The sequence below is a fragment of the Saccharibacillus sacchari DSM 19268 genome, from assembly GCF_000585395.1.
In the GTDB taxonomy this organism is placed as follows: domain Bacteria; phylum Bacillota; class Bacilli; order Paenibacillales; family Paenibacillaceae; genus Saccharibacillus; species Saccharibacillus sacchari.
On sequence record NZ_KK073875.1, the window covers coordinates 230,686 to 287,969 of the forward strand.

Consider the following 57,284-nt stretch of genomic DNA (forward strand, 5'->3'; position numbering starts at 1 on the left):
GGCCAGACCCGCATCCAGAATAAGCAGCGTACCGGAAGAAATAGCTCCTACTTTTCCCCCGCAGCTTTGGATAGCCTTCAGTAGATTTTCCAGCTCGTTCCGACGAGTGATTTTCGACAAGTCTCCTCCCGGAACGACAAAAAGATCGACCGAGAAGGCTTCTACTCGTTCGATCGTCGTATGCGGCAAAATCCGAAATCCTTCATGGGCGACAATCGGTTCCGTGGACAATCCGACCGTCACGATCTCCCCGGCCCTTTTCATCAAGTGCGCGGCCAGTACAACCTCGAACTGCGAGAAACCGTCATAAACCAAAATGTGCGTTTTCACAGGCTCCACCCCTTATCAGTGAGATGTCGAGCATTGGTCAGCAGGACGACGCTTCATTCCAATAAAAACCAGAATAAGAAGTTTCATTCTCCAAATACCCGAAAGAGCCTGCTTCGAACCGTTACTAACCGAATTGTCATATTCAAAGCGCAGCAAACCAGGAAGGCCGAACATTAGAAAAACCTTCGTGATCCTTTGCCAGCCGGTCTACCCATTCAATTGCTGTAGTCAATTCACTATTCTCATTTTCTGACGTCTGTGCCAACAGCGAAACAGCACCTGACGCGGCATAGAGTGCATATAGCTCCCAAAATTCAGAGTCCGGTTCTTGTCCCCCGTGGTAACCGAGAATTTGTCCCGTGCAAAACAATGTGCTTACTCCGCGACTATACAAGCCAAGTCTCGCAAATTCATACAAGGGGTCTCCCCAGTCAAAGCCGCCGAACCCCACAACGCCCGCGAGTCTGCCTCCATGTACGATTAAATTCGCAGGTTGAAAACTCCCATGCAGGAAGACCGAAGGACGTGTTGCAGTTAAGTTTGCGCTTGAGCGAATTTTGGCTGTTGCCGCTTCAACTCCGCAGGAGGTGATCCCTTTGGACTTCAGCACATCCAGCTCCTGCTGCGTACGGCGTATGTATCGATTACTCCATGATTCCATTCCTTCCGGCGCCGGATAGCAGCTAATCCGGCTTAATTCTTCCCCGGCCTGCATCCCCACTCGCAATTGCTGCGGCTTGGGCGAAGTGGGCAATGTACGCTGCGCATCTGCTCCATCAATATACGAAACCAGCAGGAAATATGTGCCTTCCGTTTCCCAGCGTCCCATTGCGATCGGCCTGGAACAATGTACGGTCATCGCCTGCATTCGATGCAGCGCTTCAAATTCCGACCGCTTGAAAGCAAGCGCAGTCTCGTCAAACAACCGTAATAAATAGGCACCGTCATAACCATAAAAATGCACCTTGTATTTTCGATCTGCGGACACACCGGCTCGGATCGGATACGCTTCAATAATTTCTCCCAGCGGAGCGATATTGCGACCTAGCAGCTCCGGCACGTGTCCGCTCACGCCATCCTGACTGCTATTGATCTCATTGGCTTTGTTTAAGTCGTTCAATTTCTCCCCGCTCCCTTCTTTTTATGGTTGAATTGACCTCTCTTCATATTCCGACTTCAAAATCCCCATCTCCACGATGTCGCGATAATGCCCTTTATGAAAATGACGTTGCCGAAGTCTTCCTTCTTCCTTGAAACCGGATTTCAGGTAACAGTGATAACCCGCCAAATTATAGTCGTAGACTTGAAGCTGCAAACGATTTAGATTCAATTCCTCGAACACAAACCGTTGAATCAAACCTATAGCTTCGCTGCCGTAACCCCGGCCATGCTGGCGAGAATCTCCAATCACGATGGCTATGGATGAACAGCGGCTTCTCCAGTCGATATTGATCAAATCGATCTGACCGATATAAGCTTCATTTTCCTTTTCCGCAATAACAAAGCTTTTCAGACCGTCTCCCCCTTGGAGCATCTTGTTTAAAAAAGTCTCGGATGACTGTTCCGTATGCGGATACATAAACACATCAGACAACGTATCGGTGACGGCAGGATCGTTTACCCAGGAGCGGATAGATTTCAAATCGTCCCGGCGGTATTCGCGAAGCATGATGCGTTCTCCGATTAAACGCGGCATACGACTTCCCCTTTCGTTCGGCACGGCCTCACCGTGCGGGCGTTATAGATTGTGCTTGATTATACGCCGAAAAGAAGCATTTTTGAAGGCAAATAGAGGAAAACGCCTCGACATTTGTGCATAAAATCAGGGGAAAGCGTCATTTTCGGCAGAAAAAATCGCCTTCCGGCAAGGAAGGCGACCCTTCATGAGAAATATTCATAGCACAAGCCCGCGCTTTTACTGCAAAGTCAAGCCATCCTCTTCTAAGCTCGCGCTGTTTCGACTTTTAGCGCGCTTCTTCGCCGTATACCACAGCCAAGTTACCGGTTAACAAAATAAAACGAGAGACAAGCCGTTATCGGCTCGTCTCTCGTTGTGTCCCATCATATACACTTTACCCAGTAGCGTCAACCCTTATCCGCAATTTTATGCTTTTCCGGTCACGCCGACCTTGCGGTACAATTCGTCAAGATGCGACAACGCCCACTCATCTTCAGGCGCATCTTCCAATCGGAAATTGAGTTCGTCATGGAAATCCTGAATCATGAATTCTTCCGGTGCGCTGCCTAACACTTCGTCGAAATCGTACACGGGCAGATCGATTCGTCCTTGAACGGCTCCTTGCAGCCAAGCGATCCAATCCTCCAATCGAAGCACGCCGCGTGCCCACAGATCGAACTGCAAACTAAGGACGTCCTGCATCCGGTCGTAGGCCTCCGCTTCGGCATAACGGCGGGACAACGCGACTGCCAAGTCGAACAATTCGCCGTAGGCTTCCGTTTCCGCCGCGGACGGTTGGCGCTCCAGCCCGCGCATATAATCCTCGACCGCAACCGTCTCTCCCGTATCGTATAGCAGCGGCGTATTCGACAACAACCATAATGCCTGCTGTACATCATCCTCCGTTACTTCGCCGCGCTGCGCGGCTTCAACCCACTCTTTGATATTCATATCGCGTCCTCCATCCACCCCGATACCCAAATCAGGATTACTCTCTTAATATGTTTTTGGCCTTAACTTCCCTCAGCCAATCCGGAAATTCTTCGAATAGCCGATCATAAAGTTCTTCGTCGCCGACCGTATCGATATCGTCCAGCGCGAAAAATCCGGCGTTATCTACCATTCGTCCCGGCAGATCGTCCAGTTTGCGCAGCACCCCGTAATTGGCTTCGCCGAGTCCGACAAACTGCCAGAAGATCGGATGCAGCGAACTTTCGATCAGCAACCGGGAGATTTTTTTCGTTTCGGCGACGCCTCCGTCGCTGAAAAAGACGACGTAAACCGGAATCGAAGGATCGGAATCTTCGACCGTGAACTTTTGAATGACGTCTTGCATGACGGCAGGTTCATTATTGCGTCCTCCCGCTCCTTTAAACGGATACACGCGATTGACATATCCTTCATAATCGCTCACATGAGCCGGCGCCGCGCGCACGAATTCCAGCGCAAACATCCACACGTCCAGCGTACCGTCGTCATCCATGTTCGCCGCGATCGCCAGAATACGTTCAAACGCCCGCTGCACCGTACCGTTTTTGTACAGCTTATTCATTGAACCCGAAGCATCGAACACAACCGCCACTTTCGCTTTTTGGCGAGCAATCTGCTTCTTCTCGAGCGAAATCGCGACCTTCTTCTTAAGCAAGTCGATGCGCCCGAGAGGCTGTTCAGGCGTTTCTTCCACCGTCGATGATGCAGCAGGAGCTACGGCAGATGGATCATCAGCCCGCTCATTTTGCTCCGAATCACCCTCGACATCGACGCCGAACGACTTCGCCAGCGGACCCAGTCCGCCGTCGAAACCTTTTCCGACCGCGCGAAGCTTTACTGATTCTTTATACAGATAAATCTCCGCCAGCACAAGAGCCGCTTCTTTATCCGTTCCCGCAAAAGGACAGGTTATTGTTCGCCCGGCGCATTCTACCTTTACAGAGAATCCTTGCACGTCTCCAAAAGTTCCCGATCCGTCCAAGACGGCAGCGAACACGAATTTTTCGACATGCCCTGCTTTAAGAGCCGCCAAATCGACTTCGAAAACCGATGCCCGTTCGCTGCTTGCCGTCAATTCGACGTCTCCCAGAGGACTTCGGGGCTGATTGTAGAAAATGAAATGCGCGTCCGAAGATACGGTTCCGCTCGGGCCCAACATAAAACAGCTTGCGTCAATCGGAGACGGCGATGCCGTCCACTCCAGTATGACCTTCGCTTTGCCCGATGTCCCCAACGTCGTATTTCCGCCCTGAATCAACACTTCCGGCTGCTGCCCCATTCGATCCGCCCCGCTCTCTGAATTTGTGATCCGCATTCCGTATGTAAGACTGCCGCCGCGGTCGAACCTTGCTTCAACGCAGCAGCATGTATACGCCTAAACCGATTACAAACAACGACATCGCAACTTGAATAACCCGAATCGGAACTTGCATCCCCAAGATCTTCACCGTTACAATCGATCTTCCCCGGCTAATGGTTCCATACAAAAACCGTAATCCCATGGTTATTGCCGCAACGCCCAAAATGAAATTCCACATCTTCAATTCTCCTTCCGCAAAACACTGGCGATATACGCCCGTTTTACATTAGAGCGCTCCGTCATGCGAAAAGTTTGGGCAGACTGAAAGGTTCTCCGCTGACACAACTTACCGATTCAGCCGATGCTCAATCTCCTGAATCCAATGTCCTTCCGGGTCCGCAAGAACGGTATCCCAGCCTAAGTTCCGCGCCACCTCAAGATTAGACTCCTTATCGTCGACGAAACAGACATCGGAGCTTTTCAATTTTGTCGCTGCCCATGCAAACAATCGGGGATCGGGCTTCTCGTATCCGACTTCGCTGGAGACGACGATACTGCTTAGACAATCCTCGATCCCTGCAAAAAGAGGCAAAATCCATCCCGCTACATGGTTGCTGAGAATATGAATATCCGCCCGTTCGCTCCAATCTTTCAACAAGCCAAGCGCCGGAAGCGGCAGCAGCACCTTGTCCAACAGCGCCCGGGCTTCCGAAGCCTTTACGGCCGGACAAGCTTCGCCCAACCATAGCCAAAAATTTTCTTCCGTCACGGAACCGCGCCATAATGCGGCACCGATCTCCGCTTTGTAACGCGCGCGCAGATCGGCCTTTTCGATTCCGCCTGCCTGAGCCATGCCGCTCCAGAAATCATCCAGATTCTCCGCCAACACGCCGCCTACGTCAAATACAAGCTGCGGCTTCGCGCGTTCAAGATTCATGCTCTTTTTCCCCCGGATTCATTTTTGCAAACAGATACAAGACCGCGTACATGCCCGCTTGCAAAGCCAGGATACCGCCTCCGAATAAGATCAGATGCCGCACCCATTCCGGGTCGCTGAACAAGTCTCTCATGTCCTTCACCAGCATGAGCGGATTCCCGATTACGTCCCAACTGTTCCAGCGCACGAATCGTCCCATATACACGCCGAAGCTTGAGAGCAACAGAACCGCACAAGCAAACACCATTCCGTTCACCCAGCCGAAAGCGCGTTCAACCAAGCGATGCACCGAATGCAGCGCCGCGCAAGCGATCAACAGTCCCAGCATGGAAGCGAGCAGCATAGGAAGCAGATGGCGCCAAAATCCGATGTCCCCCCAATACCGATCCTGCGGATCAAACGAGTAAATACGGAACACATGCAGCAGATCGGTCAATAGATACGTAGCGTTAGGAAGGAAAAATAGCCAAGTTAACCCGCCCAAGCCCAGCAGTACCGTGCGCGCGGCCCCTTTTCGCAGTAAAGACAGCCCATCCAATCCGGCAGCCGCCGCTACAGGAATCCAAGCCAAGAAAAAGTTCCATAGCATGAACCGGTACGGCCTTCCTCCTGCCCCGTTTCGAATATCGAGCAGCACGGCCAAGTCGATAACCGTCAGAAGCAACAGCACAAGCCACATATAAAGTTTCCATGGATATTGCATTGATTTCAGTTGATTCACAAGGTCCTCCTACCTCGGCGCAAAAAAGCAGTCTTCCTATCCCCGCGCCGTCATGTACAGTCGATACCAGTCTTCCCGGCTCATCCGATCTGCTTCGCGCTGGGCGTCCCGGCAGGCTTGGATTCGCTCGGGGTTCATCGTGCCGATCACAGGCTGAATCTGCGCAGGATGCTTCATCAGCCAGGCCAGCACGATCGCTTCGCGAGTAGTGCATCTATCTTCCGCCATTTGCGTAACCAGCTTCGCTGTTTTTTGCACGTGTTCCGGCTCACCGCTCACATCGCGCCCCGTAAACTTACCTTGCGCCAGAGGTCCCCAAGCCTGAAGCTGCACGTTTTCCGAGCGGCTGTACTCCATCAATCCATCCGAGAAATGAACCTGCGTTCCCCGGGTTTGGTTGACGCGCACGGTCTCTTCCACAAAATCCAGCCGGCCGAGCCCCATTTCCAATTGATTGACGATCAGCCGATCGGTCAGCTCGCTTTCGATAAACCGGATTTGAGCGACGCTCATATTGGATACGCCGAAGTAACGCACTTTACCGGAAGCCTTCAGCTTGGCGAATGCCTCGGCGATCTCTTCCGGTTCCATCAACGGATCGGGGCGGTGCAGCAGCAAGATATCGAGATAATCCGTGCCCAGACGCTTGAGCGACCCGTCGACCGATTCCAGAATATGATCCCGCGAAAAATCGAACAAAGACGGCAGGCCGTCGCCTTCCAGACCGATTCCGCATTTGGATTGCAGCACGATCTCGTCGCGCAGCCCCGGTCTTGCTTTTAAAATGCGACCGAAAGCCTCCTCCGATTTGCCGCGCGTGTAGATGTCCGCATGATCGAACATGTTGATGCCGATCGACAAGGCGGCCTCTACCGCTGCTTCCGACAGCTTGACGCGTTCTTCCGTCAGCGGGGAATGATCCCACTCCCCGCCGAACGGCATGCAGCCCAGCACCAGTCGGCTAGCGGGAATTCCTCTTGCGTTCAAAGGCATACTCTTCATCATCGTTTCCTCCCAAATTGAGTAAGTTAGATTGAATAAGCTAGGCCGCGCATGCCCTAGATCGAGACGCGCGTTTGTTCCAACAATCGCTTGACGATGCCGATCACCGTGCCGGGCTTGTCCACCTGTACATGATGGCCGCTGCCGCCCGCTTCGATCAGGCGACCGGCCTCGGACAGATGCTGCATTTTGACCGCGGTATCATACAGGGTACGTTCGACTTGCTGACGCAAGGTCGCTTTTCGCGTTCTTCCGGGCAAATACACGCCTGCTTTGACGACGGCGAGCGGAAGACGGGCAAAGCGCGAATGCGGAACGCTTCCGGTCTCGCCGACAAAACAGTCGTACTCGCTTTCGGCAGCTTCCATGCTGTTTGCGCTGAACACCCGCTCCCACATCGCATCCCGGGATGCTTGCGGCAGCTTTGCGACAAACTTGCCGAAGCCGGGAATCCAGTGACGTTGCGCCAACCAAGGCAGCACGCCGATTCGGGCGACCCACTTGGCGAATCCGTATAAACGAACGCTTAATTTTTGTCTTTTCAAATGCGGAATAGGGAAAATCCCCCGGATTTCGTCCTCGTGCGAAGCATCGATCAGCACTAGAGCCGCTACATCTTCCGGATACCGCTCTGCATAGAGTCTTGCATAAAATCCGCCTAGCGAATGACCCACCAGAATGAATGGGCGTGCAAGGTTCAAACGTTCCACGACTTTGCGCAAATCTTCCACGCAGCGATCGCTTGTGCGCGGCAATACCCCCGGCTCGCTGAATCCATATCCGGCTCGATCATACACCAGTGTCTGGGTTAGATTCGCAAGTTCTGGACAAACCAGTGCCCAGACTTCCGAAGAAACGCCGCAGCCATGTTCAAAAACAACGGGAGGATATGCAGAGTTGGGCGTTCCGGTGAGCTGCACATGCAAACCGTCCACCGTCTGTCTTGAGGGAAGGAGCGAGCGCGGTTTATTCGGATTATTCATTGGCTCTCCCCCCAGTGCGGAAGTATTTCGATGAATGACTTCCTCTTCGTTATGATTGTTCCATTATACTACGCCCCTTGCACAAAGGACGAATTCGCAGCATACGACGCTTCCCCTCCTGATTTTTGCGCGAACTCGTGAACTTTTTTGCCCGTTTCAGCGTCTAAATGAACAAAATCGGTCTAATTAAGAGAGGAAGCACCGTAAAAAGAGTTAAAGTATAAAGACAACGGTGCGGTTCGAATTCCCGTGCAATCAGGAGGTCATAATGACATATCTACAATCCAACAAGTCGCATCATGCGGCATTTAAAAATAAACAAAACCAGCGGACAGCGAAACTTGTCGTCATGCCTGCAAAACGTTTTGCTCTAGTATTATGCGTACCTCTTCTCCTTTTACCTGCAACGATGACTCCCGCCTATGCCGCAACAGTAACGCAGCAGCAAAGCGAAAACGGAACTGAGTCGAAGACAACGCTCCAAATTCCGGCTCCTTATTTCAAAGCCGTTCCCAATGCTCAAGAACGCAGTTCGCTCGGAGTCAGCTATTACGGTGAGACCGGATCGACCTTGCAGGTCACGAACACATCCGGCGAGCTGCTCCAGATCCAAACGTCTTTTGGCGAGCAGGTCTATGTACCGATCTGGTATACGGATAAGCAATCTGCGGACACGGAGAGCATTGAACCGATCATTCTTCATCTCAAGCCGGAAGCTTCCTTGCATCTCTCTCCTGACAGCGAAATCATATGGCCTGCCGAATATGCGGCATCCGGTGCGATATCAGCCGTTCAATATGGGGATTGGTATGGAATCACGTTACCGGCCGAGCCTGGATATGCCAACGGTTCAGTTGTTCGTCCGGCACTGCTCTGGGTAGAAAAAACTCAGATTCAAAGTACGCAAAAACCGATATCCGGACTTTTATCCGCCGACTCGACCGTGCCGACGGCCATGATTCGCAGCCTGACGGAGACCGCGCTTCAGATCGGCACGACGCAAAAAGAAACGCTGGAACTGCTCGGCGAACCGTACTCCCGTACGCCGTTGCCTCATTCGGAAAGCCAAACGGCAGACAGTGAAAGGAAGCGAGGCGAGAAATGGAGGTATGAACGCAGCGACGCCCAGCTAACCCTCTCTTTCGCCGTAGACGGCAAGCTGCTGGGCTGGAACTGGATTCTGCCGACCTCCGAAGCCGCTCAGGCAGGCGTGAATTCCAATCAGCCGCCTTATGCGTTCCGCTATGATTTTCGAACATTGCCCCCTGTAGCCTCCGCCTCGCCGGAACTGCTGTGGCAGACCGAGTCTAAGCTCGATGCTCAATACCTGCTGGCCGCTTCGGAAAAGGTACTGGTGGTGCAAGAAGACGATGGTTATGTGAGCGGGGGTCATCTGCAAAGCGGCATCTACGCGGTCGATCGCTCCACGGGCAAACCGCTATGGAGGCGCGATGCGGGAAGAGGCTCGATCCATACCCTAATTAGCCGCGATGAACGATCCGTTTTGCTGTTCACGGGTTCTGATCCGGAAAAGGATGACAAGCCGATGCTGCGCAGTATTCGTCTCCGCGATGGCGCGGTACGTTGGAGCCGCGAAGTCGGCGGGACGGATCCGGAAGCAACCGTTCCTTTGTTTGCAGCTGACACCTCCGTTATCTTGGCTGTTCAGCCGAACCAAACGGAAAAAGGCTTGCTTACGGTCATGTCCCAACATTCCGGTTCTGTCCGTTGGACGAAAGAATTTGCCGACCCCTATCAAGTATTGAATCAGGGCTCCAATGATCCGTATGTCCTGATTCGGCAAGGTCGCTGGATTCAAGCGCTTGATCCGAGCAGCGGTCAAGCCGTCTGGAGTCTGAAAGCCGACGAAGATACCGTGATTGATCCGCAATCCGCTCCTCAACAATTCAGCGGTCAGCTTGAAAGTCCGTTCCATACCGATCAGAGCCTACGCTGGGTAGCTTTGGGTAAAGAACGTGTGCGCTTGAACGCTTCTACAGGCGAAATTACCGGACAGTATCCAATTTTGGAAAATGAACAGGTTGATGGATTAGGCGACGATTATTTACTAATTCGTCGGTCACTCAACTCCTCCACCTATTTATCCGGCTCGCTATTTGAAACGGCGTTATACGATGTGAAGTCGGAGCGCGAGCTGTGGAGCATTCCCGGCTGGGCAGATCGGCCGCTGCTGGATCAAGATCGGATATTCGTGCTCTGGAATGGCATTCCTGCAGCACTATCGATCGAAGACGGACAACCTCTCTGGAAAACAGAGACGGCAGAATTTGCATTGGGAAATCTTCGCGGCTCAATCCCGGCCGGAAGCTTTCTGAAGTTCGAGGACAACCTGCTCTTGCCTTACGGACCCGATCTCTTGGCGATCGACGCCCGGACCGGCGTGCTGCTTCGACGAATCGACGGCGTATCGACGCTGTATAACGAGTCGAATGCCGGCCTGATGCGCAACAATTTCCTTAGCGGCGACGGCCGCGCGATCTTTGCCGGATCAGCTAACGGACGCTTTTCCGCGATCTCGATCGAAGCGTTAAACCGTGTGCTCCATGACGGGGAATCCGCTCCCTCCGCAGATTAAAGGAACATGAAAAGCGGACGATAAAATTTAATCCGGGACTCATCTTTTTTTCTGCGGGAGGCGTATAATAGAAACAAGACTTACCGCACCTCACCCCAAATTTCGAGGAGGGACCGTTATGACAGGCAGATCAAATCATTCTTTGTGGATGACCGAGTTTTTACTCAGTCCGGACCCCGTCAAAGAGCAACGCATCCGAGAAGTCGAACGGGAGGATAATCCGGAGTTAATGCATAGTATTCAATTTCATTTGGCGTTGCGCGATCAGGTATATCTGCTTCGCAGAAGAAGTCGCCGCCAAATCGGATAGCCGAAATATCTTTACGTTTCTGTAAAAAGTACGGGTTATGAAGGAGGCGCTGCGGTGAAGATTCGTTCAAGTCGCTGTCTCTGAATCTTCCCCTCCGCTAGGCTCCACTCATAAAGCACATTTGCCAGAATCCGGCCCGTTATTTAACGGGCCTTAAGCATGTTTTAAAAGCACAACGTAGCTGGAAACGAGAAGACGGAGAGAGAAATTCAGTGAAAAATGCCTTTGAACTTGGAAAATCTCTACTCGAATTTTATTCCAGTTTTCCAAGTGAGACAGCATTTTGAACGAATTTCTCTCGGAGTCTTCTCGTTTCTCTCGCCGAAGTGACGTTAACGACAGACGCAGCCCGTTGTGCAACGGGCTTTTTATCATGGAGAAAATAAATTCTTAAAATTGAAGAAAGATTGTCACATTTAAATGTAAAGTGTGTTATGTTTTTCACTTTTTTTTGCGGGGAGTTTATTTTTTAGCGTATACTGGATAGCGGAACGAAACTCCGGGAGGGAACCAAATAGATGAATAGGAAACGGAATCAAACGCTCGCGATTATAGGCGGAAGTGTAGCGGTTCTTGCGATTTTGGCGCTGGTTATTTTCCTGGTGTACGCTCGGGCAACGCCGCAGGAGAATCCGTTTAACCTGCAAATGGGCCAAACGTTGAATGCAGACGAGACGGGTGTAACAGATAACGCGACATCTTTTAGCCGGACCAAGCCGATCTACGTGATTGCTGATTATCCTGATGACGGCGTAACGCTGGACCATACCGCGATTTTGTCTGTCATCTCCGAAAGCAGCGGTCAAGTCATTCAGAAGACGGAAGTCGAAGAAGACGGAACGACGAAGCAACTGCGCATGGATCTGGAAAATGCGGACTGGGAACCGGGGATCTATGAATTGACCTTCGCTCGCAGCGGAACGATGGTCGGTACGATTAACTTTTCGCTGCACGAATAAGTGTCCGGTTGGCGAATGTCCATCGTCGACGGAACCTTTTTCCGACACGCAAATGACGCATGCCTTTCCGGCATGCGTTTTTTTGTAGTACAATAAGCCCCGAGACGATTGTACAAGGAGGCCTATTTTTACCCGATGAACAACTACCAGACTTATTTCGAACAGAACCGCGACAAACACCTCGGCGAGCTGAAAGAATGGCTGTCCATTCCAAGCATCTCCGCACTGTCTGCGCACAAAGAAGACGTACTCCGTGCTGCGGAGTGGCTGAAAGACGCTTTAGTGCGTGCTGGCCTTGAGAACGTAACGCTGCACGAAACGGCAGGACACCCGATCCTGACGGCCGATCACCTGCATGCGGAAGGCGCGCCTACGCTGCTGATCTACGGCCATTACGACGTTCAGCCTGTCGACCCACTCAATCTGTGGGATACCCCTCCATTCGAACCGAACGAACGCGAAGGCAAGCTTTACGCTCGCGGCGCAACGGACGATAAAGGTCAAGTCTTCCTGCACGTGAAGGCGCTTGAAGCGATCCTCGCGCAAGAAGGCAAACTTCCGGTCAACGTGAAGCTGTGCATCGAAGGCGAAGAAGAAGTATCCAGTCCGAACCTGGTGGAATTCCTGGACGCCAATGCGGCTGCCCTCGCGGCCGATGCCGTGGTGATCTCCGATACTTCCCTGCTCGAACGCGGCAAACCTGCGATCAGCACCGGCCTGCGCGGATTGTGCTCGCTCGAAATCGCTTTGAACACCGCGAATACCGACTTGCACTCCGGCTCGTTCGGCGGCGGCGTTCCGAACGCCTTGCACGCCATCGTGAGCCTGCTGAACTCGCTGCACGACGAAAAAACGGGCCGAGTGCTGGTCGAAGGTTTCTACGACGACGTTCTGCCGCTGACCGACGAACTACGCGGCGAACTGGTCAAAATGCAATATGACGAAGAAAAACTGCGGAACGATCTCGGTCTCGAAGCTTTGTTCGGCGAAGAAGGCTACTCCTTCCTCGAACGCACCGGCGTGCGTCCGACGCTTGAGCTGAACGGCGTCTACGGCGGCTTCCAGGGCGAGGGCACGAAGACCGTGATTCCGAAAGAAGCCCACGCGAAAATCACCTGCCGCCTGGTTGCCAATCAAGATCCGCAGGATATCCTGAACAAAATCGAACGTCACCTGCACGCCCGCACTCCGGTCGGCGCCAAGCTGACGCTCGTACCGGGAGAAAAAGCATTCGCGTTCAACATCGACCCGACGCATCCGTTCCTGCAAAAAGCAGCCGATGCTTACGAAGCCGTATACGGCACGCGCGCGCTGTTCACCAAAGACGGCGGCTCCATCCCGATCATCGAAGCCTTCTCCCGCGTCCTGGAAGCCCCGGTTGTCCTAATGGGCTTCGGTCTTCCCGACGAAAACCTGCACGCCCCTAACGAACACTTCAACCTGGAGAACTTCGACAAAGGCCTGCTGACGCTCGTGCATTATTTGAAAAGCGTTTAAGTAAGGAGATGATCGTTGAGTGTTTTTCGCTCGATTGATCACCGTTACTTTTATGGAATCGAAGTTCTAATGAAATAGGATTTATTCTCTCTAACACAAAAACCGTTCCCTTTTGAGGAACGGTTTTTGGCTGTTCAGCCAGATCCTTTTCGTTTTTGGCAAGGGTTTGCGAAGCAGAGGGGAATCCAGTGCAGGTAAGACTTTCGGAGAAAGTCACTTCGGGAGCATATGCTTAAGTGTTCGCCTTTGCAATCGGGATTCCTCCGCCGCGCAGCCAAGCCCTTCCTTTAAACGAACAGGATCTACCCAGGCGAGGCAGCCAACCCGCCTTTATCGTTACTCGAAATAGTAGGTAAAACCTATTGCCCCCGGTCCCGTATGCGTGCTGATCACCGGCCCCGTATAATCGATCTCGATATTCGAATACCCCGTCAGTTCGGCGATTTTTTCCTTCAGGTTCTCCGCCAGCTTGCAGCCTTCCGCATGAACCAAACCCACGCCTTTGACCGTGCTGCCTTTCACATCGTCCGCAAATTGTTTAGCCAGATGCTTCACGACCTGAGCATGACTGCGCGCATTCATGACAGGCGTATACACGCCGTCATTCAACGTTCCGATCGGCTTGATATGCAGCAACGATCCGATCAAGGCTTTGCCCCGACCGATCCGGCCGCCTTTTACGAGATTCTCCAAGGTATCGACCACGACATACAGCCGCGTTGCTGCACGAATCTCGTCCAGACGCGCGACGATCTCGTCCATGCTTCGACCTTCCGCCGCCATCTGAGCCGCTTCAAGCACCTGGAATCCCAGCGCTCTGGTAATATATTTGGAATCGACTACCGTCACATTCGTGTCTGTCATATCCGCGGCCATCGCCGCAGAACGTACGGTTCCGCTCATGCCGCCTGTCATATGAATCGAAAGAACATCATAACCTTCCGCGCCCAAACGATCATACAGCTCGACAAATGCCCCGACTGCCGGCTGCGAGCTTTTCGGAAGTTCATTGGCATGAATCATTTTCTGAATAAAAGTCTCGGGCGTAATATCCACTCGATCCGTATACATTTGTCCATCGATAGTGAACGATAGCGGAACCATCTCCACTCCATGTTCTTCCAATACGGCTCCGCTCAAATCAACGGTCGAATCTGTAACCACTTTAATTTTGCGCATTCGTCACACTCCTGTATGCGATCAGCCAACATCCGCCGCCGCTCATCGCATCGGAAGGTATATCATCGTAGCTGTCTCAATCAGTATACAGCCAGATGCATATCCACACAAACCCGACACAATTTTGTAAAATTTTATTTAAATTTTTACATATCATTTGATCCCTATTTTTGAGGTTTATCCGCAAGCGCTGCCGTTTGTTTTCCCGCATAATGCGGCTGTCCCGGATCAACGTCCACCACGAGCCGGTGCGGGCCTGCCAGCGCATACTGATGCTCGCAGCGCCAACGCACGTCTTCCGTCGGTCCGAACGTCTCGCCGTCCTGAATCACATCGCCGCGATCGAACAAATAATAGCCCAGATTGGTCAAGTATTGCGCGACTTCGCCCGGCTCAAGATCAAAGTAGTGACACTGCACGTCGGGCACGCCGAGCGCCGTCAACCCTACCGTATCCATCAACATTTCTTCCTGTTCGCTGCCCGTACCCTGCACATTGAAAAAACGCACGTTCATCGCCCCGTACAAAATCGCTCCCGCTTCGATCGCCGTCAGGTAATCGCCGGGTTCCAACAGCTTGTCGCTTTCCCGGAAATAAACCGCGTCGCACGGAGCCGTTTCCAGCACCGCGCGCAGCGTTCCGGTAATCAGACGAAGACGATCTTTCGGCTCAAGGCCGGAAGCCATCATATCGGTCAAAAATAGCGAATGCCCGCACTCCTCCAGTATGGCGCCCGCGTCCGGCCAATGCCAAGCCTGCTGCACCGCCGTTTCGTATTCGGAAGCGGGGCGATGGTTTGTCGGCATTAACGAGGTTTGCGCCGGCATATCCCCATCGGCAAAACTAACCAGATAATTCAGATGGAAAAAATGCAGCATGTCCGTTTCCGACTCTTCCGACGGCTCCCAGACGGCCAAGCTCGAACCCGATTTCTGCTCCTCCGGCTGCTGAAGTTCTCCCGTGTACAGCGTCATCTTTTCATACAGCCTTTTACGCGAAAATTTCGGCTTTTCTTTATACTTCAATTCGATCGTATAGACGCGAGCGAAGCCAAAATCCTGATCGGCGGCAAGCATTTCCTCCGTTTGCCGATCCAACTCCGCCTCTTCCCCGTTCTCGTCCAAACGGTTTCGTTCATCCGTCATATCCGCATCCCTCCCGTAATCGATAGATAAGGCTTAGTGCAAGGGGACAACCTATCAGCTTGAATAAAAAGAACAGGTCGTACGCTCAAAGTTGCCGTTCAACAAATCCTCTTTGCGAATAAAGTAATGCAGCACGCCCGAATCTCCCCATTGGAAGCCGATGTCTTGATCCGAATCGATCTCCGCCAGCATGACGATATCCGCGACTTCGCGTTCCGCCCGTTCCCGATCGCCTCCGAACGCTTTGGTCAATCGCTCGATGGCTTCGTTCGGATAATACGTCGATTCGCACCCGAACAGCTCCAGCGCGGCCATATACTCGTCGTCTCCGTGCTGACCTTCGGCGTAACCGAACATTCGAACGGTCGTGAACGGTTTGTCTCCTTCTAACGCAAAACCCAATTCCTCGTATTCGTCCCATTCGTGGTCTTCGTCTTCGATTTCGTCGTTGTCCGCGTAAGCATACCCCGGCAGGTCGATCGCGGCGCGCGCGTTCAGCCGGTGCGAGAGATAAGTGCCGTCTTCCCGTTCATGTACGGTCGGGGCCGGAGCGCTTTTGCGTACCGCCCCCGTCATCTCCGCGGAGGACGCGTGCAAGACTTTGTGCTCCACGACCGAATCATAATCCCCTGCGAAAAAGAACAGCATCCCTTCCGCAGGCAGTCGATGTTCCGGATCCAGTCCTGCAAGTTCGCTCAAATTCAGCTGCAAAATGAAAGTCATCGGCGTGCCGGAAGAGTCGAGCGGCCAATCGGTATTCTTAGGCAGATCCGGCTCGCCGGCCGCTCTTGAATTTCCGATTGCCTTATACGTTTCTTCTCCCGCGCATGACATCTTGATCGTCTGCTTGGCCGTTCGTTGCAAGTATTCGGACGCGTGGCCAAAATCATTTTCCTCGATCACCCGCTCAAGGTATTTACGATTCTCTTCGCTCAAAGCCATTCTCTTCTCATCCTCTCCGTTACTATTAGGCTGGCTTCTTTTTTGCTTTTCTTTTTCAAGTATATACGATAGCGAAGGTGAATTTCTAACCGGCAAGAGCAGCAACAAAAACCCCCCTATGCGGCACAGCGGTTTTGAACTGACGCATTTCCTTTCGAACTTCTTTCCAAACTGGTAGAATAGAGAAGTTATGTTTAAAAAGGAGGTCCGCAATTGCAATCGTTCAGGCGCATGACGGCCGGTATCGCCAGATGGCCGCGCAACGTCAAACTGTTTTTTCTCGCTAACTTGCTGTATCAGATCGGCGGCGGGATGTTTTCGGTACTTTACAATCTTTATATTCAAGGCATCGGGTATAATGACGCCATGAACGGCCGTGTCGTAAGTATTCAGTCGCTTGCGACGGCCTGCATTTTCATCCCGATCGGGTTGTTCGGGGATCGGCTCAGTCGTAAAACGCTGCTGGTCATCGGCGCCTTATTCAGCGGGATCGTGTTCGCGCTGCGCGCATTCGCCGAGGCCGAGCCGCTGCTGTTGGTTCTGGCTGTCTGTTCCGGCGTGTTCGCGGCCTTTTTCCAAGTGCTAGCGATTCCTTTTTTGGCCGAAAGCGTCAAAAAGTCGCAGCGTCTCGCCTTGTTCAGCGCCTACTCCTCGTTGATGCTTGCCGCTCAGGTACTGGGCAGCATGGGCGGCGGCGTGCTTGCGGACACCCTTCAGCATTCCGGAATCGATCATGTGCTCAGCCTGCGCTTCACGCTGTTCGTCGGCGGAATCGCGACGCTTGCCGCCTTCGTGCCGATGTTGTTTATCCGCGAGCAGCGCACACAGCCGGAGACCGCGAAGATTTCCGAAACGCAGCAATCGCAGCCGAACGCCGAACAGGCCAAAGCCGATACGTCGGGAAAAAAAGCGCCCGACGGAAGTTCGCGCATCATCTTCTGGTTCGTATTGGCGCAGCTTCCGATCGGCCTCGGTTCGGGACTCGTCGTCCCTTACCTGAATCTGTATTTCACGAACCGCTTCGGCGTCTCGATCTCCATGATGAGCCTGTTAATCTCATTGGGGCAAATCATGACCATCGTGTCCATGCTAATCGGCCCGTCGTTATCCAAAAAGGTGGGGCCTGTACGCGCCGTCGTTATTTTCCAACTCTTATCGCTGCCGTTCCTGCTGACGACCGGATTCACCAATATTGCGCTGGTTGCCTCGATTGCATTCTTGTTCCGCCAAGCGCTAATGAACGCGGCCAATCCGATCCAGTCCGCCGTCATGGTCGATCGGATTCCGGACAACAAGCGCAGCATCGCCAATTCGCTGACCCAGACCGCGTTTATGCTCGGTTGGGCGAGCATGGGACCGGTACAGTCGTTTTTGGTCACGACGTACGGCAATTATTGGGGGTACGCGATTACGTTCAGCATTACGGGCGCGCTGTATGTGACGGCTTCGCTGCTTTATTACTTCAAGTTCCGCGAACGCCCGGCCCGGCGGATAGGCACCGCCGTGCATTAATGCACAGTGCTTTACTTAGCTGCTCCATTTTTCTTAGGGCGTGTACGCAAAAACACTCCGTTTCGGCTTCAACACTTTAATCGCGTCAATACAAAAAGGGATGATACCGATCATGATCGGTATCATCCCTTTTACTTGATTTCTTGATCTAACGATATTTCTTATGCAGCGATATTGGCTGCTTAGGCCTCTACCAACACCGGAGTCTCGTAAGCGTTATCCAGCTTGCGCTGACGACGCTGTACCGCTTCCGGCGGCGTCACCGAAGGAGCGTCGGGGTGCAGCAGCCAAGACTTCACGAAGTGGGTGTCGGAGACCTTGAACATCGGAGGTTCCTTCTCGAAGTCGATCTTCATCGCATAGTTGCTGCGGAGGGCGAACGCGTCGCCGACCGGAGGGTGCAGCAGATCCGGAGGCGTGCCCGGAATCGCCGTCAACTTCTCTTCGCCGTTGCTGTCCAGCGCAGGCATCGAGGAAAGCAATCCCCATGTGTACGGGTGGCGCGGATCGTAGAAGATCTCGGCAGCCGTTCCCATTTCGACGATTTGGCCGGCATACATAACCGCGACACGGTCGGCCATCTTCGCCACGACGCCAAGGTCATGGGTAATGAAGATGATCGAAGTTCCGATCTTCGCTTGCAGATCCTTCATCAATTCAAGAATTTGAGCCTGAATCGTTACGTCGAGCGCCGTTGTCGGTTCGTCGGCAATCAGCAGCTTAGGGTTGGCAGCCAATGCCATCGCGATCACGACGCGCTGACGCATGCCGCCGGAGAATTCGTGCGGGTATTGGTTGAAACGCTTTTCATGGTTCGGAATGCCGACCAATTGCAGCAATTCCAGACCGCGCGCGCGAGCATCGGCCGCAGAAATTTTTTCGTGCGTGAACAGAACTTCCGTGATCTGCTTGCCCACTTTCATCGTCGGGTTCAGCGAGGTCATCGGGTCCTGAAAGATCATGCCGATTTCTTTGCCGCGCATTTTTTGCATTTGGTTTTGTGTTTTCTTAACCAAATCCTGGCCTTCGAACAAGATTTGTCCGCGCTTGTACTGACCTTGCGGTTCAGGTACAAGCTTCATGATCGCCTGCGAAGTTACGCTCTTGCCCGAGCCGGATTCGCCTACGATTGCCAGTGTCTCACCCTTGTCCAAATGGAAGTTAACGCCACGGATCGCCTGAACTTCGCCGGCGCGGGTTCTGAATGAAATCGCCAAATCTTTGACTTCGAGAAGTCTCTCCATTATCTCCACTCCCTATAAAGCCCGTTCACGGAGGAACGGGCCGATTGTCGCTTTTCGCATATCGTTCTCGCGAGTCGTTCGCAGCCGCGAACCTCGCTTTTCCGAACGTTTTGGTATGATTCAGGAGAACATTGTTTTACGAAACCGTATGTAATATTGTAACTGCTTGCGTATCTGGCAGTCAAGCAGACATTAGATGTTAGGTGTTTATGAAAAAGCAAATGATGTATGATGAAAAACAGATCAGAACGATAAGGAGGCTATGCCATGACAAATAAAGAAGCACGCTTGGAGGAAGTCCGACAATTCCTGCCCCAATGGCTTGAGGAAAGCCGAAAAGAAGCCGCCTCCGGAGAAGTGGCTTCCTATATCCCCGAACTATCCAAAGCCTCCCATACCGCTCTGGGCATTCACTTGCTCGATATCCAAGGCGATTCCGCTTCTGCCGGAGACTGCGGCATGAGCTTTACGCTGCAAAGCATCTCGAAGGTATTCACCCTCATTCTTGCATTGATAGACAATGGCGAAGACGCCGTATTTGAACGCGTGGGCATGGAACCGACCGGAGACAACTTCAATTCCATGCTCAAACTGGAGCTTGTACGCCCCGGCATTCCGTTCAACCCTCTGATCAACGCAGGCGCGATCACCATCTCGTCCATGATTAAAGGCGCTACGCCGGAAGAAAAATCAGCGCGCATTCTTGACTTTTTCCGCCGTTTATCCGGCGGCAGTCCGCTCAAAGTCAACGAAGCCGTCTATCGTTCCGAATTCGAGACCGGCAACCTCAACCGTTCCATCGCGTATTTCCTTGTGGAAAACGGCGTGCTGAACGGCAGCGTCGAAGAAGTGCTCTCCATTTACTTCCGTCATTGTTCGATCGAAGCGACCTGCCGCGATCTCGCGCGCATGGCTTTGATTCTGGCGGGAGACGGTACCGATCCGCTCAGCGGGGAAAACCTGATCCCCCGCCGCTATGTTCAGATCGCCAAAACGTTCATGATTACATGCGGCATGTATAACGCCTCCGGCGAGTTCGCGATCAAAGCCGGACTCCCTGCCAAAAGCGGCGTCTCGGGCGGTATTTTGACCTTCGTGCCCGGCGCTCTCGGCATCGGCGTAGTCGGTCCGGCCCTGAATGCAAAAGGCAACAGCAGCGCGGGCGTGCATCTGATCGAACGATTGTCGCAGCGCATGGACTGGAGCTTATTCTAAGACACGCCCTAGTCGCAAACTCCCCCTCGTCTCTTATGAGATCGTCGCTTCGTTTACGGTCTGCGCCCCGGCAGAACGCGCTTCGCGTACCGCTCGGTTGCAGGCCGCCATATACGCTTCGGCCGCGGCTACGAGAATGTCGCGGTTTGTTGCCGCGCCGCGATGCAGCGCTTCGCCCAAGCGAACCGTTACCGTTGCTTCTCCCGCAGACGTCTCTCCGGCGGATACCGAATACAACTCCAGATCGGCAAACTCGATCGGCTCCGGAATCGCGCGTCGGATCGCGTCGACCGCCGCTTCAACAGGCCCTTCTCCGCCGCCTGTGTACACCGTCGTACTTCCGGTCTCGTTATTGCGGATTTTGCAAGAAGCCACGCGGTGTGCTTCATTGCCCGTCACAATCTGTATTTCCTCCAGCGCATACGGCTCCAACGCCCGATCCACCGCTTGCCCCGCCAATTGCATCAACTCGTGGTCATGCACCGTTTTTTGGCGATCGGCCTTTTCCTTGAAAGCGGCATACAGCTCTTCCAACTGCTCGTTGTTCAGTTCTACGCCGAACTCCGCAACCCGGTGACGCAGCGCATGACGTCCGGAATGCTTGCCCAATACAATCATGCTGCGCGGAATGCCCAGACGTTCCGGGTCCATGATCTCGTACGTATTCCGATTTTTGAGCAATCCGTCCTGATGGATGCCTGCTTCGTGCTGGAAAGCATTGCGGCCGACAATAGGCTTATTGAACGCGATCGGCGATCCCATCATCCGGCTGACCATTTGCGAGGTCGCGTAAATTTCTTCCGGGCGAATATTCGTCTTCACGCCGAAATGTTCCCCGCGCGTCGCCAACGCCATCGCCAATTCTTCGAGCGAGCAGTTGCCTGCACGTTCGCCTACTCCGTTAACCGTCACTTCGACATGCGTGACCCCTGCCTGAATCGCGGCCAGACTGTTAGCCACGGCCATGCCCAAGTCATTGTGACAATGAGCGCTGAATTCCACGCGATCGCTTCCGCGCACGCCCTTCATCACCCGCGTGAACATGGCACCGTATTCTTCCGGCAGCGCAAAGCCTACCGTATCGGGAATATTCAGAATGGTCGCCCCTTCTTCTATGACGGCTTCCAACACTTCGAACAGGAATTCATCACCGGTCCGCGTCGCGTCCATCGGGGAAAACTCGACTTCGTCTACAAACTGCTTCGCGTAAGACACCATCTCGCGAGCCAGGCTCACCACTTCCGCGCGCGTCTTTTTCAACTGGAAGTCCAAATGAATATTCGACGAGGAGAGGAACATATGCAAGCGTCTGCGCTCTGCGTCTCGGGTCGCGCGAATCGCCGAATCGATATCCGCTTTCACCGCGCGGGCAAACCCGCAGATCTCCACGCCCTGAATCTCGCGCGAGATACGCTGCACCGCCTGAAAATCGCCGGGACTGGAGATCGGGAATCCCGGTTCGATCGTGTCCACGCCGAGCGCTGCCAACCGATGAGCTAATTTGATCTTTTGTTCGACATCCAGCGAAGCGCCAGGCGCCTGTTCGCCGTCTCTCAACGTCGTATCGAAAATTTTGATTTGTCTCATTCCTGTTTCGTTTTTCATCGTTAATCGCCTCCGAAAGTAAGTTGATGTTCTATTGCGCCACTGGGACGCGTTTTAAAACGCGCCTTTGTCGACATATAAAAAAAGCCCGTCGTCTCTAAATCAAGAGACGACGGGCTTAAGCCGCCGCGGTACCACTCTCGTTGATCTTCGATCCGCCCATAGGCTGCTCGAAGACCCGCTTGAACCCGGATAACGGTCGGGTGACCGGTCGGCTTACTTCCGCTTACGCTTAGGATCAAGCATGCTAAGCGGAGCTCGGCTTCCGCGCTTCCGGGCGAGTTCGGGGAAACGAACGCTGCGTCGCACCCGGTACCTCGTTAACGCCAAAGGTACTTACCCGCAGCTCTCTGTGCATCGTTTCCGATCCTACTACTCCCGTTCATTGCGCTTGTTCATTAAGTTGATTTGCGACTCTTCGGGTAAAATAAAAAGCCCGTCGTCTCTTGGTTCAAGAGACGACAGGCTGTGCTGTCGCGGTACCACTCTCGTTGATTCCGTTTGTCCCTGGGACAAAGCGAAATCCGCTCGTCGGCCCTCTCACGTGGGCGAGTCCGTTCAAACTTGGGATTCCTTTGCAGCTTGAGGCTGCGGGAACCATTGGGCTTGACCGCTTCCGGGTGAGTTTCACCGAACATGCCGACTGCGTCGCACCAAATCCGCAGCTCTCTTGACGACCGCTTTCGGTTACTGATCCCGTTCATTGCGTTTTCATGTGTCAGTTTTGTGTCATTCTAATCCTGTTCCCTGATCTTTGTCAACCCTGAATTTCCGGATTGAACATCAGGGATATACGGTCGAGAAATGCTCGACGATCGGAAAAGGATCATAATAATCATGCAGCAACCTTTTCCATTCCAGATACTGCGCCGAGCCGCGAAAGCCTTCCGTATGCGCTTCGAGCGTCTCCCAACGAACCAACAGCAGATACTTCTGATCGTCTTCCAGACAACGTTGAAGCTCATGATTCAGGTATCCTTCGATCTGGCCGATATACGCCGAAGCAAGACGAAAATCACGTTCGAAATCTTCGGTACGACCTGGTTTGACCTGCAACATTGCCGCTTCCAGAATCATGGTTGCTCACTCCTTTGCATTTGGGCAAGTATACCAGAATTCAGGGTTGCGTCAACCGGTTCTCTATCTTAATAACCGCTCTTCCAGCCCGCGAACAGTCCACGAGAGCGAGACCTATCACTTCGATTAGCGGATATTCAGTGTCCTTGCTCAAGAGACACGGAACTGTTATACCGGATTCTTTCCGCCCCCGCAAAAGCCATCCCGTCGAAACGGACGCGATACACGTCAGGCATAGAAAGCTGTTGCCAAAACGAATAGTCGTACTGCGGATCCCAACTGCCGAGCATCAACGTCAACACATCACCATGCGTGCCGACCGCAATCCGTTTTCCCGCATGCTCCCGCAACAATTGCCCGATGACGGGCAACGCTCGCGAACGCGCCTGTCGACTGCTCTCTCCGCCGGGCGGGCAGTAATCCGGATCTTCGTAACAACGGCGTTTTGCTTCAGCGAATCTTTCCGGACCGAGATCCTGTTCACCCGAAACCAGCCGTTCATGCAGGGCGTCATAAAGCTTTATCGTTTTTGCGGCATATTCGGCTAACGGGGCAAGCGTCTCCACGGCACGTTGATACGGACTGGATACAAAAACTTCGATCTTTTCTTTTTCCAACCGACGACATACAGCCATAGCTTCTGCTTTCCCGCTATCCGATAACCCGCGTTCCAGCTCTCGGCCATGCTCGTACTTCGAATGAGCATGACGGACAAAGTACAGGACGGTTTCGGTATCAATGTCGTCCGCCCCGCGATCAGCGATGTTCAACAATGTCACCCTCCTCCCAAAATACATGATACTCACCCAGCAGCCCGCCTAACGCTTCAAGCTTCGGATAATCAGGCAACCTAGCCGGATCAACCGCACCCTGAATGCGCGGCAACGTCAGGTATAGCTTATTTAGGCGATGTCGATAAGCTTCCGTCGGTCGCGCTTCGTCGCTCCGAACGACACGCAGCTCCTGCGGACGATACAAAAACCGATAGGTTTCTTCAGCCGTTGCCGGATGTCGCCTTAGCAAAGCAAGCAGTTCCTCGTCGGCCAAATTGCCCATCTCCGTTCCGCGCAGTCCGCCTTCGCCAATCAAACGTTGCGTCAGCGCTCGAAGCACCGCGACAGGGCCAATATTGTCCGCTGAAGCATGATAATACGCTTCGTGCACGATCAGCTTTATCATTTGCGCTGCCGTGTCGGCATCCGCTTCGAGATGGGGACCCGACAGCTTGAAGCCGCTCAGCAGTTCCGATGCCGGCCTTGGCAAAATGCCAAAGGCAGCCGCGCTTCGCACCCACGAATCCAAATGATCGGCATGAAGCACGCCTTCGCGGCTTCGCAGCGGACTGGCTGCATTTCCTTCGATCAGATCAAGTACCGTCTGCCGATTCAACCCTCCCAGTGCGCGATGAATCTGTTCCGAAGACAGCACCTCCTCGGAATGCCGATGATGATCGAAGCCCTCCAATCCTTCCAGCGCGTGACTAAACGGCCCATGCCCAACGTCATGCAGCAACGCGGCCGCTCGCAATTCCGGCCATTCCGGCGCAAAGTGTGCCACGCACGCAAATACACCCAGCGTATGCTGCAACCGTGTTGACGTATGCTGAGTATGCAAGGATGCCGGGCCCGCATGGCGCACATAATGCAACCGTCGCACGGCGTTCGTCCGCAGCAGCTCCATCTCGATTGCAGTCGGCGTAATGATCGTTCCCCACAATGGATCGCGCAAAGCGCCCGGACCCGCCATTTGACCATAAGTTCCGTCGGAACCTTTTTCATGCCTATTCGTTATTTCCGTTCTTTCCATACCCGCATCTCCTCTCCGCGAACTTGGCCCAAACTCTGTTTCATGCTTATTCGCTAAGTATAACGTTTCCAGCCCAGGCGGTAAAATCCGGCAATTGTCGGTTTCTCGACTTCTTCTTGATCCATCGCATACAATCGGTATACGGGCTTTATACGCGAATGATGGATCATGTCATACTGAAGGAGTCTTATACCCATGAAAAAATGGATCACCCTTACCGTGTACGCCGCTGCTTTATTGTTGATTCTGATCTATCGGCATGAACTTCAAGCACTGATGGAAAATGTGTCCTTGCCTCTTTCTACCGGATTTGCGCTTGCTTTTCTGTTTGCTTTTTTTCCGGTGCTGCCGTATAAGCTCCTGATCGGCTCGCTTGGTTTTTTGTATGGGCCTGCGCTCGGCGCGTTAACGGCATGGCTCGCCGTCACTACGGCTTCTTTGCTGCAATATACCCTGGTACGCCGATTTTTCCGGGAACAAGGCCGCGCCGCATTAGCCAAGTTTTCAGGTCTGGAACGGGCCGGACAGCTGATGGAACGCCGACCGTTTTTGGTGATTTTGGCGGCTCGGCTCGTTCCTCTTCTTCCGCAAGCGCTGGTTAATTTATACCCGGCCTTTTTGAACATTCGACCTATCGTCTATATCGCCGCTTCGGCTCTGGGCAAAATTCCGGCTATGCTCGTTTTTGCTTTTGTGGGACAGAATTTATTTACGGATTTGCCGAAAACAATGACAGTGTTGGCTTTGTACGGAGGGTTTCTGCTAATGGTTTATGCGGTGTACCGATTCGTTCTTCGTCGGTAAAGGCGGCGGGCAAGCCCGTTTGCCGAATTCTTTTGCGGGGTAAATGGAGAATACGCAGATGATGCACGAAGCATCGTCGAAGGAAAGGGTGGTAACGATGGAAAAACAAATTCAAGCACTGAACGAATGGTTGACAAGCAAAGTCGGACAGACCTTGCAGATTGAAAAGCAGGAAAGCGGCGACACGGACATCGTTCATTTCGAGCTCCGCGAGATCGGTGAACGTTCACAAGACAATCCGGTCGACGATTATCTGGAGCGCGCGCTTCTGCTGCATGGGTCGGGAAGTATCGTGAACGGCGACGGCGAGTCTGTGCCTCTTCCCGGCGATACGTACGAGATTGTGCTGAACGAGCTTGAGATCGGGAAGCAAGATGACCGTCAGCTTTCTCTGAAAAATGACCGTGCGGATTATACGCTGAGTATCGACTTGCCGCATTAACGGAACGATAGCACGCATAGCAGCCGCTCCATAGACACGATTCAAAAAGCCCGCCTCTACTCGCTAACGAGTAAGACGGGCTCTATGATAATCGCTTAAAAGCGGATTGTATGAAAAGTCTTACTTGGCTTCCGAGCTTTGGTACAGTTCGATCAGTTCTTCGATTGCTGCTTTGCTGACCATTTTGCCTTTGAAGTATACGAGGTCTTCAGCTTCGCCGGTGAAGATACAAGTTGGAGCGTATTTTCTCAGGATGATGCGCTCTCCGTCAACGAAAATTTCCAGTCCGTCTTTGATGTCGATGCCCATCGTTCTACGAAGTTCAATCGGGATTACAACCCGTCCGAGTTCATCTACGCGTCTTACGATACCTGTTGCTTTCATTGCTATAATTCCCCATTTCGATTAAAATGATAGTTGTCGACAAAAGATCGTCGTTATTCGATATTATTCGACATTTTGTGCTTGCTTCTACTGTACTCTCCTTTATATATCTTGTCAATATGGAAATTTATACTACGGTTAAATTTTTTAAATTTTTGTTAAAAAATAAAGTGAGACGCTTAATATGGGCGTTTCACTTTATTTAGGCAGTCCGAATATCATTTTTCTGCTTTTTTCGCAAATCCAGTTTATATCAGGATTTGGAAAAGGTTTTCGTACTTTGTCAACGTTAAAAGTAAGGTTACGCCCGTCTGAAACCCACCTAAAGCGTGCGTGTTTCAGCCAAACGTAATCCTCTGATTAAGAGTTGAAAGGGTACCCGTACCTTGTCAACTCTAGCTGATTTCATTAGGCACCAGTCTGTTCGATCAAGCTCGGACGGATCAGATGCAGCGTCGTTCCCGAACGGCCGGCTTCAATAAAGCCCAAACGCTGGTAATACTCGTAAACATCCGGTGCTTGTTCCGTAACGTCCACCACCAGTTCGCCTCGCTTCGCTACATGTTCGAGCAGCAGGTCGGAGATTCCCTGGCCTTGATAGTGAGGATGAACGACAAGCAGTTCCACTTTCGGCCCGTTCATTGCGATGAAACCCGTCAATTCTCCGCCGAAACGACTGCGTACTCCGTGCAGTTCCATCTTGTCGACAATGTTTTCCTGGAACAAATGGACATAGCCTTCAATATCGCCTGGATCGAGATCATACAACGTCCGATGCACCGAGATTAACCACATCTCTGTCAACCGGTCCTTGTGTTCTTCCGTACACGTAATGATTTGCATGCGTACATCCTCCTTTATCCGATTAGTCTTGCCTTTTCCAGTGACGCAATTTCTGTGCCAGTGGCGTCTTTCAACCGAGTGTCTTGTGGGCAAGCCTGTCGAGTAAACAAATTCTTCCGCGAACGCTTCGGGGATCGGCCCGAAAGTGCTCAAACAAAATGATATTTGAATAAATATAACACAAAAGTCGTTCGGCGTCTTGTGACGGTTTTGACATAAATGATACGGCAATCATTCAAAATTTCAAATTATTCTTCTACAGCCACGCCAAGGGCTTTATTTTTTTCTTTAAAACGATCATTGTGCGACGATACATAGGCAACCTTGGCCGCTTCCGGGTCGATATACAGTTTGGCGCTGTTTACGGCAAGCGCGGCATCGGTAAAAGCACCGGCGATCAGACGCAGTTTGCTATCGTAACTCGCAAAATCCCCTGCTGCAAAAATGCCCGGAATATTCGTTTTGAGCTTGCCGTCGACGACCGCAACGCTGTCTTCCATATGCAGGCCCCATTCTTTTAACGGACCGTAATCGCTGGTGAGACCGTGATTGACGATAACGGCATCCACCTTCAGACGCTCGACTTGTTCCGATTCCATGTGCTTGATCGACACTTCATCAATCCTCCGACCGTCGGAGCTGTGAAGTTCGCTGACCGCATGCAAACTCCGAACGTCGACCGACGATTCCTGCATCTTGAGCACATTTTTCTCATGCCCCCAGAACTTGTCTCTTCGATGCACGATGGTCACATGAGCCGCGACGGGTTCAAGCTCGTTCGCCCAGTCTACTGCCGAGTTGCCGCCGCCAGAAATTAATACATTCCGTCCGCGGAAAACGTCCATTTCCTGAACCGTGTAATGCAGATTGGTCACCTCGTAGCGATCGGCACCCTCAATCTCCAGTTTCGCCATCTTCAAGATCCCGTAGCCGATGGCCAGCACGATAGTTTTGGTCCAGTGGCGTTCACCGGATGCTGTCGTCAGCACGAATGTTCCGTCCTCGCGGCGCGCCAGCCCGGTCACCTGCTGACCCAGCACGACCGTCGGATCGAAGGTACGCGCCTGCTGCTTCAGACCGGAGACCAGATTCTCGCACAATACCGGCGTCACTCCGCCTACGTCCCAGATCATCTTTTCCGGGTAGATCAGCATACGACCGCCCAGCTCGTCTTTCGCTTCGATTACCTTCGTCTTCATGTCGCGCATTCCGCTATAGAAAGCCGCGTACATCCCTGCGGGACCTCCGCCGATAATGGTGACATCGTACAGTTCCAGCTCCTCCATCGTCGGTCTCCTTTGCTTGTTATGATATTGATTCTCATTTTCAAACATTTTAAACGATAAGCCCTTTGCTTCGCAAGTTGGTTTTTGTAAATTTGCTGCAAAAAAGCCCGCTTTCGGATCAAGCCACGAAAACGGGAAAAGGAGTATAGGATCACAAAAGTTTAGCCGGATCGCTTAAATTGACTCGTATAAAGCTCGTAATAGAGGCCTTTGGCTGCAATCAATTCTTCGTGCGTGCCTTGCTCTTCGGCTCTTCCTCCATTCATGAAAAGAATCCGGTCAGCATCGCGGATGGTACTGAGGCGGTGAGCAATCACGAAGCTGGTACGCCCCTGCATCAGACTGCGCATCGCTTCTTGAATATGCATCTCCGTTCGCGTGTCGATGCTGCTGGTCGCTTCATCGAGAATAAGAATAGCCGGGTCTGCCAGTACGGCACGAGCAATGGTGAGCAATTGGCGCTGACCATGACTGAGATTGGAGCCCCCCATGGTGAGCGGCGTATCGTAACCTTTCGGCAGTGCACGAATGAAGGCGTCCGCATTGGCCAGCTCTGCCGCGCGCTCGATTTCTGCATTCGATGCCTCCAGGCGCCCATAGCGAATGTTGTCACGAATGCTCCCTGCGAAGACGTAGGCGTCCTGAAGAACCATCCCTACATTGCGCCGCAGATCATTTTTATCCAGCTCGCGAATATCTTGTCCGTCAATCGTAATTCGGCCCGAAGAAATCTCGTAGAATCGAGTCAGTAGATTAACGATGGTCGTCTTGCCTGCACCGGTCGGCCCGACTAACGCAATCTTTTGCCCGGGCTTGGCACGGAAAGTGACGTCCTGCAAAATAGGCTGTTCCGGCTTATAGGCGAACGATACCCGTTCAAACGCCACTTCGCCGCGCATCGAACGTCCGTCAAGCGAAAGGCCTTTTATTTCATATTCCGTGTCCAAATCCAGAATCTCGAACACTCGCTCCGCGCCGGCGACGCCCGATTGAATAAGATTATATTGATTCGCCAGATCGCTGATCGGACGACCGAACTGACGGGAATAATTCAGGAAGCTGACAATAATCCCGACCGTCGTCCAATCTTTCCATACCATCCAACCGCCGACTGCCGCAATCAGAGCAAAGTTGACGTTGTTCAGCATATTCATGACCGGACCTACCAGGCCCGAGACGATTTGCGCTTTGATGGCTGCTTTATTCAGCTTGCCGTTGATGGCCCCGAATTCCTTCTGCATCGCTTGTTCACGCCGGAAAATCTGCACCGTACGCTGACCGCCGACCGATTCTTCGATCAGGCCGTTCAGCGCGCCGAGATGCTCCTGCTGCGCTTTGAAGTTCTGCCGAGTCACGCCGCCGATCGTCCGCGTCGCAAGCATCACGAGCGGAATCGTGATCAGACTCAATAATGTTAGCCACACGTTCAGGCTTAACATCAAGATCAAGGAACCCACGACCACGATCAAGCTTGTGAGCATCTGCGTGACGGTCTGATTCAAGCCGTTCGATACGTTCTCGATATCGTTCGTATTGCGGCTCATCAGCTCGCCGTGCGTACGCGTATCGAAAAAGGAGACCGGAAGCTGCTGATACTTGCGAAACAGATCCCCGCGCAGCGATTGCAGCATCCGTTGGGCGACGCCGGTCATGACGTAGGCCTGAAGCCATGAGGAGACCGCTCCTCCTGAGTATAGGCCGAGCAGCAAAATACATAGCCCCAGCAGCCCTTCAGAACGTCCCGGCGCAATAAGTCGGTCAATCGCGACGCCCAGCAAATAAGGGCTGATCATCGTCACCAACGCCGCGACAGCAGTTAGCACATAGACCAGAATCAAACCGGCACGCTGCTGATTCAAATAAGCCCACAACCGGCGAATCGTAGCTCCGGTATTCCGAGCGCGCTCCTTGGGGCCCGGAACACCGCGTCCCGGCCCTCCTGGTCCAGGCATAGCTAACCCGCCGGGAAGCTTATTGGGATCACGGCTGGATTCACGATGTTCTCCCTGTTCTTCTTTAGGCATAAACTTCGCTCCCTTCACTGACTTGGGAACGATAAATCTCCCGGTAGATCTCGCTATCTTGTATCAACTCATTATGCGTGCCGATTGCCGCAACAGCGCCGCGATCCATAACGAGAATCAGATCCGCGCCTTGAACCGCCGAGATCCGCTGCGCGATAATCAGCTTGGTCGTTCCGCTCATTTCCCGTTCCAACGCACTGCGAATTTTCGATTCCGTCGTCAGATCGACCGCGCTCGTACTGTCATCCAGAATCAGCACCGCAGGCCGCATCAACAGCGCGCGGGCAATCGCAATCCGCTGTTTCTGTCCGCCGGACAAATTAATGCCTTTTTGCCCCAGTTTCGTGGCGTAGCCGTCCGGCATGCGTTCAATAAACTCGTGCGCTTGCGCCGATTGAGCTGCGCGCTCCACTTCCGCGTCTGTCGCTTCCGGACGGCCGAAACGAATATTGTCCGCAATGCTTCCGCTGAACAAATTCGCTTCTTGAAGCACCACCCCAACCTTTTCTCGAAGCGAAGACAGTTCAAGCTCCGATACAGGCGCCCCGTCAACACGGACCTCGCCCGAACGCGGATCGTAGAGGCGAGGGATTAGGCTGATCAAAGACGTTTTGCCCGATCCCGTTGCTCCTAAAATCCCCAATGTTTGTCCCGGCAGCACAGTAAAGGAGATGTCGCGTAAAGCCAACTCGCCTTTTTCTTTTCCGTAACCGAAAGAAACATGCTCAAAGTCAACGCGTCCGCCCGTCTGGCTAGCTTGATGGGAATCGACCGGATTTTCAATATCGGGACGTTCGTCGAATACTTCGTTCACGCGGTCGGCCGAGGCTTTAGCGCGCGAGATAAAGGTCAGAATCATGCCGATCGACAGCATGGAGGACAACATCTGCGTCACATAGTTGATATAGGCGACCAGTTCACCCACAGCCAAGTCCCCCGAACGATTCAACGCTCCTCCGTACCAGAGTACCGCGATGATGCTGATGTTCAGAATCAACGTCATAATCGGCATATTCAGAGCCATAATGCGCATACCGCGCGTCATCACGGACGTATAATCGCGATTGACCTCACCAAAGCGTTCTTCTTCATAGTCCGAACGAACAAACGCCTTCACCACGCGAATCCCGTTCAAATTTTCCTGCAAGCGGCCGTTTACGCTATCCAATCTTTTCTGCACGTCGGCAAACATCGGGAGCGAGAAGCGAACGAGAAAAAAAAGAAACACAAATAATAACGGAACCGATACGGCGAGAATCAACGTCAGCTTGGCATTGATCGTCACCGCCATGATCAAGCTGCCCACGATCAGCATCGGCGAACGGACAAACATGCGCAGCAGCATCTGCACAAACGTCTGAAGCTGCGTGACGTCGTTCGTAATCCGCGTAATCAACGTCCCCGTCGGCAGATTGTCCAGATTGCGAAAAGATAAAGACTGCACTTTGCCGAACAGAGAACCCCGAAGATCACGGCCGAAATTTTGCGAAGCGATACTTGAATAAATGGTACAGCCGACGCCTCCGATTACACCCAATAGCGCAACGCCCAACATCAACAGCCCGGTTCGCTGAATTTCTCCCCCATCTCCTGCAGCGATTCCGTCATCGACAATCCGTTGAAGCAGCTTCGGCTGCATCAAATCCATACATACCTCCAGCACCATAAAAAGCGGCGCCAGCAACGCAGGAAGCCAATACGGCTTTAAGTATTTTCCCAAACGCCACATTTAGTTCCCGGCCTCCCCGCGATCAGAAGCCTTCGATTGCCCCAATCCCGACTCGTCTTTTGTCATCTCGCCGCTCTCCGCTTCTTGCCGAGAATCATGAACGCCTTCTTGCTCCGACTCCCGCTGCTCACCATGCCGACTCCCTCGACCGTGCCCCCGGCGTCCTCGACGTTCCCCTTGACCACGTTCGCACCCTTCCGGTTTCTCGTGCAGTTCAAATACCTGAATAAACTCGCGAATAATCCCGTCTACTGCTTTCAATTCCCCTGCAATCACAGGACGAATGCTTTCAAATCCATTCTCTTCAAGCTGCGCGGCCAACGTCTCTCTTTTCAGCTCCAGTCGCTCCAAAAAATGCAGCGCCCTTCCTCTGCGAAACGTCTGCGCCCCTTCCGCTCGCCCATCGGACTTTGCTTTTCTTCCCGGACCCCGTTCTTTATCTTCGTCCATATCATTGCCTCGCCTTCATCATTATCTGGTTGTATGCTTATGTATACAAATGTATTCACTATTTAATCAATTGTCAATATTGACATAACGAAAAAGATAGCAAACTGTCTAAAACAGCAAGCGAACAAGACCGAGAACGCTTTCTTGGTCTACCAAACGAGGAAAAGAAATCTCCATAAAAAAGAAACCCAGCGTTCCATATGGACGCTGGGTTTCTCGAAAATAGGGACGGCCTTCGAGCCGTCCCTATTTTACTTTACAATTCTATTTGCAGAAGCCTAGGGCGTGTCTTCAAACCTGCCAACGTGCATCTTTTACCGCCTTTTCGCCCTGCACCGAATTCGTACCTAAAGCGTGTACGATTCCGGCAACGCAGCGTCACTTTCCCTTGACGTGCCCCGGCACGCCTTCAGAAAAGTTCCTTGTTCAGCACGAAAATTCGGCAAAATCCTTATTTAAATCTAATTCAACTTTTCCGAGTGAGACAGCGCCTTGAACGAATTTTCCCCGCAGCGCCTCAGCTTATACTTATTTACGAAGCGTTCTCCCGATGCCGATGGCAATCCCCGTGCTTACAAGAGGAGAATGTCCCGATAAAGTCAAGGCGATGGTCCGACACATTGAAGCCATATTCGCGCTTCACGCGCTGCTCCAGTTCGCTCAACCAGTCATCTTGAATTTCTTCCACTTCGCCGCAGATCGAGCAGATCATGTGATGGTGCATATGCTCGTGATCCTCGCTGCGCAGATCGAAGCGGGCTACGCCGTCGCCGAAATTCATTTTTTCCACCAAATGAAGTTCGGTCAATAACTCCAGCGTCCGGTATACCGTTGCCAAGCCAATCTCCGGAAAACGTGTCTTCACCCGCATATATACATCCTCGGCGCTCATATGGTCACGTTCATGCTCCAACAGAACACGCATCGTCGCTTCGCGCTGAATAGTCGATTTATACCCTTTTGATATCATTTGCTGCTTCATCGATTTCAATTGTTCTTCCACGCTAATCACTAGATTACAACCTCCTTTGAGCTTCTATGCTGTCTGTTCACCGCTCAGTCGGCTTTCCGCTTTAATGTTTAATTAGAATGATTATAATTTAATAATAACGCAAATCGTTACAATGCGCAAAGATTTTTATCACAGCTTCGGCAGCGATCTTTCATATTCCTTCTTATTTATATGGAGAAACGCGCAAAATAAGCGAAACGCAGGCGATGGAAATTACTTCGATCGCGCGCGAATCGCTTTTGTTTTCTTCTAACGGACAAGATGATGGTTCGTTCAGCACGGATACCTTTTCCTATCGAACTTCATTCGACTTCGATATCTGCCCGGCACGTACATTGGTCCGCGACATGATCAGCTTTTTGCCTCCAATGAAGACGGCGTGCCGACGGAGCCTCCCGCTTTTTTCGATGTGCTGGATTTGCCGAGACTGCCTTTTCGCTCCAAATGCTTCCGGAATGCGTACATGACCACCAAATGCAGCTTCGCCTGCGTATATTTGTACAGGAACCACGGCATCGAAGGCATATAATCATGAATGGCCACGACACAGTCGCTCGACCCCGGAATCATGAGAAACTCAAGCCGACCGTGATGAGCGTCTTTCGCGTTGGCGAACATGCCTCCGGTAATCCGGTATACGGCACGATCATGACTGCTTCGGGATGCGTCGTAACTCAGCTCAAGGATTGGCTTACTGAAGAAACGAATATAGATTCGGCTCACGCCGTCCTCGCCGGTCTCCGTACGGATAAACGGCCGCAGCATCGCTTTGCCCAACCATTGGATATAATATTCGCCTGCCCAACGCGCATCCTTGCCTTCCGGCAGCGTGACGCGTTGTACGGAACGAACATCTGCTTTTGCCACCTTTTCTTCGCTCTGCGTCGGCTTGGACTCCTCGTTGCGCGAAGATTCGCGCTGCTTGCGCTCGGCATCCTCCTGCTTCTTTTTCTCCTCTTCCAACGAATCTCTCGCCGCCTGCTTAAACGTGATTTTGCCGTCGCTGATTCCTTCAACCTTCAGGTCGGAATGGGCAACCATCGGATGAATCAGGCTTTCGATCAGCGGGTAGGCCATTTCGCGCGGCGCTCCCGTAACCAGCGTCACCCATAATCTCGATAGATTGACCGTAAGCAGCGGAAGATCGATAAAGCGCCGTTTCACTTCAAGCACTTCCGCCATCTGCTGCATCATCTCTTTATAACTCATCACGTCCGGGCCGCCGACATCCACTGCGCGGCCTTTGACATCTTCGTTGCCGAGGCTGTTTTTGAGAGAATTCAGCACGTCATCCAATGCAACGGCATGGGTCTTGGTCCGCGTCCAGGTAGGGAGCGTCATGATCGGCAAGCGTTGCACCAGTTTATAAAGAATCGGGAAGGACGAGCCTTGCGGACCCACGATCAAACCCGCGCGAATCGTCGTAACCGGCACGCCGGACGATTCAAGAATACGCTGCACTTCCAATCGGCTTCGCAAATGGCGCGACAATTCTTCTTCCGGCACATCGTCAGGCACGATTCCGCTCAGATAAACGATTTGCTTCACGCCGTTCTTCCTCGCCGCACGCGCAAAATGATCGGCCAGAATCGCGTCCATGTCTTCAAAATCGCCTTGGGTAAGCTTGGCGGTCGGCATCATGGAATGGATCAGGTAAAAGGCGTAATCGGCTCCTTGGAGCGATTCCTGCGCATCATCCATGGAATAAAAATCGCAGCTTCTCCACTCCACGTGTTCTTCGTCTTCATGCGAGTCTCCGTGGCGCGACAGCGCGATTACGTCATAATCTTCTATAAGTTTCTGCATCAGGTTATGACCGATATAGCCGCTGGCTCCGGTCAGAATCACCTTTGGACGTTGTTGATCATTCGTCTCTTTATCCATATGCGCACCTTCTTCGTATGAGATTTTCTCCGATGTCCGCAAGCCGGGTCCAAGGGTCAACGTTCTGCGTTTACCGCTGATGTTCATTACCCGCTTTCGCGAAAAAGAACCCGTTATGCCGACTTGCGCGTTCACGCGCGCAGCCGGGCATACAGGTTCTTTTCATCGTCAGAGCTTCTCGGTCTTCCGCTTAATCTTTCAGGCCGCGATAACGCCCCGTCGTAATCTCCCGCACATAAGGCTCCAAATCAGGCATATTAGCTTCCTGCGCTTGACGCACGGCCCGTTCAATATCGTAAGGCACGCGCGCAAAAGTCAGATCCAGCCGCGTCTTGCGCGTCTCGCCGGGATCGCCCTCCAGGATCGCGTAAGAAGCCTGCGTCATATCGAGCGGATTGCCCACGCTGCCGGCATTGAACAGCATGCGTCCCTCCATATGCTGCATGTAGGCGTTATGAATATCTCCATATCCCGCTACGTCGGCCTTCACAGGCTCTGCGCTTAAATCCGAAGATTCGAACAAACTTACTTTGCGCTCATAATCGTCCCAAGGCTGTACCCGCTCATAGACGCTGCGCGGAGAAGCATGGAACAACCTCACATAGCGACCGCTTAACCTGAACTCGATCGAAAAAGGCAGCGACCGCAAATAAGCCATTCTCTCTTCGCCAAGCAGTTTCTGGTGCCACAGCAGCGTCGGGAACTCCGTCGGCTGCGGCAAAAACTCGTCCCAATTGCCGCGAACGACATGCCGGCAGTGGCGACGGATCAGATCGACGGCAAGATCCGAGCTCGGCCCTTTTCCCACCAGATCGCCCAAGCAATAAATTTCCGTGATTCCTCGACTGCCGATATCGTCAAGTACCGCTTCCAATGCCGGAAGATTGCCGTGAATGTCGGATATAATAGCAAATTTACTCATCGATAATCCTCCGTTTTCTACATGGGTGAACCTTGGAAAACACCATCTCGTTCACCAGCGTCCCGTCTTCCTCGCGTTTCCAATTGCGCAGCACGCCTTCGAGAGTGAAGCCTGCACGTTTTGCCACCGCCGCGCTCCGTTCGTTTCGATCGTCGCAGCGGATCTCGACCCGGTTGGCGTTCAACTCGCGGTCGGCGAATTCGGTCAGGCCGCGTACCGCCTCTGTGACCAAACCTTGCCCTGCGTAAGAGGTTCGAATCCAATAGCCGATCTCGAATCTTCTTGCATTCCAGTCGAACCGATGCAGGCCGCTCGAGCCCAAAATTTTTCCCGTCCCGCGCTCGGTCATCAGCATCATCATATCCGTCCGTTCCAGAAAATGAAGCCTCCTGCGGCGCACCATCGCTTCCGTCGCTTCCGGTTCCGGCAGCACTCGGGCAAAAGGCATAAAAGGAACCAGCTCTTCCCTGCTTTCGCGAATCGCCGCATTCAGCTCCGCTCCGTCGCCGGGGCGCGTTGCCCGAACGATTAATCGCGGCGTCTCGAATTGTTCGGGAAAATCCAGCAGGATCGGATCGAAACTTTTTGTCATATTCTTTACTCTCCTTTAGGCTCGCCGCCTCACCACAAGATGAAGATGCTCGGTCGCATCGCGATACTGCGGAGCTTCGCAAGTCTCAGAAGCCGCTCGCAGCAAATTCCCATAAACGAGCGGGTCTTCCCGATGCAATCGATGCACTTCTCGGGCCAGTCCTGCCAGGAACCCTTCCGCCCCCGCATAAGTAATCAGTTCAAGTCCGGCTTCCTCGATCTCGCGTATGGCTTTGGACGGCGTCGTAAAATAACATTCCGTGAATCCGCGCTCCGCGTCCAGACTTTGCTCATCGAAGTACGCATACAAATCATCCGGATTGCGAAAGGTCTCGCTGAATTCCGACACGCCAGCCTTCAAGGTTCCCCAAGAATTGATATACGATAAAATAGCGGTGCCGCCCGGTTTCAAGATTCTTGCCGTTTGGCTTAGCACTTCCAATCGCTGCTCGCGTTCAATCAAATGATACAGCGGTCCCATCACCAGAGCGGCGTCAAACGATTCGCTGCGCAGCTTATTCATATTGATCGCATTCTCGCAAATATAGCCGTCCGCCGCAAGTCCCGCTTCCTCAATCTTGACACGGGCGATCTCCAGTTCCTTTTCCGACAATTCCAATAAAGTGACGCCGTAGCCTCGTTTCAACAGTTCAATCGCGTATCTTCCCGGACCAGACCCGATATCGCACACGGTTCCTTCACGCGGAAAATAACTATCGATCAGCCACAATGTGCTCGCCATTTCCACAGCGTTATACGGATTGTTGAGTCGATCCCATTCTCGTTCTGCCTGCTCGTTATAATAGGTTTTGACAAATTCGCTCATTGCCTACTCCTCCGTTCGTCTGCTTGCCTGGTAAATATTTCTTCAGGGTAAACGAACGAGGCGATTCAAGCGGTAATCAAAGTCACAAACCGTCGGTTCCGTTCCATTCGCGGTCGAACCTCTCCAGAAATTCTTCCATGAAAGCATGACGCTGCTCGGCGATTGCAAGACCGGAATCGGTATTCAGCAGGTCTTTGAGCTTCAACAATTTTTCATGAAAATGGTTGATCGCCGTATCTTTGCCGTTCCGATATTCTTCGGGCGTCATCTCCCGACGAACCGGGATATTCGGATCGTACATCGGACGGCCTTTTTTCCCGGAGTAGACGAAGGTGCGCGCGATCCCGATCGCTCCGATCGCATCCAGTCTGTCCGCATCCTGAACGACTTTGCCTTCGAGCGTCGTCATGGGCTTGCCTGCTCCGCCTTTGAAAGACAACGTCGAGATGATTTCCATGACATGCGCGGCCTCTTCTGCCGTTGCGCCGTTTTCCAGCATCCAGCTCTCCGTCCGCTTCATGCCCGTTTCGGGGTCGTCGACCAACTTCTCGTCTGCCAGATCGTGCAGCAGCGCGGCCAGTTCGCAGATAAACAGATCCGCTTTTTCGGCTGCCGCGATTCTTTTGGCAAGCTCGGTCACGCGATGGATATGCCACCAGTCGTGCCCGCTGCCTTCGTGCTCCAGTTCGCTTTTGGCGAGGGCGGCTGCGGCTCGAAGGATGTCAGCTTGTCGCGCTTGGGTAGAACGGTCGTCGTGCATCATTTCATGCTCCTTTATTGCGTGATCTTATTATTGTAGCTTAAAAGTGCTGTCGAGGGGAGAAAGTGCGGGCGCTTCGTGAAAATTGCCAGCCTATGCTTCCGCTGAAGATCAAGACGAATTATTTGGATTTCGGGATCAGATCTTCTTGATTGGGCAAAACCGTCACGTTCAATTTTCCGTTCGTCTCGTCCACCAGCAATTTGTCCCCGTCCTGCGCTTCTCCGGCGATGAGGGCGCGGGCGACGCGGGTTTCCAGGGTGCGTTGGATAAAGCGTTTGAGCGGCCTTGCGCCGTAGACGGGATCGAAGCCTTCTTCGGCAATCAAGTTGGCGGCCCGGTCGGTGAGTTCCAGTTCGATGCGGCGTTCGGCCAAACGGCTGCGAAGTTCGCCTGCGAGCTTGATGACGATTCGCTGGATTTCGGATAGGCCGAGCGGTCGGAACAGCACGATGTCGTCGACGCGGTTCAAAAATTCGGGACGGAAATGGTTTCGCAATTCGCGCATGACCTGTTCACGCGCGGCCTCCGAGATTGCCGAAGAGATTCCATCATTCGCCGGCTCGCTTCCGTTAGCGGAGAACGCCAAAGCCTCTGCGGTCAGATGCGCGGAGCCGATATTGGAAGTCATGATGACAATGGTGTTTTTGAAGTTCACCATTCTTCCGCGCGAATCGGTCAGGCGCCCGTCGTCGAGCAATTGCAGCAAAATATTGAACACGTCCGGATGCGCTTTTTCTACTTCGTCGAGCAGAATGACCGAATACGGCTGCCGTCTGACGGCTTCGGTCAATTGACCGCCTTCTTCATAGCCGACATAACCGGGAGGGGCGCCGATCAGGCGCGAGACGCTGTGCTTTTCCATATACTCGGACATATCGATGCGGATCATGTTTTCTTCGCGGTCGAACAGGGCTGCCGAAAGGGTCTTGGCCAGCTCCGTCTTCCCGACGCCGGTCGGGCCGAGAAACAGAAACGACCCGATCGGGCGATGAGGATCCTTGATTCCTGCACGCGCGCGCAGCACGGCATCCGTCACCAGACTCACCGCTTCGTCTTGACCGACTACGCGTTCGCGCAGAATGTCTTCGAGACGCAGCAATTTCTCCCGTTCGCCTTCGACCAGACGGCTGACCGGAATGCCTGTCCATTTCGAGACGATATCCGAAATTTCTTCCTCCGTCACTGCTTCGCGCAGCATTCGATCTTCTCCGCTGCCGTGCGCTTCTTCTTCGGCCTGCTTCAATTCGCGTTCAAGCCCCGGGATAATGCCGTAGCTGAGTTCCGCCGACTTGTTCAGATCGTATTCCTCCTGCGCGTCCTCCAGATCCTTTCGCGCTTTCTCCAGGCTCCGCTGAAGCTCGCGGACGCGTTCGATCGAGGCTTTTTCCCGATCCCAACGATCTTTCATCACCAGATGCTTTTCTTTAAGATCCGCAAGCTCGCGCTGCAAATGTTCCAGGCGTCGCAGGCTGGCAGGATCGGTTTCTTTGCGCAGCGCGGCCTCTTCGATCTCCATCTGCATCATGCGGCGCGTGACTTCGTCCATCTCTCCCGGCATGGAGTCGATCTCGGTCCGGATCATGGCGCAGGCTTCATCTACCAGATCGATCGCTTTATCCGGCAGAAAACGGTCCGAGATATAGCGATCCGACAGCACGCCGGCCGCGACCAGCGCGTTATCGTGAATTTTGACGCCGTGATGGACTTCGAACCGTTCCCGCAGACCGCGCAATATCGAAATGGTATCTTCAACCCCAGGCTCGCCGACCAGCACCTGCTGGAATCTTCGTTCAAGCGCCGGGTCTTTTTCGATATGCTCGCGGTATTCGTCCAGCGTCGTGGCACCGATGCAGTGCAGTTCGCCGCGCGCAAGCATCGGCTTGAGCATATTGCCCGCATCCATCGCGCCTTCGGACTTGCCCGCGCCGACAATCGTATGCACTTCGTCAATGAACAAAATGATTCGACCGTCGGCTTCCTTGATCTCGCGCAGCACGGCTTGAAGCCGTTCCTCGAATTCTCCTCGATATTTCGCGCCCGCGACAAGCGAACTCATATCGAGAGAAAAGATCGTTTTGTCTTTCAGTCCTTCCGGCACGTCGCGGCGCACGATACGGTGCGCCAGTCCTTCCACGATCGCCGTCTTGCCGACGCCGGGTTCGCCGATCAGTACCGGATTGTTTTTCGTTTTGCGGGAAAGGATGCGAATAACGCGGCGAATCTCGGCATCCCGCCCGATCACCGGATCGATACGGCCCGCTCGAACCTCAGAGACGAGATCCCGCCCGTATTTTTCCAAAGCTTCATAGGTCGCTTCCGGCTCTCGCCCCGTTACCCGCTGGTTGCCCCGTATCTCTTTGAGCGCCTCGAGCAGTCTATTCTGCGTAATCCCTTCCCCGCGCAGCAGTTCGCGTACGCCGCCGCGTTTGTCCTGATCAAAAGCCAGCAGGACGTGTTCAACCGCCGTAAACTCGTCGCGCATCTTCTCTGCTTCACGCTGCGCTTGTTCCAGCACGGCAAGCAGATCGGCCGAGAAGTAAGGTTGAACGCCTCCGCTAACCCGAGCTTTTCGCCGCAACAGTTCGTCCGTTTTGCGACCCATGTTTTCTTGCGAAATATTCGAACGGCTCAGCAGCCGGGGCAGCAGGCCGTCTTTTTGCCTCAGTAGGGCTTTGAGCAGATGCGGGGTGTCGATCTCCTGATGACCGCTTGCCGCCGCAAGCGATTGCGCATCGGTGATCGCTTCCTCCAGCTTTTGCGTCAACCGATTAAAGTCCATTTTTTTCTCCTCCAGACAATCATAACGGCATTTTTCGTATACGCTCCGTCACGCGTCATATTTTTCAACGAATCCGATCTCAAGATTTTCGTTTGGCCAGCTGCGGATTAAATTTCGAGAAAGCTTCCAAACGGCGGTACAACTCTTCTTCTTCTTTCGACGGATCGGGAATCGCGATCTCGATCTCGGCAAAAAAGTCGCCGTACGTGCCGTCCGATTTTTTCAGGCCGCGGCGCGGAATGCGCAGCCGCCGCCGAGCGGCGATTCCCCGCGGAATATTCATATTCACCGCGGCGCCGTCCGGCAGCACGATCCTCGCTTGTCCTCCGAGCGCGGCCTGCCAAGGAGCGATACGAAGCGCCGCAATCAGGTCTTCTTCCTCCAACGAGTAAACGGCGTGTTCCACGATCTTCAGCACGATCAGCAGCTCTTCGCCGACCGCCAAGCCGTTGCTGCCGTTTCCGGTCATGCGAACGGTCTGTCCGTTTCTTGAGCGTTCCGGCAAGCGCAACCCGATCTTTTTTCCTCCAAGCTCGATCCGAACCGTTTCGCCCTTGTAAGCTTGTTCGAGCGTGACTTCCAATGTGGATTGAGCAGGACGGCGCGGACCGGCTTCCGCCGTCGCCGAACCGAAGCCGCCAGGAATCCCCCCCATGCCGCCCATTCGCTCGTTGAAAAACATATCGAAAATGTCTTCATGCTGAAGATCGTTGATCCAGTCGAAATTGCTTCCGCCGCTGCCGAATTCAGGTTCTTGAGAACCGGATGATCGTCCGCGCGCGGCTCCTCCGAATCCGGACGCGGAGCGGCGGCGCGAAGCGTCATAATCGCCGCGTTTCTCCTCGCTGCCCAAAATCTCGTAAGCCGCCGCGATTTCTTTGAAGCGGGCTTCGGCTCCTTCCGCTTTGTTCACGTCGGGATGCCACTGCTTCGCTAATTTTTGATACGCTTTCTTAATTTCCGACTGGGAGGCGTTCGCGTCGACTCCGAGTACGTCGTAATAGTTTTTGTCCGGCATGGCCATCCTCCCTCTTACGGGCCGGGCAAAGCCCGCTTCTATTATTCTTTACCCCGATTTCTTTTCATTTTATATGAAGCCAGACAAGCTTGCACCTTTACCTCATTACGTATCGATTCGGCTTTTCGACGCAAAATACCGTAAGCATTTTTAAAAAACGCACAAAACGATGCCATATGGATACGAAAACATCCATATGGTCATACATTTTCCGTTTTTTTCTTCATAATGACGTTTCGTTTTCAGTGATTGGTTTAATTACATGAGGAACAAATTCACGTTTTATCTTATTTATCGCGATAAGGACATCCGTCACCCAGACCTGCACCACGATCGACATAAGGAGGAGTTCTTTTGAAACCTTATACATTACCCGGCATGAAAAAATGCGCGTCGGCGGCTTTGGCCTGCGGCATTCTCTTTAGCGGAACATTCTACGGCGACGCATTCACCCCTTCTACATATGCAGCTGCCGATTCTGTAAACGTTCAAGCTTCCCAAACCCAAAGCGTCGACTGGAATAAACCCGAGAAAATCGCGATGCTTCAAAAATTGGCGATGAGTTCTTGGGCGGCCGGCGACTTTTACAGCGACCCGGACAACGCCCGTTATCAAGCCGTGAAAGCCGCTTCGGATCAATGTTACGCCCTGCTGCTCGATTCGACCTCTTCGACCTCCAAACTCAATGCCGCTTCTGTCACCCTCGATTCCGCCCTTACTTCATACATCGAAGAATACATTCGCGACGCTTCCCTTCTTGAACGGCAAACTTTCCAAATGGTCCGAATGCTGAACGCTTCGATCGGAACGACTCCCGGAACGTATCCGCAGTCGGCCGCCGACAGCATGTTCACGATCATCGATCAGGCTCAGGCAGTCGCTTATGACGAGACGGCAACGGTGCAGCAGTTCAGGCAGGAGTACCGCAACTATATCGACGGTGCCGCGGCGCTGCGCGACGCGATGCATTTCGACCGCGCGGAAAAGCAGGATGCGCTCGGCGTCAAACGTCAGGAAGCCGAGCAGTTGGCGGCCGGTCAAGCCAACGACGCGGACGTTCAAAAGCTGTTGAACGATTTCCGCGCCCAAGCGAACGGGCTAGAATCCTTATTGGACGGCACGTCCGGCCTGTTGGCCGTGGAAGCTGCCGAACGCAATGTGCAAACGACCTACGACAAGCTTGCGGAAGCTGCGCTATTGTCCGCTGAATTGGCGCAGGCGCGCAAGATGCTCGATTCGCCGAAAGGCATCCGTTCGGGACAATATCCGAGTTCGGCCTTCGGCGAGCTGCGCAAAGCGATCAACAAGTCCGCGTTGACGCTGTCCAGAACGTCCACGCAGGCTCAGCTGAAGGAAGCGCGTACAACGCTTGCGGAAGCGGTCGTTCGATTCCAATCCACGTTACGGTGAGGGAGGGGAGATTCTGTTCGCTAAGGGAAGCTGGGAGTGCTGCGGAAGAAATTCGTTCAAAACGCTGTCTCACGCAGAAAGCTTGCAGCTTTCCGCGTTCAAAGGCGTTTTTCACTGAATTTCTCCCTTCGCTTTCGCTTCTTTTATCAAAGCAGGGCTTTGGTGGGTTAGTTTTACAGATATAAAAAACGAAAAAAGACACCGTTGCCGGTGTCTTTTTTCGTTCACTCTTCGCTTTCGATCAGGATTCGTTTGCTGCCCGGGCTGTCTTTTTTCGGGATGTCGAGCTTGAGCACGCCGTCTTTCAGCAGGGCTCGGATACCTTCGCGGTCGGCGTCTTCCAGGTAGAAGCGGCGGACGAATTCGCCGTAGCGGCGTTCGCTTAAAATAATCCGGCGCGTATCGTCTTGCGGCTTGCCGTCTCGACGAACGGCACGGATCGTCAGATAAGAAGCGGTATAATCGATATCGATGTCTTCCTTGTCGAAACCGGGAAGCTCCGCTTCGAGATAGTACCTGCCGTCTTGTTCATAAATGTCGGTCCGGAACGATAAGGCGCGTTCCCGAAACTTGTCCGCAAAATCCTCGCCGAACGTGCCGCCGAAAGCTTTTGCCATTTGATCGAAAATTTCTTCCGCGTGTCTGCCGAATGGTCCTTGTTGGAACATTTTCCATTCTCCTCTCGAAATCGGGTGTCGATGAAGCAGGCGTCTGAGTTCTTCGGAACAATTCGCAAAACCGGTCAGGGGCTTTTTGGCTCCAAGAACCGATCTTGTACGTATCTATACGGCCGCACAAGATTTTTTATTCGGATTTTTTAAATTATTTTTATTCATTCGGACTTTGCGCTTTGCCGTTCGGAATCCGTACGCAGTTTTTTGGAAAATCCGATCGAGCCCGAATCATAGCCGCGGCTTCGATAAAAAATATGGGCCTTGCTTCGTTCTTCTCTTATCCCGCTGTTCAGGCGCATATAAGAAGCGTTCCGGTCCCTCGCCCAATCTTCGGCTTCGGCCAACAAACGCCCGCCGATCCCGCTTCCGCGTTCTTGCTCCGCTACTACGAGCGCCATGACGCGGACTTCGCAGGTCGGCTGAAGCAGCGCCATTTCGCTATGGAAAGCGATCATGCCGATCAATTTCCTGTCCCGCTCCGCGACCCGTATCGCATAATCTTCGCGGCGGCGCAAAGCGGTCAACCGTAAAGACAGCTCTTCCTCCGAGACCGGATAACCCAGCTGGCCGAACAATTCGATCAATCGACCTGCATCCCCTTCGATCTCGTCTCGAATCGCATAGTCCGCACGACCGCTCGCCTTTTGGTTCATTACATCAGCCTCCTTTTGACTTTAACAAAACCGCGAACGCTTCATGTTGATCCATGACATGATTGGCGTACCGGGCCGTTTCGGCGTTCAACCCGTTCTTTTCCAAGACCGCCGCGGCTCCCCGCATATTCCATAGTCGGATCTGCCGTGCCAAAACATTCGGTTCGAAGCTTTCCGCATCCAGCTTAACCGAAAAAAAAGCTCGCGGACATGACCGCGAGCTTTCGATATTTCGGCTTTCCCGGTTTGTTCGCTTTACAAGACGGAACTGCGCTTTTGCCCGCTTTCGACGGAAAGTTTCAATTCCATCGGAACCGAGCAGGCCGTATAGCCGTTTTTCGCATAAAAGTCTTCGCCGCGTCCGCTGGGCCAAACGACGATAAAGTCATGGTCCAACTCGCGCGACCATTGCTCGATGACCTGCGTCAGACGGGTTCCTATGCCCAGTCCGCGATGTTGGGGGCGAGTATAGACATTCGTCATGTAGATAAACGGTTGGGTCGCTTTTCCCGGCCGAGGCACTTTGCGAATCATTTCCAGATAGGCATGGGCGACAATCTCGCTGCCGTATTCCGCTACCCAGACGACCCAGTTTTCCGAACCGATCGCTTCTTCCAGAAACTCGTGCATCTCGTCGGTATAATCCCGCTTCTGCTCGTCCGTTACCGCAAGTTCCGGATGATCCTCCAGCGTATAATCGTATCGCATCTCGGCCAACTGCATGATATCGTCAGACCCGGCCGTACGCATAATCAACTCGCTCATCCTAATCCGCTCCCGTCTGTTATGGGTTGCCCGCCGAAGGCGCAATCGGACCATCAGCCCTTTTTATTCTACTAAAATTCCAGTCGTTAGGCAAAAAGGATTCGGCTGGAGAAGGTTTTCGGCTCGATTATGGATTTACTCGTAGCGCAACGCATCAATCGGATTCAATTTCGCTGCCTTGTTTGCCGGATAATAACCGAAGAAAATTCCGATAAACATCGAGAACAACACGGTCCCCAAAATGATATACGGGGATAAGACGAAGTCCGCCCCCATCAGCTTGGAACCGATAAAGCCGAGAATCAAGCCCAACGTAATCCCGATCAAGCCTCCCGTCACGGACAGAACGACTGCTTCCGCCACGAATTGCGTGCGAATATGGGCGTCTTTGGCTCCCAAGGCTTTGCGAACGCCGATCTCGTGCGTCCGCTCCGTCACGGAAACCAGCATGATGTTCATGACGCCGATCCCGCCGACGATCAGAGCGATGCTGGCAACGGCCGCGACCGCAAGCGATAAAGTTTTCATCATCGAATTAGTCGATTCCAGCTCGCTTTTCATATTGTAGGCGTACGATTCCCATTCTTTGTTTTTCTCGTACAGCTTGCTTAAATAGGCGATGATCTTATCCGTGAATACATTCAGATCCGTCCCTGTACGGGGGACGACGGTTAACGACGTATAGCCTTTATACTGCGAATCTTTTTTGGCGGTGCTGACCGGAATATAGCTGCTGGTCTCCAGATCTTTGTCAGATGCCATCGCGCCCATTCCGGACGGCTGGGTATACTGATAAACGCCGATAATCGTGAACTGCTTAATCGCTTTGTCCGTGTAGATAATCATATTATTGCCAATGGCTGCTTTATTCGATCCGTATAGCGCATCCGCGGTACGATCGGACACTACAATGACGTTGCGCGTCCCCTTGATATCCGCATCGCTGACATAACGACCTTCCGCCATTTTGACCTTATTGGCTTTGGCATACCCTACATTGACGCCAGTAATCGAGACATTGCTGTATTTGCGGGCTAGTTTGGCTTTCCCGCGTCCGGCATCTTCCGATAAAGACAAGGTCTCGATCTCCGGGAACCGACTCAACATCGTATCGATTTGCTCGTTGGAGATGCGGTCCGAATCTTTGGGAACTTTGGCTGTTGCCGTATCAAACTCTCCGCTCATTTCCTCCGCCCGCATCTGCATCCCGATCGACACATTGTTGATGCCGAACTCCGCGAATTGATTCGTTACCGACGAGGTCATTGCATTACCTACGGAGATAACGGCAATAACCGATGAAATCCCGATAATGATCCCCAACATAGTAAGAAACGAACGCATTTTGTTGGCACGCAGACTCTCCAGGGAAAGCAAAAGATTTTCAATCATGAAAGGGTGCCTCCCCTATTCGACCCAGCCTTGTCCGAGACGATCCGCCCGTCTTTAACAGTAACGACGCGGGGACATAGCTCTGCCAATTCAGTCGAGTGCGTGATGAATAAAATGGTCTTCTTCTCTTCCCGGTGGATGCGCAGGAAGATGTCCATGACCAGATTGCCGGTCTTGGAATCCAAAGCGCCTGTCGGTTCGTCGGCCAAAATAATATCCGGATTGTTCGCCAGCGCACGGGCAATGGCGACCCGCTGCTTCTGACCGCCCGACAGCTCATTCGGCTGGTGATCCATCCGTTCGTCCATGCCCATCATGGTGAGCAGTTCTTTGGCGCGACGTTGACGTTCGGCTGGCTTGACGCCTGCATAGACCATCGGCAGCTCGACGTTTTTTAAAGCGCTGTTGCGCGGAATAAGATTGAACGATTGAAACACAAACCCGATCTTCTGATTCCGAATCTGTGCCAGTTCATCCCGGTTCATCCGCTGGATCGGCGTGCCGCCTAACTCATATTCTCCGCTGCTCGGTTGATCCAGCGCTCCGATAATATTCATGAGCGTGGATTTGCCCGAACCGGATTGTCCGACGATCGCGACAAACTCTCCGGAAGCAATGTGCAAATCAATCCCGTCAAGCACCGTGATTTCATTGGGCGTACCTGCGAAATAGCGCTTGACCACATTACGAATCTCAATCATTGTAAGCAGCCTCCCCTTTGAGTTCGGGTGAAGCCGTAAGCAGGTCGCTTGCCTCCTGTGCAGCCGAGATAATTGTCATTCCTTGCGAAAGCTGAGGCGACTGAATCTCGACACTGATATCGTTTTGAATGCCTAATGCAACCGGAAGCTCTTGCAGTTGACCATTCTGCAGAACATAGATCATATCTCCGCGATCCCCTGCTGTTACGGCGTCCAAAGGTACTGAAAATACGTCGTTCTTCTGATCCAGCACAATGGTCATCCGTGCGTTCATCCCTACGCGAATACGCGGGTCGGCCTTATCGATATCCACATTGGCCGCAAATTGCACGCTGGTATTGACCGCTGCCGCTGCTGTCGAATCTCCGGCAGTCGCATTCTTTACAGCAGATGCACCGACGTAAGCCAGCTTCGCCTTGAACTCTTCGTCGCCTGTACCATCCGTTTTGACGAAAGCGGGTTGACCGACCTGCATAGAGCCGATATCCGCTTCGCCGATCGCCGCGGATACCGTCAGCTTCGACGTATCCTCCACCGTAAACATCAATCCTGCGGCAAATTGATCCACGGTCGCATTTTTAAACGTTACGGTTCCGGAAATCGGCGATGTGATCACCGTATCCGCAAGCTGCTTCTGTAATTTGTCCAAGCTTACCTGTTGCAGTTCGATACTGAGCTGAGCGGCATCGTCCGTTTTGGATTCGGCAATTTGCTGGCTCAACTGCGCGCTCTCGTAACTGTTTTTGGCCCTTTCCAGGGCCGATGCCGCGGTGGCAAAAGCTTCGCTTTGGTTTTTCAGCGCGCTTTCATAGCCGAGTTTTGTTTTCTCAAGGGATTCTTGTGCAGCCGCAAGAGCTTCATTCGCGGTGTTCCCCGTATTTTGATAGGCTTGTTTGGCTTTATCCAACGTATCCCGTGCTGTCGTCAACGACTCTTCGGAACTGCTCACGGCGTTATCATACGCTTGTTTAGCTTTTTCCAGACTATCCTGAGCACCGACCAGGGACTCGGATGCCCCTTTAAGTGCCGCGTCGTACGCTTGTTTGCTTTTCTCTAGTGCATCTCCTGCACTGGCCAATGCTTCTTGGGAACTGTTCCAGGTACCGTCAAAAGATTGCTTGGCTTTGTCCCATGTATCTTTGGCGTTTATTTTGGCATCGGCAGCGCTTTTAAGTGCCGAATCATAGCTGATTTGCGCACGATCTACAGCCTGCTTGGCCTGTTCCAGCGCTTCGGCGGAACTTTCCACGGACTGTTTATAATCCAGATTGGAGCTGGTCACGGCATCTTGAGCTGATTTGATGCTGTCGCGCTGCGTTTGGTTGGCTACCGTAAGCGCGGCTTGCTTCTCGCTAATATTCGCGCTTGCTTGATCGACTGTACTTTTCAGCGCGGGATCGCCGGCAGGCAGATCAGCGGTTTTGCTGGCCTCGTAAGCAGCCGACGCCGCTCTATATTCCTGATCCGCATTTTGCAAAGCTATCGTCGCCTGGTTCACCTGGCTGTTGGCACCGCTTTGCGCTTGATTCAAAGCATCGACTGCGCTGTTGTATCGATTCAATGCGGATTGCTCGTTAAGCGGCTTTCCTTTTTGCAGTTGGGCGTATTTGTTGGTTGCCGAAGTCAGTTCCGCTTTTGCTATTTTAACCGTCGGCGTACTTTCGATCGGAAGCTGCGATTCTTTATAAGCCCGCTCCGCAATTTCCAGATCTTTTTTTGCGGACTGTACGGTCGGCGTGAAGTTCCCCTGCGCGACCAACTGATCATAGGCACGCTGAGCGACCTCTACGTCTTTTTTGGCGGACAACACGGAGTTGCCCGAGTTCCCTTTGCTTTGAGCTGCCAGCGCGTCGTACTGACGTTGAGCGATATCCAGCTCTTTTTTTGCCGAAACCACTGTCGTACTCGATTGTCCTTGATCCTGACTCAGCAGTGTATCATATTGGCGCTGTGCTATTTCCAGGTCCTTTTTAGCCGACAGCAATGTGCTGCCTGCCGCTCCTTCTGCTTGTTCACGCGTAATGGCAAGCTGACGCTCGGCGGTCTTCACGTCTGCTTGGGCCGACAATACCGCGGTACCGGGATTTTTCTCGGCCTGCGCCTTCGTGTCATCGTATTGGCGTTGAGCCGTCTGTACTTCAAGCGCAGCCGAGTCTACGCTGCCCTTCGCGGTCGCGATGGCGTTTTTATTGTCCGTACCTGCGCTTTTCAGCGATTCTTTGGAGTTCTGCAAGTTCAATTCGGCCGACTTGATATCCAAAATCAGATCCGCGGTAGCGAGCGTAGCCAGCTTTTGCCCGGCTTTCACCACGTCGCCCTCCTTCACCAAAACTTCGGTTAATTTGAGCGAAGAAGGGGCATAGACGTTCCGGCTATTTTGACTGCGTACGCTGCCCGACACCAGCAATGTACGAGTAATCTCTCCTTTTTCCAGTGACGTTGTCTGCAGGTTCTCCAAGCTTTGTCCTTCCGCGCTTTTGGCGCTTAGCATCGAAGACCAAATCCACCATGCGGCGATCGCCAGGAACAAAAGCGTAATCCATATCCATTTATGCTTAAAAATTTGTCCGATTCTATTCATTTTCATGTTCGATCCTTTCTTGTTGGGTTATCGAATACACACCCTAAAAAGTTACCGAAGCAACCTTAAGAACCGCCAATGCCAATTCTTAATAATTCTTAAGTGGAGTTCAGATTTGACCGACAAACAAGGTAGAATGAACCAGATGATAAAAACAGACTTAACGATAAAAATCAGCTCCGCGCATGGAGGAACTCCTGTGAATGATCCCAAAACCATTTTGATCGCCGACGATAATAACGAGATTCGAGAAATTGTTCGTGTCTTATTGGAAAGCGAGAACTACGAAGTGATTGAAGCCGTGGACGGCGAAGATGCGGTGAACAAGGTCACGGAACAGGTCGACCTCATTATTCTCGATATCATGATGCCCGTGAAATCCGGCTTCAAAGCGTGTATCGATATTCGGGAGAAAACGAGTGCCCCTATCCTTTTCCTCACTGCCAAAACGCAGGATTCGGATAAGTACATGGCCTTTTCCGTCGGAAGCGACGATTATATGTCCAAGCCTTTTTCCTATACGGAGTTGGTCTATCGGGTCAAAGCGCTGCTGCGGCGATACTATGTGTACCGGGGGAAAGAAAAAACGGCTGCTTCCTCCAACCTGATCCAAATTCGCGACTTGTCGATCAATACGGACTCCCATGAAGTGACGATAGACGGCAAAGAAATCGTACTGACCGATATCGAATATCAAATCCTGCTGCTCATGGCGCAAAACCAACGCAAAATCTTTTCCGCGCAAAATCTGTACGAAAGCGTGTGGGAAGAACCTTACTTTTACAGCTGCAACAATACCGTGATGGTTCATATCCGTAACTTACGAAAGAAAACGGAACACGATCCCCAGGAGCCCAAGCTGATCAAGACCGTATGGGGAAAGGGGTATCGCATTGAGTAGGCCTTCTTTTCGCTTAAAATTGAAGGTCCAGTTGACCGCAGCCTTGGTCGTAGCGGTCGTGCTGGCCTTTCTGCTGTTCATTGCGCTGCAATCGCTCGGCTCTACCTTACTTGATCGTCACTTCGGCCAACCTTCTTTCGTGGCGCAGCAGAACCAGAAGATGATCGCCGAGTTGTCGGAATTCGTTTCGCAAAATCGTTTAAGCATCCATGACGATCAACGATTGAACGACTGGTCGAGTAAAAAAAAATATTTGACGGTCTATGTCTATCAGGATAAAAAGCTGGTGTACTCCTCGGATGGATTCTATGTGCAAGCTGAAGGAGAAAGCGCCGAGCCTTTTGTCTCTGACGAATCCCTGTATAACGTTTCGTTTACGGACGCCGATGCTCAGGTCTTCATCGAGTCCTTCGCGGAGTACCGCTATTACACGATGGTCACTTTTGCCTCTCTGGCTGTCGCATTCGCGTTCTTCCTATGCGCGGTGCTGCTGTTGATTAACGTCAAGACCTCGTACATCGAAGTGTTGGAAAACGAGATCAAAATTCTGGAAGGCGGCAATCTGGAGTACCCGATCACGATCAAAGGGAAAGATGAGTTGTCGTCTTTGGCGCAGAGCATCAACGAGATGAGAAAGTCTTTTATCGAACGGTTGGAAAACGAGGAGCTGGCCCGAAAAGCCAACAACGAGCTGGTGACCGCCATGTCGCACGATTTGCGCACTCCGCTTACCGCGTTGATCGGCTATCTCGACATTATCCAATATCGCAAATACAAGTCGGACGAACAGCTTTTCAAATATATCGCGAACAGCAAAGACAACGCCTACCGGATCAAGCATCTGTCCGATCAATTGTTTGAATACTTTTTGGTGTCTTACAGTCAAAACGATCTGCTGGAGTTGGACGAATACGACGGGCTGCCTTTGCTCGATCAAATGATTGGCACGCATGCTCCTCTGTTGATGGATGAAGGGTTTGAATTTGAGTTCATTCCCTGCAACGAGCCGTTCACGCTGAGCATCCACGTCATTTCGATGCAGCGGGTGTTTGATAATTTATTTTCCAATCTGCTCAAGTATGCGGATAAGTCGGAGCCTGTCACGATCGTGTGTACCTTGCAGGAGAGATGGCTGTATATTCACGTTAAAAATCGGATCAAGCAAGGCAGCGTCCATGCGGACAGCAACAGTATCGGGATTAAAGTGTGCGAGCAGATCGTGCAGAATCACGGGGGGAGCTTTGATGTGGTGAGGACGGAGAAAATGTACAGCGTGGAGGTTAGTTTGCCGGTGGGGTAACTTAGATCCTGTTCGTAAACGATTTTGCCTGGCGCTGCGGGAGAAATTCGTTCAAGTCGCTGTCTCACTCGGAAAGCCTCCGGCTTTACGGCTCAAAGGCGACTTTCACTGAATTTCTCCCTCCGCTGGCTTTGCTCGCCGTTACTCAAAAGATCAAAATTACGGGTTTTATATTAGGGAAGAGATTCAAGATATAGACCTTCAATAAACGAAAGAAGTAAAAAAACGACGCCGATGTTCGGGCGTCGTTTTTTGATGAAGCTATGTTTAGGGGTGTTGCCGCAACGAAATCATGAAGATTTCGGGCGGGTTACTTTTTGTCGTCTTCGTCGCCGGCGGCTTTCGGAGAAGGTTTGTTGTCCCACTCGTCGGCCTGCGTTTCGACGTTGGCTCCGTTTTCTTTGCGCGTTTTTTCCATCAAAGTATCTTCGCCGGCGCTTTGTTGATTCGGATCTTGGTTGGAATCTGTCATGTTGTTTCCTCCTCAAAAGGTTCTGAATGATTGTTTCGACAACATATCATTACCCGTTATGCGAAGAAAAAAACAAAGGTTTTCAAAATGACGGATAAAAGACAAACAACGGATGCAAGATAAGTCTTCGCGATTAGCGAACGGATAGCCAGGCTCGGCCGCCGCGCCATTCTACGCCGACGGGCATTTCGAAGAAATCGGACAGGTTGCCGTCGCTTAAAATTTCGTTTGAGCGGCCTTGGGCGAAAATTTCTCCGCGGCGGATCAATAGCGAGTGGGAGAATACCGGAGAGATCTCTTCGGTGTGGTGCGTGACGAGCAGCAATGTAGGCGCGTCGGGACGCGAAGACAAGGCATCGATGCTTTGCAGCAGCGCTTCGCGGGAGATGAAGTCCAGACCGTTGCTGGCTTCGTCCAGAATCAGCAGCTTCGGGGAAGCCATAAGGGCGCGCGCGATCAGGAGCTTCTGTTTCTCGCCTTGCGAACAGGTCTGATAAGCGCGTCCGATCAGGTGGGAGCAGCCCAAGTCGCGCATGAGTTCTTCGGCCTTTTCGCGGTCTGCCTGCTCAATCTCCGCATACAGCCCGATCGAGGCATGGCGACCGCTGATGACGATCTCCAGCGCTTGCTCGTTCGGACGGATTTTCTCTTGTAGCGATGAGCTTACCCAGCCGATCGATTTACGCAATTCCCGCAAGTCGATCGTGCCGAATCTATGTCCAAGTACCGATATTTCGCCGCTCGTCGGCCACATATATCCGTTGATCATGTTCAGAATGCTTGTTTTGCCGGAACCGTTAAGTCCCAGCACCGCCCAATGCTGGCCTTCTTCGACGGTCCAGTTGATGTCTTGCAAAATCATGTTTTCTCCGCGTCTCCAGGAGACGTTTTGCAATTCGATAACCGAGGCCACATTCTTTCCTCCTTTAAAGCAGTATATCGTCCCGTCTTCGATTAACTCCGCAAATGCTCCTGCGCGTTCATAAACACGATTCGCTTGCGAGAACCGTCGATGCGCCAAAGGTGGATTCCCGTATCTCCCGTAGCCAGAGAAATCTCCGATTGAAACGGCAGATTCGTTAAGCTATGGAACAACATATTAATCATGCCTCCATGCGAAACGATGCAAATTCGATGCAGGTCCGATTTGTTTTTTTGGGCAAAAAGCAGCTTCGACAAAAAAGCTTCCGCCCGGGCACGAAACTGAATTTCCGATTCGGCCTCGGCAAATGTATCATGCGGCTGACGCCCCGTGCTCGGCAGCGGATAACGAAGCCGCGCTTCGTCGCGCTTGAGACCCGCCAGCAATCCGTTGTTCCATTCCATAAGATCTTCATCATACGCGACCGAGAGTTTGCACTCTTGAGCGATCGCTTCGGCTGTGCGCGCAGCGCGCTTCAGCGGACTGGCCAGGATCTCATGCGGACGATACCGCTTCGCGATCCAGGCTGCGGCAAGACCTGCCTGACGCTCGCCGAGCGGCGTCAGTTCAAAATCCGCCCGGCCTTCGTGGCGGTCTTCCAAATCCGCCTGCGACTCGCCGTGCCGCACGACCAACAATTCTATCATCAGTGTTCCATCCCCCAATATGCGCTATAATATGCGATCTATCCTTATTGTCGTCCTTTTTTCCGGTTCAATCAATCGGTAGATTCTATCATGAATTTTTCATGCTATGATTTTTAATTATAGGAAATATTCATCGACCTGTTCGGCGTCAATCCACCCATACCGCACGCTCCGGATTACGCAAGTACTCGAACATGGTTTTGACTTGATGCTCCGTGTTGCGCTCGATCGAAAGCGGCGGCAAGTCTTCTTCGCCGAAAAACCCGACCTCGCTCGTCTCCATCGTCGCGGTGGCCTCTCCGCCTGTGATTTCGCAGTGGATAAACATTTTATACACATGAAAAGGCGAAACCGGATGATCGTGGAATTTTTTATCGAGAACCGCCAGCAACCTGCCCGCCTCTGCCGCATATCCCGTTTCCTCAGCAATTTCTTTCACGACATTCTCCTTGGCTGACAGACCGATATCTGCCCAGCCTCCGGGTAGAGACCACGCACCATCCAGACGTTCGCGCACCAGTAATACTTTATTCTCTTGGAAAATGACGCCCCGTACATCTACCTTCGGTGTCGCATACCCAGTCTCTCCCGCGAACAGCTCGCGCAGTTGCGCGGTCTCAACGCCCGTATACTCGTGCATAATTTCCAAACTGATCGTTCTCAACATTTCAAAGCGCTCCAGATCATAGACATCTCTGGAGTATTCCAATCCCGCTTGGCTAATCGCCTGAATTTGTTTAGCCCACTCCAGCCACTTCGGTTGCATGATACCTTCCTCCTCGTACACAGTTACATGTCATTCCTGTTCGTTCGAGATCCGTGAATGAAATCCCTCTTCTCCTTCACGGTGTTTGCGTACATTCGAATATAAAAAAGGCTCACCGAAAATTTTCGGAAAGCCTTTTACAACTCTTCGTTTATAGGAAAACTTCTTCAACCGCCAGATTTCGCTCCCGCGACAAGTCGTGGAATTGATCGCCAACGCGCACGAGCGGCTTGAAGATGTCGGACGGATTATTCAAAATAATCGTGCCTGTATCTCCGCTGCTCAGACGAACGTTTTTGCCGATCAGATTCGACATCAGATGTTGCACGAGTGCCTGTACCGGCTTTTCGTTCAACTTGCCGAAGCCCAGTTCGCTCACTTCGCGCAAAATATCGAGCAATGGACGCTTCGGCTCGCCCTTCTTGCCTTCGGACAATCTCAAGTATGTATCGGCAACGGCTACAATTTGCGAATAAGGGTGAATGTCCGGTTTGGTCAATCCCTGCGGATAACCCGAACCGTCCTCGCGTTCATGGTGCTGAAGCGCCACAAGGGCCGTCGTTTCGTCATTCATCGAATTTTTGATCACGTCATGGCCCAGTTTCGCATGCTTGCGCAGTTCTTGCATATCGTATTCGGTCAAATAATCCGTCCGATTGCGAATCGTCGGCGAAATTTTGCTTTTCCCGATGTCGTGCAAATAACCGGCTTTGCTGACCGCGTAACACTCTTCGCGCGAATAACCCAGCCAGGTCGCCATATAATACGACAACATGCCGACTTGCATCGAGTGGTTATATAAACTCACGTCTTCGCGTTCGAGCACCAGCAGCAGCGACACGATGTCGCGATGTTCGTCGACGGTACGCAGCAGCGGTTCGAGCTGAAGATCGACCGTGGACTCCTCGAACTTCCCGCTGGTCAAAGCTTCCAAGAAAATAGACTGGTACCCGCGAATGGCAAGCTCGATATGACTCTGCATAACGGCGCTAAGCACGCCCGGTCCTGTCTCGGAACCACGAGGTTCGATCTCGACATAGTCGATTTTGTGCCGGTTCAGCAGATCGGTCTCCTCGATCTTCACGACTGTTCCTCTTGGCAGTACGTGCAAACCCGCCGGGTTAAATGCATCTTCTTTCAGCATATCGCCTTGTTGAAGATCCGTTACATGGATTCGCAATGGACAACCCCCTCGATGTACTTACAACTTCCTTTTATAAAAAATATCGGATGCAAATTTTTTTTCATTAGTAAGCAGGCGCGAATGACGACTTTAGTCGGGTAAAAAGAGCGATAAATAAGGCAAAGTGACTAT

General features: G+C 52.5%; 55 protein-coding genes and 1 other annotated feature (1 of these 56 running past the window's edge). Of the genes, 11 read left to right on the forward strand and 44 right to left on the reverse strand.

The window, feature by feature from the left end:
* The 10 genes from SACSAC_RS01015 to SACSAC_RS26655 all read right to left on the reverse strand — a co-directional run.
* Nucleotides 1-330 carry the 5' portion of a DJ-1/PfpI family protein gene (locus tag SACSAC_RS01015; protein ID WP_051506765.1) on the reverse strand. It extends 300 nt beyond the left edge of the window, so only the first 330 of its 630 coding nucleotides appear in the window; the start codon lies at nucleotides 328-330; the stop codon falls past the left edge of the window.
* 142 nt (nucleotides 331-472) lie between these two features.
* On the reverse strand, nucleotides 473-1,450 hold the full coding sequence (locus SACSAC_RS01020; protein WP_037282578.1) for a phosphotransferase family protein: 978 nt from the start codon (nucleotides 1,448-1,450) through the stop codon (nucleotides 473-475).
* 21 nt (nucleotides 1,451-1,471) lie between these two features.
* The gene (locus SACSAC_RS01025; RefSeq protein WP_037282579.1) at nucleotides 1,472-2,026 is read right to left on the reverse strand and encodes a GNAT family N-acetyltransferase; all 555 of its coding nucleotides are present in this window, start codon (nucleotides 2,024-2,026) and stop codon (nucleotides 1,472-1,474) included.
* 408 nt (nucleotides 2,027-2,434) lie between these two features.
* Nucleotides 2,435-2,959: a hypothetical protein gene (locus SACSAC_RS01030; RefSeq protein ID WP_037282581.1), complete on the reverse strand. Its 525-nt coding sequence runs from the start codon at nucleotides 2,957-2,959 to the stop codon at nucleotides 2,435-2,437.
* Between the two features lie 37 nt (nucleotides 2,960-2,996).
* Nucleotides 2,997-4,277, reverse strand: coding sequence for a VWA domain-containing protein (locus SACSAC_RS01035; protein ID WP_037282583.1), 1,281 nt, complete (start codon nucleotides 4,275-4,277; stop codon nucleotides 2,997-2,999).
* 73 nt (nucleotides 4,278-4,350) lie between these two features.
* Nucleotides 4,351-4,536, reverse strand: coding sequence for a hypothetical protein (locus SACSAC_RS01040; protein ID WP_037282585.1), 186 nt, complete (start codon nucleotides 4,534-4,536; stop codon nucleotides 4,351-4,353).
* A 108-nt stretch (nucleotides 4,537-4,644) separates the two neighbouring features.
* Nucleotides 4,645-5,235, reverse strand: coding sequence for an HAD family hydrolase (locus tag SACSAC_RS01045; RefSeq protein WP_037282586.1), 591 nt, complete (start codon nucleotides 5,233-5,235; stop codon nucleotides 4,645-4,647).
* Nucleotides 5,225-5,956 (reverse strand): DUF1361 domain-containing protein, encoded by a 732-nt coding sequence (locus SACSAC_RS01050; RefSeq protein WP_084777857.1) that lies wholly within the window; start codon nucleotides 5,954-5,956, stop codon nucleotides 5,225-5,227. The genes SACSAC_RS01045 and SACSAC_RS01050 overlap by 11 nt, the downstream gene beginning before the upstream one ends.
* 36 nt (nucleotides 5,957-5,992) lie before the next feature.
* Nucleotides 5,993-6,958, reverse strand: a complete 966-nt coding sequence (locus SACSAC_RS01055) for an aldo/keto reductase (RefSeq protein WP_084777858.1) — start codon at nucleotides 6,956-6,958, stop codon at nucleotides 5,993-5,995.
* 56 nt (nucleotides 6,959-7,014) lie between these two features.
* Nucleotides 7,015-7,941, reverse strand: a complete 927-nt coding sequence (locus SACSAC_RS26655) for an alpha/beta fold hydrolase (RefSeq protein WP_051506767.1) — start codon at nucleotides 7,939-7,941, stop codon at nucleotides 7,015-7,017.
* Nucleotides 7,942-8,209: 268 nt separating this feature from the next.
* Between SACSAC_RS26655 and SACSAC_RS01065 the strand changes: the two genes are divergently transcribed.
* The 4 genes from SACSAC_RS01065 to SACSAC_RS01080 all read left to right on the forward strand — a co-directional run bounded on the left by SACSAC_RS01065 (nucleotide 8,210) and on the right by SACSAC_RS01080 (nucleotide 13,303).
* Nucleotides 8,210-10,537 (forward strand): outer membrane protein assembly factor BamB family protein, encoded by a 2,328-nt coding sequence (locus SACSAC_RS01065; protein WP_037282590.1) that lies wholly within the window; start codon nucleotides 8,210-8,212, stop codon nucleotides 10,535-10,537.
* A gap of 118 nt (nucleotides 10,538-10,655) precedes the next feature.
* On the forward strand, nucleotides 10,656-10,847 hold the full coding sequence (locus SACSAC_RS01070; RefSeq protein ID WP_037282592.1) for a hypothetical protein: 192 nt from the start codon (nucleotides 10,656-10,658) through the stop codon (nucleotides 10,845-10,847).
* A gap of 518 nt (nucleotides 10,848-11,365) precedes the next feature.
* On the forward strand, nucleotides 11,366-11,806 hold the full coding sequence (locus SACSAC_RS01075) for a hypothetical protein (protein WP_037282596.1): 441 nt from the start codon (nucleotides 11,366-11,368) through the stop codon (nucleotides 11,804-11,806).
* Nucleotides 11,807-11,941: 135 nt separating this feature from the next.
* The gene (locus SACSAC_RS01080; RefSeq protein WP_037282598.1) at nucleotides 11,942-13,303 is read left to right on the forward strand and encodes a dipeptidase; all 1,362 of its coding nucleotides are present in this window, start codon (nucleotides 11,942-11,944) and stop codon (nucleotides 13,301-13,303) included.
* Between the two features lie 336 nt (nucleotides 13,304-13,639).
* Here the strand turns inward: SACSAC_RS01080 and SACSAC_RS01085 are convergent, their stop codons facing one another.
* From SACSAC_RS01085 to SACSAC_RS01095, 3 genes are all read right to left on the reverse strand, one after another.
* Nucleotides 13,640-14,482: a DegV family protein gene (locus tag SACSAC_RS01085; protein WP_037282601.1), complete on the reverse strand. Its 843-nt coding sequence runs from the start codon at nucleotides 14,480-14,482 to the stop codon at nucleotides 13,640-13,642.
* A 164-nt stretch (nucleotides 14,483-14,646) separates the two neighbouring features.
* A complete protein-coding gene (locus tag SACSAC_RS01090; protein ID WP_037282604.1) occupies nucleotides 14,647-15,627 on the reverse strand; it encodes a DUF4261 domain-containing protein in 981 nt (326 codons plus the stop codon).
* Between the two features lie 54 nt (nucleotides 15,628-15,681).
* Nucleotides 15,682-16,569 carry a YwqG family protein gene (locus SACSAC_RS01095; protein WP_037282606.1) on the reverse strand — a complete coding sequence of 296 codons (888 nt, stop codon included), beginning with the start codon at nucleotides 16,567-16,569 and terminating at the stop codon, nucleotides 15,682-15,684.
* A gap of 213 nt (nucleotides 16,570-16,782) precedes the next feature.
* On the opposite strand from SACSAC_RS01095, the gene SACSAC_RS01100 reads away from it, so the two are divergent.
* Nucleotides 16,783-18,081, forward strand: a complete 1,299-nt coding sequence (locus SACSAC_RS01100; protein WP_425414787.1) for an MFS transporter — start codon at nucleotides 16,783-16,785, stop codon at nucleotides 18,079-18,081.
* 182 nt (nucleotides 18,082-18,263) lie between these two features.
* Here SACSAC_RS01100 and SACSAC_RS01105 read toward each other — a convergent pair whose 3' ends face one another.
* Nucleotides 18,264-19,325 carry an ABC transporter ATP-binding protein gene (locus SACSAC_RS01105; RefSeq protein ID WP_037282608.1) on the reverse strand — a complete coding sequence of 354 codons (1,062 nt, stop codon included), beginning with the start codon at nucleotides 19,323-19,325 and terminating at the stop codon, nucleotides 18,264-18,266.
* Nucleotides 19,326-19,592: 267 nt separating this feature from the next.
* Here SACSAC_RS01105 and glsA point away from each other — a divergent pair, with 267 nt between their 5' ends.
* Nucleotides 19,593-20,540, forward strand: coding sequence for a glutaminase A (glsA, locus tag SACSAC_RS01110; RefSeq protein ID WP_037282611.1), 948 nt, complete (start codon nucleotides 19,593-19,595; stop codon nucleotides 20,538-20,540).
* A gap of 33 nt (nucleotides 20,541-20,573) precedes the next feature.
* Here the strand turns inward: glsA and SACSAC_RS01115 are convergent, their stop codons facing one another.
* The 5 genes from SACSAC_RS01115 to SACSAC_RS27850 all read right to left on the reverse strand — a co-directional run bounded on the left by SACSAC_RS01115 (nucleotide 20,574) and on the right by SACSAC_RS27850 (nucleotide 25,225).
* A complete protein-coding gene (locus tag SACSAC_RS01115) occupies nucleotides 20,574-22,127 on the reverse strand; it encodes a 2-isopropylmalate synthase (RefSeq protein WP_037291727.1) in 1,554 nt (517 codons plus the stop codon).
* Nucleotides 22,128-22,596: 469 nt separating this feature from the next.
* Nucleotides 22,597-22,858 (reverse strand) — a binding site (T-box leader).
* A 70-nt stretch (nucleotides 22,859-22,928) separates the two neighbouring features.
* Nucleotides 22,929-23,222: an antibiotic biosynthesis monooxygenase family protein gene (locus SACSAC_RS01120; protein WP_037282613.1), complete on the reverse strand. Its 294-nt coding sequence runs from the start codon at nucleotides 23,220-23,222 to the stop codon at nucleotides 22,929-22,931.
* Nucleotides 23,223-23,359: 137 nt separating this feature from the next.
* Entirely contained in the window at nucleotides 23,360-23,992 is a 633-nt protein-coding gene (locus SACSAC_RS01125; protein WP_051507439.1) for a histidine phosphatase family protein, read from the reverse strand.
* Entirely contained in the window at nucleotides 23,979-25,028 is a 1,050-nt protein-coding gene (locus SACSAC_RS01130) for an HD domain-containing protein (protein ID WP_051506768.1), read from the reverse strand. Before SACSAC_RS01130 ends, SACSAC_RS01125 begins: the two co-directional genes overlap by 14 nt.
* A gap of 53 nt (nucleotides 25,029-25,081) precedes the next feature.
* A complete protein-coding gene (locus SACSAC_RS27850; RefSeq protein ID WP_156950922.1) occupies nucleotides 25,082-25,225 on the reverse strand; it encodes a hypothetical protein in 144 nt (47 codons plus the stop codon).
* On the opposite strand from SACSAC_RS27850, the gene SACSAC_RS01135 reads away from it, so the two are divergent.
* Nucleotides 25,224-25,832: a TVP38/TMEM64 family protein gene (locus tag SACSAC_RS01135; protein WP_037282615.1), complete on the forward strand. Its 609-nt coding sequence runs from the start codon at nucleotides 25,224-25,226 to the stop codon at nucleotides 25,830-25,832. The two genes, SACSAC_RS27850 and SACSAC_RS01135, sit on opposite strands and share 2 nt — an antisense overlap.
* Before the next feature lie 97 nt (nucleotides 25,833-25,929).
* Nucleotides 25,930-26,274 carry a protein YmzB gene (gene ymzB / locus SACSAC_RS01140; RefSeq protein WP_037291732.1) on the forward strand — a complete coding sequence of 115 codons (345 nt, stop codon included), beginning with the start codon at nucleotides 25,930-25,932 and terminating at the stop codon, nucleotides 26,272-26,274.
* A 120-nt stretch (nucleotides 26,275-26,394) separates the two neighbouring features.
* Here ymzB and SACSAC_RS01145 read toward each other — a convergent pair whose 3' ends face one another.
* The 14 genes from SACSAC_RS01145 to SACSAC_RS26665 form a co-directional block, all read right to left on the reverse strand.
* Complete coding sequence (locus tag SACSAC_RS01145) at nucleotides 26,395-26,658, reverse strand: AbrB/MazE/SpoVT family DNA-binding domain-containing protein (protein ID WP_018975153.1); 264 nt, start codon at nucleotides 26,656-26,658, stop codon at nucleotides 26,395-26,397.
* Between the two features lie 408 nt (nucleotides 26,659-27,066).
* Nucleotides 27,067-27,501: a GNAT family N-acetyltransferase gene (locus tag SACSAC_RS26660; RefSeq protein WP_051506770.1), complete on the reverse strand. Its 435-nt coding sequence runs from the start codon at nucleotides 27,499-27,501 to the stop codon at nucleotides 27,067-27,069.
* A gap of 248 nt (nucleotides 27,502-27,749) precedes the next feature.
* Entirely contained in the window at nucleotides 27,750-28,787 is a 1,038-nt protein-coding gene (locus SACSAC_RS01155; protein WP_037282618.1) for an NAD(P)/FAD-dependent oxidoreductase, read from the reverse strand.
* A gap of 161 nt (nucleotides 28,788-28,948) precedes the next feature.
* Nucleotides 28,949-30,811 (reverse strand): ABC transporter ATP-binding protein, encoded by a 1,863-nt coding sequence (locus SACSAC_RS01160; protein WP_037282620.1) that lies wholly within the window; start codon nucleotides 30,809-30,811, stop codon nucleotides 28,949-28,951.
* The gene (locus SACSAC_RS01165) at nucleotides 30,804-32,540 is read right to left on the reverse strand and encodes an ABC transporter ATP-binding protein (protein ID WP_037282622.1); all 1,737 of its coding nucleotides are present in this window, start codon (nucleotides 32,538-32,540) and stop codon (nucleotides 30,804-30,806) included. Before SACSAC_RS01165 ends, SACSAC_RS01160 begins: the two co-directional genes overlap by 8 nt.
* On the reverse strand, nucleotides 32,541-32,990 hold the full coding sequence (locus SACSAC_RS28275) for a hypothetical protein (RefSeq protein ID WP_211251326.1): 450 nt from the start codon (nucleotides 32,988-32,990) through the stop codon (nucleotides 32,541-32,543).
* 532 nt (nucleotides 32,991-33,522) lie between these two features.
* Entirely contained in the window at nucleotides 33,523-34,002 is a 480-nt protein-coding gene (fur, locus tag SACSAC_RS01175; protein ID WP_037282625.1) for a ferric iron uptake transcriptional regulator, read from the reverse strand.
* Nucleotides 34,003-34,353: 351 nt separating this feature from the next.
* Entirely contained in the window at nucleotides 34,354-35,886 is a 1,533-nt protein-coding gene (locus tag SACSAC_RS01180; RefSeq protein WP_037282628.1) for an NAD(P)H-binding protein, read from the reverse strand.
* Between the two features lie 190 nt (nucleotides 35,887-36,076).
* Nucleotides 36,077-36,808, reverse strand: coding sequence for a metallophosphoesterase family protein (locus tag SACSAC_RS01185; RefSeq protein WP_037282631.1), 732 nt, complete (start codon nucleotides 36,806-36,808; stop codon nucleotides 36,077-36,079).
* Nucleotides 36,801-37,400, reverse strand: coding sequence for a GNAT family N-acetyltransferase (locus tag SACSAC_RS01190; RefSeq protein WP_051506771.1), 600 nt, complete (start codon nucleotides 37,398-37,400; stop codon nucleotides 36,801-36,803). Before SACSAC_RS01190 ends, SACSAC_RS01185 begins: the two co-directional genes overlap by 8 nt.
* 15 nt (nucleotides 37,401-37,415) lie before the next feature.
* A complete protein-coding gene (locus SACSAC_RS01195) occupies nucleotides 37,416-38,225 on the reverse strand; it encodes a class I SAM-dependent methyltransferase (RefSeq protein ID WP_037282634.1) in 810 nt (269 codons plus the stop codon).
* An 82-nt stretch (nucleotides 38,226-38,307) separates the two neighbouring features.
* On the reverse strand, nucleotides 38,308-38,988 hold the full coding sequence (locus SACSAC_RS01200; RefSeq protein ID WP_425414788.1) for an HD domain-containing protein: 681 nt from the start codon (nucleotides 38,986-38,988) through the stop codon (nucleotides 38,308-38,310).
* Nucleotides 38,989-39,106: 118 nt separating this feature from the next.
* Entirely contained in the window at nucleotides 39,107-41,767 is a 2,661-nt protein-coding gene (gene clpB / locus SACSAC_RS01205) for an ATP-dependent chaperone ClpB (protein ID WP_037282636.1), read from the reverse strand.
* 79 nt (nucleotides 41,768-41,846) lie between these two features.
* Nucleotides 41,847-42,785: a DnaJ domain-containing protein gene (locus SACSAC_RS26665; RefSeq protein ID WP_051506773.1), complete on the reverse strand. Its 939-nt coding sequence runs from the start codon at nucleotides 42,783-42,785 to the stop codon at nucleotides 41,847-41,849.
* A 354-nt stretch (nucleotides 42,786-43,139) separates the two neighbouring features.
* Between SACSAC_RS26665 and SACSAC_RS01215 the strand changes: the two genes are divergently transcribed.
* Nucleotides 43,140-44,195, forward strand: a complete 1,056-nt coding sequence (locus tag SACSAC_RS01215) for a hypothetical protein (protein WP_037282638.1) — start codon at nucleotides 43,140-43,142, stop codon at nucleotides 44,193-44,195.
* Nucleotides 44,196-44,419: 224 nt separating this feature from the next.
* On the opposite strand, the gene SACSAC_RS01220 is transcribed toward SACSAC_RS01215, so the two are convergent.
* From SACSAC_RS01220 to SACSAC_RS01245, 6 genes are all read right to left on the reverse strand, one after another.
* Complete coding sequence (locus tag SACSAC_RS01220; RefSeq protein WP_037282640.1) at nucleotides 44,420-44,863, reverse strand: Hsp20/alpha crystallin family protein; 444 nt, start codon at nucleotides 44,861-44,863, stop codon at nucleotides 44,420-44,422.
* A gap of 164 nt (nucleotides 44,864-45,027) precedes the next feature.
* Complete coding sequence (locus tag SACSAC_RS01225; RefSeq protein ID WP_051506774.1) at nucleotides 45,028-45,522, reverse strand: GNAT family N-acetyltransferase; 495 nt, start codon at nucleotides 45,520-45,522, stop codon at nucleotides 45,028-45,030.
* Nucleotides 45,523-45,777: 255 nt separating this feature from the next.
* The gene (locus tag SACSAC_RS01230) at nucleotides 45,778-46,287 is read right to left on the reverse strand and encodes a GNAT family N-acetyltransferase (RefSeq protein ID WP_245608564.1); all 510 of its coding nucleotides are present in this window, start codon (nucleotides 46,285-46,287) and stop codon (nucleotides 45,778-45,780) included.
* A gap of 135 nt (nucleotides 46,288-46,422) precedes the next feature.
* Nucleotides 46,423-47,679: an ABC transporter permease gene (locus SACSAC_RS01235; RefSeq protein ID WP_037282642.1), complete on the reverse strand. Its 1,257-nt coding sequence runs from the start codon at nucleotides 47,677-47,679 to the stop codon at nucleotides 46,423-46,425.
* On the reverse strand, nucleotides 47,676-48,389 hold the full coding sequence (locus SACSAC_RS01240) for an ABC transporter ATP-binding protein (RefSeq protein WP_425414828.1): 714 nt from the start codon (nucleotides 48,387-48,389) through the stop codon (nucleotides 47,676-47,678). The genes SACSAC_RS01235 and SACSAC_RS01240 overlap by 4 nt, the downstream gene beginning before the upstream one ends.
* Entirely contained in the window at nucleotides 48,373-50,967 is a 2,595-nt protein-coding gene (locus SACSAC_RS01245; protein ID WP_037282646.1) for an HlyD family efflux transporter periplasmic adaptor subunit, read from the reverse strand. Before SACSAC_RS01245 ends, SACSAC_RS01240 begins: the two co-directional genes overlap by 17 nt.
* Nucleotides 50,968-51,160: 193 nt before the next feature.
* On the opposite strand from SACSAC_RS01245, the gene SACSAC_RS01250 reads away from it, so the two are divergent.
* Together SACSAC_RS01250 and SACSAC_RS01255 are read left to right on the forward strand one after the other, a co-directional pair.
* Nucleotides 51,161-51,862 (forward strand): response regulator transcription factor, encoded by a 702-nt coding sequence (locus SACSAC_RS01250; protein WP_037282647.1) that lies wholly within the window; start codon nucleotides 51,161-51,163, stop codon nucleotides 51,860-51,862.
* Nucleotides 51,855-53,162 (forward strand): HAMP domain-containing sensor histidine kinase, encoded by a 1,308-nt coding sequence (locus tag SACSAC_RS01255; RefSeq protein WP_037282649.1) that lies wholly within the window; start codon nucleotides 51,855-51,857, stop codon nucleotides 53,160-53,162. Before SACSAC_RS01250 ends, SACSAC_RS01255 begins: the two co-directional genes overlap by 8 nt.
* Before the next feature lie 310 nt (nucleotides 53,163-53,472).
* Here the strand turns inward: SACSAC_RS01255 and SACSAC_RS28165 are convergent, their stop codons facing one another.
* From SACSAC_RS28165 to SACSAC_RS01275, 5 genes are all read right to left on the reverse strand, one after another.
* Nucleotides 53,473-53,634, reverse strand: coding sequence for a hypothetical protein (locus tag SACSAC_RS28165; RefSeq protein ID WP_169833742.1), 162 nt, complete (start codon nucleotides 53,632-53,634; stop codon nucleotides 53,473-53,475).
* Nucleotides 53,635-53,767: 133 nt separating this feature from the next.
* Complete coding sequence (locus tag SACSAC_RS01260) at nucleotides 53,768-54,496, reverse strand: ABC transporter ATP-binding protein (RefSeq protein ID WP_425414829.1); 729 nt, start codon at nucleotides 54,494-54,496, stop codon at nucleotides 53,768-53,770.
* Between the two features lie 92 nt (nucleotides 54,497-54,588).
* Nucleotides 54,589-55,203 carry a histidine phosphatase family protein gene (locus SACSAC_RS01265; protein ID WP_037282653.1) on the reverse strand — a complete coding sequence of 205 codons (615 nt, stop codon included), beginning with the start codon at nucleotides 55,201-55,203 and terminating at the stop codon, nucleotides 54,589-54,591.
* A 148-nt stretch (nucleotides 55,204-55,351) separates the two neighbouring features.
* Nucleotides 55,352-55,969, reverse strand: a complete 618-nt coding sequence (locus SACSAC_RS01270) for an NUDIX hydrolase (RefSeq protein ID WP_037282656.1) — start codon at nucleotides 55,967-55,969, stop codon at nucleotides 55,352-55,354.
* A gap of 151 nt (nucleotides 55,970-56,120) precedes the next feature.
* Nucleotides 56,121-57,149 carry an HD-GYP domain-containing protein gene (locus SACSAC_RS01275; protein ID WP_037282658.1) on the reverse strand — a complete coding sequence of 343 codons (1,029 nt, stop codon included), beginning with the start codon at nucleotides 57,147-57,149 and terminating at the stop codon, nucleotides 56,121-56,123.
* Nucleotides 57,150-57,284: the final 135 nt, after the last annotated feature.

What these genes read in the sequence shown, in the direction of transcription:
- SACSAC_RS01085 (WP_037282601.1), bottom strand. Translation starts at nt 14,482, where the DNA reads ATGCGCAAAATTAAAGTGGTTACAGATTCGACCGTTGATTTGAGCGGA.
- SACSAC_RS01025 (WP_037282579.1), bottom strand. Translation starts at nt 2,026, where the DNA reads ATGCCGCGTTTAATCGGAGAACGCATCATGCTTCGCGAATACCGCCGG.
- SACSAC_RS26665 (WP_051506773.1), bottom strand. Translation starts at nt 42,785, where the DNA reads ATGCCGGACAAAAACTATTACGACGTACTCGGAGTCGACGCGAACGCC.
- SACSAC_RS28165 (WP_169833742.1), bottom strand. Translation starts at nt 53,634, where the DNA reads ATGACAGATTCCAACCAAGATCCGAATCAACAAAGCGCCGGCGAAGAT.
- SACSAC_RS01080 (WP_037282598.1), top strand. Translation starts at nt 11,942, where the DNA reads ATGAACAACTACCAGACTTATTTCGAACAGAACCGCGACAAACACCTC.
- SACSAC_RS01145 (WP_018975153.1), bottom strand. Translation starts at nt 26,658, where the DNA reads ATGAAAGCAACAGGTATCGTAAGACGCGTAGATGAACTCGGACGGGTT.
- clpB (WP_037282636.1), bottom strand. Translation starts at nt 41,767, where the DNA reads ATGGACTTTAATCGGTTGACGCAAAAGCTGGAGGAAGCGATCACCGAT.
- SACSAC_RS01035 (WP_037282583.1), bottom strand. Translation starts at nt 4,277, where the DNA reads ATGGGGCAGCAGCCGGAAGTGTTGATTCAGGGCGGAAATACGACGTTG.
- SACSAC_RS01260 (WP_425414829.1), bottom strand. Translation starts at nt 54,496, where the DNA reads ATGATTTTGCAAGACATCAACTGGACCGTCGAAGAAGGCCAGCATTGG.
- SACSAC_RS01200 (WP_425414788.1), bottom strand. Translation starts at nt 38,988, where the DNA reads ATGATGCACGACGACCGTTCTACCCAAGCGCGACAAGCTGACATCCTT.
- SACSAC_RS01040 (WP_037282585.1), bottom strand. Translation starts at nt 4,536, where the DNA reads ATGTGGAATTTCATTTTGGGCGTTGCGGCAATAACCATGGGATTACGG.
- SACSAC_RS01180 (WP_037282628.1), bottom strand. Translation starts at nt 35,886, where the DNA reads ATGGATAAAGAGACGAATGATCAACAACGTCCAAAGGTGATTCTGACC.
- SACSAC_RS01135 (WP_037282615.1), top strand. Translation starts at nt 25,224, where the DNA reads ATGAAAAAATGGATCACCCTTACCGTGTACGCCGCTGCTTTATTGTTG.
- SACSAC_RS01130 (WP_051506768.1), bottom strand. Translation starts at nt 25,028, where the DNA reads ATGGAAAGAACGGAAATAACGAATAGGCATGAAAAAGGTTCCGACGGA.
- SACSAC_RS01160 (WP_037282620.1), bottom strand. Translation starts at nt 30,811, where the DNA reads ATGCCTAAAGAAGAACAGGGAGAACATCGTGAATCCAGCCGTGATCCC.
- SACSAC_RS28275 (WP_211251326.1), bottom strand. Translation starts at nt 32,990, where the DNA reads ATGGACGAAGATAAAGAACGGGGTCCGGGAAGAAAAGCAAAGTCCGAT.
- SACSAC_RS01220 (WP_037282640.1), bottom strand. Translation starts at nt 44,863, where the DNA reads ATGTTCCAACAAGGACCATTCGGCAGACACGCGGAAGAAATTTTCGAT.
- SACSAC_RS26660 (WP_051506770.1), bottom strand. Translation starts at nt 27,501, where the DNA reads ATGCAAATCATTACGTGTACGGAAGAACACAAGGACCGGTTGACAGAG.
- glsA (WP_037282611.1), top strand. Translation starts at nt 19,593, where the DNA reads ATGACAAATAAAGAAGCACGCTTGGAGGAAGTCCGACAATTCCTGCCC.
- SACSAC_RS01075 (WP_037282596.1), top strand. Translation starts at nt 11,366, where the DNA reads ATGAATAGGAAACGGAATCAAACGCTCGCGATTATAGGCGGAAGTGTA.
- SACSAC_RS01115 (WP_037291727.1), bottom strand. Translation starts at nt 22,127, where the DNA reads ATGAGACAAATCAAAATTTTCGATACGACGTTGAGAGACGGCGAACAG.
- SACSAC_RS01195 (WP_037282634.1), bottom strand. Translation starts at nt 38,225, where the DNA reads ATGAGCGAATTTGTCAAAACCTATTATAACGAGCAGGCAGAACGAGAA.
- SACSAC_RS01030 (WP_037282581.1), bottom strand. Translation starts at nt 2,959, where the DNA reads ATGAATATCAAAGAGTGGGTTGAAGCCGCGCAGCGCGGCGAAGTAACG.
- SACSAC_RS01105 (WP_037282608.1), bottom strand. Translation starts at nt 19,325, where the DNA reads ATGGAGAGACTTCTCGAAGTCAAAGATTTGGCGATTTCATTCAGAACC.
- SACSAC_RS01155 (WP_037282618.1), bottom strand. Translation starts at nt 28,787, where the DNA reads ATGGAGGAGCTGGAACTGTACGATGTCACCATTATCGGCGGAGGTCCC.
- SACSAC_RS01245 (WP_037282646.1), bottom strand. Translation starts at nt 50,967, where the DNA reads ATGAAAATGAATAGAATCGGACAAATTTTTAAGCATAAATGGATATGG.
- SACSAC_RS01265 (WP_037282653.1), bottom strand. Translation starts at nt 55,203, where the DNA reads ATGATAGAATTGTTGGTCGTGCGGCACGGCGAGTCGCAGGCGGATTTG.
- SACSAC_RS01185 (WP_037282631.1), bottom strand. Translation starts at nt 36,808, where the DNA reads ATGAGTAAATTTGCTATTATATCCGACATTCACGGCAATCTTCCGGCA.
- SACSAC_RS01120 (WP_037282613.1), bottom strand. Translation starts at nt 23,222, where the DNA reads ATGATTCTGGAAGCGGCAATGTTGCAGGTCAAACCAGGTCGTACCGAA.
- SACSAC_RS01045 (WP_037282586.1), bottom strand. Translation starts at nt 5,235, where the DNA reads ATGAATCTTGAACGCGCGAAGCCGCAGCTTGTATTTGACGTAGGCGGC.
- SACSAC_RS26655 (WP_051506767.1), bottom strand. Translation starts at nt 7,941, where the DNA reads ATGAATAATCCGAATAAACCGCGCTCGCTCCTTCCCTCAAGACAGACG.
- SACSAC_RS01070 (WP_037282592.1), top strand. Translation starts at nt 10,656, where the DNA reads ATGACAGGCAGATCAAATCATTCTTTGTGGATGACCGAGTTTTTACTC.
- SACSAC_RS01055 (WP_084777858.1), bottom strand. Translation starts at nt 6,958, where the DNA reads ATGAAGAGTATGCCTTTGAACGCAAGAGGAATTCCCGCTAGCCGACTG.
- SACSAC_RS01190 (WP_051506771.1), bottom strand. Translation starts at nt 37,400, where the DNA reads ATGACAAAAAGTTTCGATCCGATCCTGCTGGATTTTCCCGAACAATTC.
- SACSAC_RS01090 (WP_037282604.1), bottom strand. Translation starts at nt 15,627, where the DNA reads ATGACGGATGAACGAAACCGTTTGGACGAGAACGGGGAAGAGGCGGAG.
- SACSAC_RS01065 (WP_037282590.1), top strand. Translation starts at nt 8,210, where the DNA reads ATGACATATCTACAATCCAACAAGTCGCATCATGCGGCATTTAAAAAT.
- SACSAC_RS01165 (WP_037282622.1), bottom strand. Translation starts at nt 32,540, where the DNA reads ATGTGGCGTTTGGGAAAATACTTAAAGCCGTATTGGCTTCCTGCGTTG.
- SACSAC_RS01230 (WP_245608564.1), bottom strand. Translation starts at nt 46,287, where the DNA reads ATGAGCGAGTTGATTATGCGTACGGCCGGGTCTGACGATATCATGCAG.
- ymzB (WP_037291732.1), top strand. Translation starts at nt 25,930, where the DNA reads ATGGAAAAACAAATTCAAGCACTGAACGAATGGTTGACAAGCAAAGTC.
- SACSAC_RS01095 (WP_037282606.1), bottom strand. Translation starts at nt 16,569, where the DNA reads ATGGCTTTGAGCGAAGAGAATCGTAAATACCTTGAGCGGGTGATCGAG.
- SACSAC_RS01270 (WP_037282656.1), bottom strand. Translation starts at nt 55,969, where the DNA reads ATGCAACCGAAGTGGCTGGAGTGGGCTAAACAAATTCAGGCGATTAGC.
- SACSAC_RS01235 (WP_037282642.1), bottom strand. Translation starts at nt 47,679, where the DNA reads ATGATTGAAAATCTTTTGCTTTCCCTGGAGAGTCTGCGTGCCAACAAA.
- SACSAC_RS27850 (WP_156950922.1), bottom strand. Translation starts at nt 25,225, where the DNA reads ATGGGTATAAGACTCCTTCAGTATGACATGATCCATCATTCGCGTATA.
- SACSAC_RS01225 (WP_051506774.1), bottom strand. Translation starts at nt 45,522, where the DNA reads ATGAACCAAAAGGCGAGCGGTCGTGCGGACTATGCGATTCGAGACGAG.